The sequence below is a fragment of the Micromonospora haikouensis genome, assembly GCF_900091595.1.
In the GTDB taxonomy this organism is placed as follows: Bacteria; Actinomycetota; Actinomycetes; order Mycobacteriales; family Micromonosporaceae; genus Micromonospora; species Micromonospora haikouensis.
Genome location: NZ_FMCW01000033.1, coordinates 1 through 57,016, shown reverse-complemented (window position 1 = coordinate 57,016; position 57,016 = coordinate 1). Strand labels below are relative to the sequence as shown.

Genomic DNA, 57,016 nt, shown 5'->3' with positions numbered 1-57,016 from the left:
CGGCAGCTGACCGCCCTCTTCGACGGCTTCGGGCTGGTCGACCCGGGGGTGGTCTGGGTGCCGCAGTGGCGGCCCGAGACCCCGGAGAGCGCCGAGGACGCCGAGAAGGCGGTCTTCATGGGTGGCGTCGGGCGGCTCGGTGGGTGAGCATCCGGACGACCCGTCAGGCCCGTCAGCCCCCGGCGGGCCCTGCCCGGGGGCGCCCGCCTGCTGCCCGAGCGTGTTCGCCCGGGCCTGGGCGAAGGCGGTCTCCGGCACCAGCTACCTGCCGATGACGCAGGCCCAGCTGGAGGCGTTGCTGCACCGGCTCACCGGGCGGCTGGCCGCAGCGCTGGTGTCCGAGCCGTTCGACGTGCGGGTCGGCCACCAGGTCGGCGCCGAGCTGGTGGCGGCGCACATCGCCTCCGCCGAGGGCCTGGGCCGGACCATCGAGGTCATCCAGCTCCGGCTGCTGCGCGACCTGGGGCTGGTCACCGAGGACGTCGAGGACCGGATGGCCCGGCTGCTGGCCACCGTGGCGACGGGCTACGCCCGGGCGCTGCGGGACCGGACGCTCGACGAGCAGGAGTCGATCCGCCGGGCCGCGATGGTGGCCCGCGCGGAGGCCGAGCGGGCCCTGCGGGACAGCGAGGCCCGGTTCCGCCACCAGGCCACCCACGACCCGCTGACCGACCTGCCCAACCGCACGCTGTTCACCGAGCGGCTGGCCGCCGCGATCGACTCCCCCGGCCGGGGCGCGGACCGGGTCGGGGTGTGCTTCCTCGACCTGGACCGCTTCAAGGTGGTCAACGACTCCCTCGGCCACCAGGTCGGCGACATGCTGCTGGTGTCGGTGGCCGACCGGCTGCGCCGCGCGCTCGGCGAGCACCTGGTCGCCCGCCTCGGCGGCGACGAGTTCGTCATCCTGGTCGAACGCACGGCGGGCACCGACGACGTGGTGAAGGTGGCCGAGACGGCGCTCGCGGCGGTCAGCGAACCGGCCCTGGTCGACGGGCACGAGCTGACCGTGTCGGCGAGCATCGGCATCGTCGAGCGGCCCGTGGCCGGCACCACCCCGGTCGACCTGATGCGGGCCGCCGACGCCACGCTGCACTGGGCCAAGGCGGACGGCGGCGCGCGCTGGTCGCTGTTCGACGTCGAGCGCAGCCGCCGCGAGCTGGCCCGGTACGCCCTGTCCGCGGCGATACCGGCGGCCCTCGACCGGGGCGAGTTCCACCTCGACTACCAGCCGCTGACGTCCCTGCGCGACGGCCGGGTGCTCGGCGTCGAGGCGCTGGTCCGCTGGCGGCACCCGGAGCTGGGCAAGCTCTACCCGGGCAGCTTCATCGAGCTGGCCGAGGAGACCGGGCTGATCGTGCCGCTGGGCAGCTGGGTGCTCGCCGAGGCGTGCCGGGAGGCGGCGTCCTGGTCGTCGTTCGGCGCCGCCGCGCCGTTCGTCAGCGTCAACCTGGCGGTCCGCCAGGTGCACCGCCCCGGCCTGGTGCGGGAGGTGCGCGACGTCCTCGAACGCACCGGCCTGCCGCCCGAACGGCTCCAGCTGGAGGTCACCGAGAGCACCATGATGAGCGCGGTGGAGGAACCGGTGCGCGCCCTGCGGGTGCTGGCCGACATGGGCGTGCGGATCGCCATCGACGACTTCGGCACCGGTTACTGCAACCTGGCGTACCTGCGGGACCTGCCGGTGACCGAGCTGAAGGTGGCCGGGGAGTTCGTGGCGGGGCTGCGCGCCCCGGCGGACGACCCGGCGAGCCGCACCGACGAGCGGATCCTCGCCTCCCTGGTCTCGCTGGCGCACGCGCTGGACCTGACCGTGACGGCCGAGGGGGTCGAGACCGAGGGGCAGGCCGACCGGCTGCGGGCCATCGGCTGCGACGCCGCCCAGGGCTGGCACTTCGGCAAGCCGGCGCCCGCCGCGCGCCTGCTGGAGCGCCTGTCCGCCGGGTGAGGCGGCGGGGTCAGCCGGCGAGGAGGGCGGCCAGCCGGGCGGCCTGGGTCTCCCAGCGCCATTCCCGCTCCACCCACGCCCGGCCGGCCGCGCCGAGCTGCCGGGCCAGGTCCCGGTCGGCGAGCAGGGTGGCCACCCGGTCGGCGAGCTGGGCGACGTCGCGGCCGGGGACCACGTACCCCGTCTCGCCCTCGCGGACGGCGTCCGGCGCGCCGCCGGAGTCGCCGGCCACCACCGGCAGGCCCGTGGCCGACGCCTCCAGATAGACGATGCCGAGCCCCTCGACGTCCAGGCCCCGGTTGCGGGTGCGGCAGGGCATCGCGTAGACGTCGCCGGCCGCGTAGTGGGCCGGCAGCTCCGCCGCGGGCACCGAGCCGGTGAAGACGACGTCCCGCTCGACGCCGGTCTGCCGGGCCAGCTTCTCCAGGTCGCCCCGGTAGGGCCCGCCGCCGACGACCAGCAGTGCCGCGTCGGGCACCCGGCGGCGGATCTCCGGCAGGGCCCGGATCAGCATGTCCTGGCCCTTGCGCGGCACCAGGCGGGAGACGCAGACCACCACCGGCCGGTCCGCGAGGCCGAGCCGGGCCCGCACCGGCTCGCCGTCGACCGACGGATGATACGTGTCGACGTCGACCCCGGGGGCCAGCCGGTGCAGCTCCGTCAGGCCGTGCAGCGCCCGCTCCAGCCGGACCCGGGTGTACTCGCCCAGGTAGGTGATCACGTCCGCGCCGCGGCCGATCCGGCGCAACGCCGTGCGGGCACCGGGCAGCGCGGCCCACCCCACCTCGTGCCCGTGGGTCAGGGCGACCACCCGGCGGACCCCGGCGCGGCGGCGCAGCCCGGCGGCGAGCAGCCCGAGCGGGGCCGCCGCCCCGAACCAGACGGTGTCGCAGTCGTGCCGGCGGGCCAGCCGGGCGGCCCGGCGGGCGATCAGCGGGGTGGGCAGCAGCACCTTGGTGCGCTCCCGCACCACCTCGAACGGCTGGTCGGCGTCGAACTTCTCCGCCCCCCGCCAACTGGAGGCGTAGACCACCACGGAGCCGGTGGGTTGGCGCACGGCGAGGTTGTGCACGAAGGACTGGATACCGCCCTGGCGGGGCGGGAAGTCGTTGGTGATCAGCAGCGTGCGGCTCATCGGCCGGTCTCCCTGGCGTAGGCGCGGGCGGCGGCCATCCGCTCGACCGTGGACGGGTGCGACGCCGAGTAGAGGTATTCCCAGCGGGGCGGGTCGGGGTCGGCCAGGTTCACCCCGGCCAGGCGGCGCTGCATCGCCTCGAAGGTGGCCGGGTCGCCGGTGAGGGCGAGGGCGTGCGCGTCGGCCCGCGCCTCGACCCGGCGGGACACCAGCGCCTGGGCCGGCGCGGTCGCCAGGCCGGCCACCGTGACCAGCGCGAGCAGCAGCGGGAACGCGCGCGGCTCGACGATCGAGTCGACGCCGGCCAGGCGCAGCAGCGGGCCGGCGGAGCCGAGCAGGTAGAGCACGACCACGCCCAGCGCGGCGCCCAGCGCCCCGGTGAGGGTGCCCGTCCAGACGTCGCGGTCCTTGGCGTGCCCCAGCTCGTGCGCGACGACGCTGGTCACCTCGGCCGGGGTCGCCTCGCGCAGCAGCGTGTCGTAGACGACGACCCGGCGGGTCGGCCCGAGCCCGGAGACGTACGCGTTGACCGCGCGGGTGCGCCGGGACGCGTCGGCGACCAGCACGTCGCGCACCGGCACCCCGTCGCGGGCCGCCAGGGCCGTCAGCTCGGTGCGCAGCGGGCCCTGCTCCATCGGGGTGAACCGGTTGAACACCGGCTCCACCAGCACCGGCAGCACGAACGACAGCAGCACCACCAGCCCGGCCGCGCCGGCCGCGCCGAGGGCCCACCACCAGCGCGGGGCGAGCCGGACGACGGTGTAGAAGCCGAGCAGGGCGAGCGCGCCGATCACGGCGCTGACGGCGTACGACTTGAGCAGGTCGGTCGTCCAGCCGGCCCAGCCCTGGGTGCTCAGCCCGTAGCGGGTGAGGATCGTCTGCCGCCAGGCGGCGAACGGCAGGGTGAGCAGGTCGGCGACGAGCAGCACGGCGAGCCCGCCGAGCACCGCCTGGGCGATCCAGTGGCCGCCGAACGGGCGGGCCACCAGCTCCACCAGGCGACCGCCCAGCGGGGTCAGGCCGACGGCCAGGGCCACCAGCAGGCCCACGGCGAGGGCGGCCCAGCCGCCGGGGCGCAGCGCGCCACGGAAGGCGCGGGCCCGGGCGACCTGCTCGGCGGGGAGGTCCCGCAGGGCGGCGAGCTGGTCGGCGCGCGGGGCGGGCGGCCGGTGCCAGGGCACGAGCAGGGCGACGGCGACGAGCAGCGCGACGGTGAGCCCGGCGAGGGTGAGCACCGCCCAGCCGCGCGGCGTCACCGGGCCACCCCGCGCTCGCCTCGTACGCGCCCCATCCGTCGCTCCTCCCGCCGTGAGCGCTCATCCTATTGCCGACGGCGGCAGGGCCGACCGGGGTGGTCACGTCGTCATGTCGGGGACATGGCGGTATCGGCATGCCCCCGACCCCGCCATGTCCCCGACATGGCCAGCCCGACCCGGCGGGCGGGTGGGCGGGCGCTACGCGGCGCGGCGGCGGGTCCGGCTGGGACGGGGCACCCGGGGCGGGGGCGTGGCCGCGTCGGCGGCGGGCGACGCGCTGGCGGCGGGCAGCACCTCGACGTCGAAGCCGGCGCGGGCGAACACCTCGATGGCCCGCAGCTCGCCGAGGCCGAGATCCACCCCGGGGGCCTCGTCGTCGAACAGGGCGGTCACCAGGCAGCCGCCGCAGCCCGCGCCCCGGACCCGGCACCTGTCGCAGTCGATCAGCATCGTTCCTCCTGAAGCGATGCGTCGGTGGACGGGCCGGGGCGGCGTCGCCACCGCCCGACCACCGTCGGTCACGCCGACACTACGGCCGGGGTACGACAGATTCGGACAACCGGCCAGCTTCCGCCCCAGAACCGCGCAAGGAGTCCGGCCGTGCGCACGGCCGCCGGGCCGCGACGAGCCGGGAACGGGGCGGCGTGGCCGGTCAGGACCGGGCGAGGCGGCGCAGCAGCGAGTCGGCGCCGAGCGGGTACGCGCCGTGCCGGCGTACCCCGTCGGCGACCTCGCGGTCGGAGGAGACCACGACGACCGGACGGCCGGGCGGCTCGGCGCGGACCAGCCGGCGGATCAGCTCGTCGGCGGTCTCGCCCTTGCGGGAGAAGAGCACCCGCACGCCGCGCGGGGCCGGCGGCAGGCCGTGCATCCGCTCGGCGCCGTCGAAGACCACGGTGACCTCGTCCCCGGTCTGCGCCGCGATCCCGCCCAGCCCGGTGATCAGCCGCTTGCGCTGCTGCTCCAGCGACATCTCGCCGAAGCCCCGCTTCGTCACGTTGTAGCCGTCCACCACCAGGTGCGCCTTCGGCAGCGCGAGCAGCTGGTCGAGCCGGGCCGGGTCGTCGGTGTCGCGGGCCCGGGTGGCGGCGCCGGCCGGGGTGGCGTTGGGCTGGTCGGCGAAGGTGTCGGCCACGAAGTCGGCGGGGAGCCGGTCGACCGGGTCGAGCGCCAGCTCGCGGCGCAGCCCGACGGCGGCCTGCCCGATCGTCTCCAGCAGCAGCCAGAGCTTCGCGTCGTCGACGGAGCGGGCCTCCTTGGCGCTGGCGCGGGCCACCCCGGCCGCCGCCTCGGCCTCGGCCAGCCGGGCCCGGGCACGACGCAGCTCGGCGTCTGCCTCAGTCGCGGCGCGGCTGGCCCGGCCCCGCTCGGTGGCCAGCAGCTCGGCCGCCCTGCGCTCCCGGGCCTGTGCCTCGCGCAGCGTGCGGGCGAGCTGCCGGTTCTCCTCGCGGAGCTGGCCGAGCTCGTCGCGGACCCGGGCCAGCTCGTCGCGGAGCTTGTCGGCCTCGACCCGGGCCACGGCCCGGTCGTGCTCGGCCCGGGTGGCGCGCTGCTCGGCCTCGCGGACCAGCTCGTCGACGACGGCCTTGTCCGCCTCGGCACGCACCGCCGCCCCGCTGGCGTCGATCAGCTCCCGCCAGCCCCGGGGCCGGGCCAGGTAGGCCAGCGCGGCGACCTCGACCGGGTCGGCCGCGGCGGGGGCGGTGCCGGCGACCACGGCGGCACCGAGGTCGCCGGAGTCGGCGAGCACCCGGGCGGTGATCCGCTGCCGGAACAGCGGATCGGCGGTGAGCTGGGCGGCGATCATCGGCGCGCCCAGCCGGGCCCGCCGGTTGGGCGCGAACTTGGCCACCCGGCGCAGCGGCACGGGCACCTCGTCGCCGGGCAGGACCGGCAGGACGGCGGCGGTGAGCGCGACGATCCGCTGCCGCACGGGCTCCGGCAGCGTCGGCTCCGGCTCGGACTCGGGCCCTGGTTCCGGCTCGGACTCCGACCGCACCAGCTCCGGCTCCGGCTCCGGCTCCGGCTCCGGCTCCGACAGCCTCGGCTCAGACGCGGGCTCCGACAGCTCCGACTCCGCCCCCGGCTCCTGCTCGGGCACGGTGCCCGCCCCGGCGGTCGGGGCGTCCTCACCGGGGTGGCGCACGGCGGCGACCGACTCCTCCTGCGGGAGGTTGTCGTCGTGCGGCTCGGTGAGGGGCATGTGGCAAGTCTCCCACCGCGACCGGGCCCACCGCCCGGTGAGTGAGCTGATCTCTCATCCTAGCCCCAGGGGTGACCCGTGGGGCTGTTGTTGCGCGAGTGTCGGACCCGGGGTCTACCGTGCCCGGGGTGGGCGGAGCGGAATACGTCCAGCAGGCGCTCGCCGGGCTGGGCCAGGCGGCGGGCGGCGCCGTGGATCCGGCGCTGCCGCTGTACGCGACGACGTTCGTGGTGGTCGACCTGGAGACCACGGGCGGCGCGCCGGACGGCGGCGGCATCACCGAGATCGGCGCGGTGAAGGTGCGCGGCGGCGAGGAGCTGGGCGTGCTGGCCACGCTGGTCAACCCGGGCGTGCCGATCCCCCCGTTCATCACCGTGCTGACCGGCATCACCCAGGCCATGCTGATTCCCGCGCCGCCGATCGAGCAGGTGCTGCCGAGCTTCCTGGAGTTCGTCGCCGACGCGGTGCTGGTCGCGCACAACGCACCGTACGACGTCGGTTTCCTCAAGGCCGCCTGCGCCCGGCACGGCTACCGCTGGCCCAACCCCCGGGTGCTGGACACGGCGGCGCTGGCCCGGCGGGTGCTCAGCCGCGACGAGGTGCCCAACCGCAAGCTGGGCACCCTGTCGGCCTACTTCCGCACGGCCACCCGGCCCACCCACCGGGCGCTCGACGACGCAAAGGCCACCGTCGACGTGCTGCACGGCCTCATCGCGCGCCTCGGCGGGCACCGGGTCGACACCGTCGGGGAGGCGATCGAGTTCGCCCGGGCGGTCACCCCGACGCAGCGGCGCAAGCGCCACCTCGCCGACGGGCTGCCGAAGGTGCCGGGGGTCTACATCTTCCGGGCCGCCGACGACCGGCCGCTCTACGTCGGCACCTCCGGCGACATCGCCACCCGGGTGCGCAGCTACTTCACGGCCGCCGAGAAGCGGGCCCGGATGTCGGAGATGCTGGCCGCCGCCGAGCGGGTGGAGGCGGTCGAGTGCGCCCACTCGCTGGAGGCCGAGGTGCGCGAGCTGCGGCTGATCGGCGCGCACGCGCCGCCGTACAACCGGCGGTCCAAGTTCCCCGAGCGGATGGTCTGGCTCAAGCTCACCGACGGGCCCTACCCCCGGTTGTCGGTGGTGCGGTCGCTGGCCCCCGGCGACGAGGCCTACCTCGGCCCGTTCGGCTCGCAACGGGCGGCGGAGCTGGCCGCCGCCGGCTTCCACGACGCGCTCCCGCTGCGCCAGTGCACCCACCGGTTGTCGCTGCGCACGGTCACCCCGGCGTGCGCGCTGGCCGAGCTGGGTCGCTGCCCGGCGCCCTGCGAACACCGGATCACCCCGGGGGAGTACGCGGCCCGCGCCGTCGACCCGTTCCGCGCGGCCACCGCCACCGACCCGGGGTCCGTGGTGCACGCGCTGCTGGCCCGCATCGGGGCGCTGGCGGCCGACCAGCGGTACGAGGAGGCGGCGGTGGTGCGGTCCCGGCTCGCGGCGGTGCTGCGGGCCACCGTCCGGATGCAACGGTTGACCGCGCTGGCCGGGATCGCCGAGCTGGCCGCCGCCCGGCCGGCCGCCCGGGGCGGCTGGGAGCTGGCCCTGGTCCGGCACGGCCGGCTGGCCGGGGCCGGGGTCTCCCCGCCCGGTGTCCACCCGCGACCGACGATCGAGTTGATCCGGGCGACCGCCGAGACGGTGCCGCCCGGCCCCGGCCCGGTGCCCCGGGCCTCCGCCGAGGAGTCCGAGCGCATCCTGTCCTGGTTGGAGCGAGCCGAGACCCGGTTGGTGGAGATGTCCTCCGGCTGGGCGTCCCCGGCCGCCGGGGCGGCCCGCTTCCGTGACCTGCTCAGCAAGATCGAGAGCGCCGCATCTCACCAACTCTCGACCGAACGCCCATGACCAAGTGACCGATCGGACGACCTCGACTCGCTTAGGCTGTTAAGGAAGTGCAGTACTGCCCGTTTCGTGGGCCTGCTCCCGGTCGCCGTGCCCGGTGACCGAGGGGCCGGGGTGAGGAGGTGTCCCTCGTGGACGTCGACGCCGGACACGGCGCCGCCCTGGGGGGCGCGCTCCCGACCCAGCCGGGCGACCTGCCCCTGGCGCGGCGGCTGCGGTCGCTGCTGAGCTGGCCCACCGGCGAAACAGACCCGGTCACCCACCTGATCCGCACGCACCGGGGCATCCACCCCGGCACGGAGGCGTCGGTGCTGCGCCGGGCGTACACGATCGCGGAGAACATGCACCGCGGCCAGTTCCGCAAGAGCGGCGAGCCGTACATCACCCACCCGCTCGCGGTCGCCCAGATCTGTGCCGAGCTGGGCATGGACGCCACCACGCTGGTGGCCGCGCTGCTGCACGACACGGTGGAGGACACCCGCTACACGCTGCAGGCCCTCGCGGAGGACTTCGGCGGCGAGGTGGCCCACCTGGTCGACGGGGTGACGAAGTTCGACAAGGCGTTCTACGGCAAGGCCGCGGAGGCGGAGACCACCCGCAAGATGATCGTCGCGGCCGGCAAGGACGTCCGGGTCCTGATCATCAAGCTGGCCGACCGGCTGCACAACATGCGCACCCTCGGGGTCCGCTCGGCCGCGTCGCGGGAGCGGATCGCCCGCAAGACGCTGGAGGTGCTCGTCCCGCTCTGCGACCGGCTCGGCATCCAGACCCTCAAACGCGAGCTGGACGACGTGGTGCTGCTGCACCTGGAGCCCGACGAGCACGCCCGCATCGCGCGGTTCGTGCACGACCGGCCCGGCTGGTCGGCATACCTCGACGACGTGGTCGCCAAGGCGAAGGTGGCGCTGCGCCGCAGCCGCGTCGACGCCCAGGTCTCCCCCCGCCCCCGGCACCTCTACTCGATCTGGAAGGACACCGTCGCCGGCGGGCACAGTGTCCCGTTCGACCTGCCCCGGATCGTGATCGTCGTGGCCGGGCCGGCGACCGACTGTTACGCCGCCCTCGGCGCGGTGCACGGGCTCTGGCGGCCCGTGCCGGGCCGGTTCAAGGACTTCATCGCCTCCCCGAAGAACAACCTCTACCGCTCCCTGCACACCAGCGTGTGCGGGCCGAAGGACCGCACGGTCGAGGTGCTGATCCGCACCGAGGAGATGCACCGCGCCGCCGAGTACGGCATCGCCGCCGACTTCCGTTTCCCGCGCCCCGCCGGGGCGGCCGCGCAGGCCGAGCAGCTCGACTGGCTGCGCCGGGTGCTCGACTGGGAGCAGGAGGCGCCCGACCCGGCGCAGTTCCTGGAGTCGCTGCGCTGCGACCTGGCCGAGGCGCAGATCCAGGTCGTCGTCGAGGGGCGGCAGGTGGTGCTGCCGGCAGGCGCCACCCCGGTCGACGTGGCGTACGAGCTGGGCCCCGACCGCGGCGACCGCTGCCTGGCGGCCCGGATCAACGGCCGGCTCGCCCCGCTCTCCTCGGAGCTGGAGGAGGGCGACGTGGTGGAGATCTTCACCGAGTCCGACGCGGAGTCCGGCTTCGAGGCGGACGTCGCCCCGCGCGGCCCCCGCCGGGAATGGCTCGGCTTCGTCAAGTCCCCGCACGCCCAGATGCAGATCAACCGCTGGTTCGCCGAGCACACCGAGCCGGGCATCTCCATCGCCGACAAGGTCCGCCTCGGCCGGGCCACGATCGGGCTGGCGCTGCGCAAGCACGACCGGGGGCTGGCCAACGACCTGCCGCTGCTGCGGCTGTCGGAGGAGCTGGGCTATCCCGACCTGGAGACCCTGCTGGTGGCGGTCTTCGACCGGGCCCTCGAACCGGACGCGGTGGTCCTGCAGCTCATCGACCTGGTCGACCACCGCCAGTGACGTTTCCGCCCCCGGTGCCCGGCCCGCCCCGCGTCGGCCACTAGCCTAAGGCGATGATCCCCCGCTCCCGAGCCACCGGACGGGCCTTCGCCTACCAGGTGTTCTACCGGCTGCCCGTGTCGATGCGCCGCCGGCTGGTCCGGCTCGCCACACCGAAGTACATCGTGGGGGCGGTCACCCTGGTGCGCGACGCCGAGGCCGACGGCCCCGGCCGTCTGCTGCTGCTGCGCCAGCCCCCGGGGCACAGCTGGACGCTCCCGGCGGGGCTGCTGCAGCGCGGCGAGGAGCCGGTCGTCGGCGCGGCCCGCGAGCTGTTCGAGGAGTCCGGGGTGCGCCTCTCCCCCGACCGGCTGAGCCCGGCGGTGCCGAACGCCGTGGTGCACGCCAAGGGGTGGGTGGACGTCGTCTTCGAGGCGGAGGTCCCAGCGTCGACGACGAGGCTGACGGTCGACGGCGCCGAGGTCTTCGAGGCCGCCTGGCATCCGCTGGACGACCTGCCGAGGCTGAGCCGCGCCACGGCGAACCTGCTGGGACGCTACGGCATCGGGCCGCGCGCCGGTGAGGCGCCGCCCGGACCGTCGGCGTGACCGCCTCGGCGCCCGGCGGGCCGGGGCGCTCGGTGGGCCCGGCCGGGGCTCCGGAGGTCTGCGCGGTGGTGCTGGCCGCCGGCGAGGGGACCCGGCTGCGCCCGCTCACCGAACGGCTGCCGAAGGCGCTCTGCCCGGTGGGCAACGTGCCGCTGCTCGACCGGGCGCTGGCCCGGCTCGCCGGGCTCGGGCTCGCCGGCCCGGCCCGGGTGGCGGTGAACTCCTGTTACCTCGGCGAGCAGGTCGTCGCGCACGTCGGCGGCCGGGCCCATCTCTCGGTCGAGCCGGGCGCCCCGCTCGGCACCGCCGGTGGGGTGGCCAACCTGCGGGACTGGATCGCCGGCCGGGGCGTGCTGGTCGGCAACGCCGACGCGTACCTCGCCGACCCGGCCGCCGATCCGGGGCCGGACATCGCCGCGCTGCTCGCCGGCTGGGACGGCGAGACCGTACGCCTGCTCGGCCAGCCCGCCGCCGACCCGGCCGCCCCCGGCACCTTCTCGGGCCACCGCTTCACCGGCTTCTCGCTGCTGCCGTGGCGGCTGGTGCGGGGCCTCGCGGTGGAGCCGGGCGACCTGGTCCGGGCGGTGTGGCGGCCGGCCGAGGCGGCCGGGGCGCTGACCGTCGTGCCGTACGCCGGCATTTTCTACGACACCGGCACGCCCGCCGACTACCTGGCGGCCAACCTGCACGCGGCGGGCGGCGGCAACCTGGTCGACCCGACCGCGACGGTCACCGGCCGCTGCCGGGAGGCCGTGGTGGGCGCGGGGGCGATTGTGCGGGGCGAGGTGACCCGCTCGGTGCTCTGGCCGGGCGCGGAGGTGGCCGCCGGGGAGCACCTGACCGGGGCGGTCCGCGTCGCCGGGGGCCTGACCGTCACGGCGGAGCCCCGCTGAGCGCTGGGGCCATCGCAGGCTGGGTTCCGCCCGACCTGCCTCGGCCGGCCTCGGCCTGCGGTGGCCGGCTCCGGTCCCCCGGCCCACCCGGTACGTGACGGATCGCGATCGAAGGCCCCGCCGACCCACCCGCCGTTCCGCCTCCTTTGCTCTGCACCCATCCACGCAGCGGTCACCCAAAGTGATCGGGTCGCCGCCCCCGCCCACGTCGTGATGACGCATTCGCGCAGCTCCACGCAGCGTTGCGTCCGTGGGTGCAGAGCAAAGGGGGCGGGGGACGTCGGTCGGGCCCGAAGGCGCTGGCGCAGAGTGAGAACGGGTCCGCACCCACGAATGCTTCCACGGCGATCGCGGAGCGTGGCCGAGCGTGGCCGTCACGGGTGCTTCCGCCGGGTCACACCCCACCGCTGCCCGGGACCCGTCGGACGGGCCTACGATGGTCGTCGACGCCACCACCGGCGTGGCGTGCACGCGCGACGAAGGGCAGACCAGTGATCACCGCGATCGTCCTGATCGACTGCGCCACCGACTCGATCCCCGAGGTGGCCGAGAACCTGGCCGCCCTGCCCGGGGTCAGCGAGGTCTACTCGGTGGCCGGGCACGTCGACCTGATCGCCATCGTGCGGGTGCGGGAGTTCGACCAGATCGCCCAGGTCATCGCCGGCAGCATCTCCAAGGTGCCCGGGGTGATCAACACCGAGTCGCACATCGCCTTCCGGGCCTACTCGCAGCATGACCTGGAGGAGGCGTTCGCGATCGGGCTGGCCGGCACGGACTGACCCCGCCGCCACGCCACCCCACGACACGACGGGGTGGCCAGCCCACCGGTCCGGAGGGCTGGCCACCACCTGGGGTGTCGCGACGTCAGCTCACGCTCGGGGCCGGCGTCTCGGTGTTCTCCGGGGTCGGCGACTCGAAGGTGCCGCCCGGGGCCGGGGCCTCGCTGCTGCCGCCCGGAGCCGGCGTCGTGGTGGTCGCACCCGGGCTGGGCGTACCGCTGGCGCTGGTCTGCGGGACCGGGACGCCCAGGGTCTGGGCCAGGGCCACCAGCGCGTCATAGTGCGCCTGGAGCACCGGCAGGGCGTTCTGGGCCAGCTGGACCACCGACTGCTCGGTGCCCTGCGAGATCTCCGTCTGGGTGGCCTGGATGGCCTGGACGTGACCCGCCAGCTCGGCGGTCACCCACGCCTTGTCGAACTCGGCGCCGCTGAGCTTCTTCAGCTTGTTGATGACCTTCTGCTGGTCGGCTGTCGGGGCGCCCGGCAGCTTCACGTTGAGCTGCTGCGCGGTGTCCTGCACCGTCTGGTCGAGCTGGGTGTGATCCGTCACGAACTGGGCACCCAGGTCCTTGACCTGCTGGTTCTGGCCCTTCTGCTGCGCCAGGTTCCCGGACTCGATCTCCGCGAGGTTCACCTGGTGCAGCGCCTGCAGATACTGGCTGTCCTGCGTCGACGGCTGTGCGGCCTGCGCCGCCGCCGCGGGCGCCAGCCCCGCCACCACCAGGGCGGCGAGCAGTCCGAGGCGCTTGAGACCCAACATGTTTCCCTCCCCGTTTTCCGTTGGACCGCACGGATACCCGGCTGACCCGGATTAACCCTGCGAATCCGCAGCCGCCTCGCGGGAGGCGCCGGGGTGCCGGCGACGCTCGGCGGTCGCCCGGGGGCGGAAACGGGACGTGGCGCCCGCCGAGGGTTCGGCGGGCGCCACGTGCGGCTTGCGGGCGGTCAGTGGCTCAGCGGCGGCTCTCCCCGCTGCTGATCTCCTTGCGCTCCGGCAGGGGCTCGACCGGCGGGTGCCCCGGCGAAACCGGCGCCTCGGCCGGCTTCTCGATGGGGTAGAAGAAGCCCCGGATGGCGGGCCCGAGGGCACCGAGCCGGTTCATCTTCTTGGGCACCACCCAGCCGGCGTACTCCAGCTCCGCGTGGCCGTCGTGGCCACCGGCGGCCAGCGGCTGGTGGACCTCCTCGAACCGGCCGTCCGGCAGCCGGCGGATGATGCCGGTCTCCACGCCGTGGGCCAGCACCTCCCGGTCGTGCTGCTGGAGGCCGAGGCAGATCCGGTAGGTCACGTAGTACGCCAGCGGCGGGATCACCAGCAGGCCGATCCGGCCCGCCCAGGTCATCGCGTTGAGGCTGATGTGGAACTTGTCCGCGATCACGTCGTTGCCGCCGGAGAGGGTCAGCACGATGTAGAACGCCACCGCCATCGCGCCGATCGCGGTCCGCTCGGGGACGTCGCGGGGGCGCTGGAGCAGGTTGTGGCTGCGGTAGTCCTTGAGCCGGCGGGCCTCCACGAACGGGTAGAGCGTGGAGAGGCCGACCAGGACGCCCGGCAGTACGACGGTGGGCCAGAACAGCGGCGGGATGACGTACCCGTCGCCGATCGGGATGTTGATCTCCCACGCGGGCATGAGGCGGGTCGAGCCGTCGAGGAACATGACGTACCAGTCGGGCTGGCTGGCGGCCGAGACCACCCACGCCTCGTACGGGCCGAAATACCAGATCGGGTTGATCTGGAACAGGCCGCCCATCAGCGCGATCACGCCGAAGACGACCATGAAGAAGCCGCCCTGCTTGAGCGCGTAGCGCGGGAACATCCGCTCGCCGACCACGTTGTCGTTGGTCCGGCCGGGGCCGGGCCACTGGGTGTGCTTCTGCTTGAAGACCAGGCCGAGGTGGGCGCTGATCAGCGCCACCAGCAGACCCGGGATGAGCAGCACGTGGGCGATGAAGAACCGGCTGATGATGATCTCGCCCGGGAACTCCCCGCCGAAGATCGACGAGGTGACCCAGGAGCCGATCACCGGGATCGACAGCATGATGCCGGAGGCGATCCGCAGGCCGGTGCCGGAGAGGCCGTCGTCCGGCAGCGAGTAGCCGGTGAAGCCGGCGAGGAAGCCCACCCAGAACAGCAGCGAGCCGATGATCCAGTTGGTCTCGCGCGGCTTGCGGAACGCGCCGGTGAAGAAGACCCGCAGCATGTGCACGACGATCGCGGCCATGAACAGCAGCGCCGACCAGTGGTGCATCTGCCGCATGATCAGGCCGCCGCGGACGTCGAACGAGATGTCCAGGCTGGAGGCGTACGCGGCCGACATCGGCGTGCCCCGCAGCGGGGCGTAGCTGCCGTTGTAGACCACCTCGGTCATCGCGGGCTCGTAGAAGAACGTGAGGAAGACGCCGGTCAGCAGCAGCACGACGAACGAGAACAGCGCGATCTCGCCGAGCAGGAACGACCAGTGGTCGGGGAAGACCTTGTTCAGCAGCTTGCGCAGCGGCGTGGAAACCCCGAAGCGATCGTCCACCCCCACCGCGGCCTTGCCCGGAACGGACGCCATGTCCAACTTACGACGCTTCACGGCCGCTCCCAGAAGTCAGGCCCGACGGTCTCGGTGTAGTCCGACCGCGCCACGAAGAAGCCCTCGTCGTCCACCTCGATCGGCAGCTGCGGCAGCCGCCGGCTCGCGGGGCCGAAGACCGGCCGGGCGTTGTCGGTGATCAGGAACTGCGACTGGTGGCACGGGCAGAGCAGCCGGTTGGTCTGCTGCTCGTACAGGCTCGCCGGGCAGCCCGCGTGCGTGCAGATCTTGGAGAACGCCGCGTAGTTGCCCCACATGTAGTTCCCGTGGCCGACCCGCTGGTTGGCCTCGCGGGACACCTGGGCGTCGGACTCCCGCAGGTGGATCAGCAGCGTCGGGGAGTCGGCGTGCTTGTTGCTCACCCCGTGCTCGATGCCGGGGAAGACGGTGAGCTGGCCGCCGGCGCTGATGTCGGCCGGGCGGATCGGCCGGCCGTCCTCGCGGACCAGCCGGATCTTGCGGCCGTCGGCCGGCGCGAAGCCGGTGGTGAACATCTGGTTGTTCTTGTGCGGGTTGGAGATCAGGCCGCCGACCAGCGGGGCCGCCGCGACCGCGCCGACGGGCGCGAGGCCGGCCAGCAGCGAGATGCCCAGCAGCGGGCGACGCTTCACGCCCATCTCGTCGGCGAGGTAGAGCATCGTCTCGCCGGTGATCTTGCGGCTCTCCGCCACGTTCGGGTCGTTCTCGTGGCGGTCCTGGATCGAGACCTCCTTGGGCAGCAGCTTCTTGCCCCAGGTCAGGATGCCGAATCCGATGCCCAGCAGGGCGACGCCGAGGGTGAGGCCGAGCAGCGGGGTGTAGTACTTGTCCCCGCCGCTGCCCGGCTCGTACTCCCACGGCCACCAGATGTAGACGACCAGGAACGCGGTGGCGGCCAGGCCGGTCAGCAGGAACATCGAGGCGACCGTGCGGGTCAGCCGGCGCTCGGCCTTGCTGCCCGGGACGACCTGCTCCTCGTAGTGGACGATCTCGATGTCGTCCCGGCGCGCGCCCTCCCGGACGATGTCGAACCGGCTCAGCCGCGGGTCGTGGACGTCGAGCGGCTCCGGGCCCTGGTGGGCCTGGTGCTCGGTCTTGGTGCTCATGCCGTCACCTCGCTACGGGCGGTGCCGGACCGCGGCACCGCAGCGCTGAATCGAATGATCCGCTCGGTCACGACTTGCCCGCGATCCACAGGCTGGCGAAGACGAGCGCGACGATGCCGATCAGGAAGATCGCCAGTCCCTCGGTGGACGGCCCGTACCGGCCGAGGTTGAAGCCACCCTGGTCCTGGTCGTGCTTCAGGGTGTCCTGGATGTAGGCGATGATGTCCGCCTTCTGCTCCGGGGTGATCTGGTTGTCCCCGAACACCGGCATGTTCTGCGGGCCGCTGAGCATCGCGGCGTAGATCTGCCGGTCGCTGGCCGGGCGCAGGCTCGGCGCGTACTTGCCGGAGGACAGCGCGCCGCCGCCACCGCCGAAGGCGTGGCACTGGGAGCAGTTGATCCGGAACAGCTCGCCGCCGGTGGCCAGGTTGGCGCCCTCGCGCAGGTCGCCCTCGGGGACCTGCGGACCCCCGCCGAGCTCCTGGACGAACTGGCCGAGCTGGCGGACCTGCTCGTCGGTGAAGACCGGCGGCTTGCGCATGGCCTGCGCCTCCTGCCGGGCCATCGGCATCCGACCGGAGCTCACCTGGAACTCGACGGAGGCCGAGCCGACCCCGATCAGGCTCGGGCCACGACCATCGACACCCTGCGCGTTACGGCCGTGGCAGGTCACGCAGCTCACGTCGAACAGCGCCTTGCCCTCGGCGGCGGCGCCGGTGAGCGGCGGGTTTTCCTGCGCCTGCACTCCGGGGGCGAAGACGGTGTAGGCGCCGCCGGCCAGCGTGAGCGCGGCGATCAGGCGGACCGCGGCACCCAGCCGGCGGCGGCCCCTGCTGCGCGCTGCGGACCGCTCGCCGCGCAACCGCGCGAGCAGACCGCGTCGGCGGTCGTTGTCAGAAGTCATGACCTGTGTCCTTAACCGGTGGGACCTTGTCCAGAGGACGGGGCAGCGGCGCGGTTCGTGACGCGCCAAGATCACTGAAGCCAGTAGATCATGGCGTAGAGGCCGATCCACACGACGTCGACGAAGTGCCAGTAGTACGACACGACGATCGCCGACGTGGCCTGCGCCGGGGTGAACCGGCCCATGGTCGTGCGGACCATGAAGATGATGAAGGCGACCAGACCGCCGGTCACGTGCAGGCCGTGGAAGCCGGTGGTCAGATAGAACATCGACCCGTACCCGTCCGCGTTGATCTTCACGCCCTCGTGCACCAGGGTCACGTACTCGTTCAGCTGACCGAGCACGAAGATCAGACCCATCACGAAGGTGATCGTGAACCAGCGCCGCAGGGCGTGGACGTCACCCTTCTCGGCGGCGAACACCCCGAGCTGGCAGGTCACCGAGGACAACACCAGGATCACCGTGAAGGTGGTCGCGTACGGGATGTTGAGGTGCTCGGTGTGCTTCGCCCACTGCTCCGGCGCTGCCGCGCGGATGGAGAAGTACATCGCGAACAGCGCCGCGAAGAACATGAGTTCGCTGGAGAGCCACACGATCGTCCCGACGCTGACCATGTTGGGCCGCGTCAGGGAGTGGATCCGGCTCTTGTCAATGGCTGGGGCCGCAGTCACGCGGTCATTATTGCCCCTGACCACGGCCGGCGATCAGCGGGGGGCCAAACCCGTGGCGTCGGTGGCCCGATCGTGGCAGTCCGAATCGCCTGGCCTAGCCTGAAACGCGTGCAGCACGTCGATCCGATCTTCGCCGCCACCTCGGCGGTCGCCGCGCCCGGGGCGCTCGCGGCCGGCGGGGACCCGCTGCCGCCGCCGTTCACCGTGGCCCGCGTGTTCACCGAGACCCGGCTGGACAGCTGGCTGGCCCTCGGGCTGGTGCTCGCCGCCGGCCTCTACCTATACGGGGTGTACCGGCTGCGGCTGCGCGGGGACCGCTGGCCCGTCGCGCGTACCGTCTTCTTCCTCGGCCCCGGCCTCGGCGGCATCGCGGCGGTCACCGTCAGCGGCCTGCACGCGTACGACACCGCGCTGCTGTCGGTGCACATGGTGCAGCACATGGTGCTGTCGATGGTCTCCCCCATCTTCCTGGCCCTCGGCGCGCCGGTCACCCTCGCGCTGCGCACCCTGCCGGTCCGGCCGCGCAAGCGGCTGCTGGCGATCGTGCACAGCCGCGTCGCCCGGGTCTACACCTTCCCGCTGGTGGCGTTCGCCATCTTCGTGGTGAACCCGTTCGCGCTCTACTTCAGCGACCTCTACCGCTACACCCTCGAACACGCCTGGGCGCACGAGCTGGTGCACGCGCACTTCATCATGACCGGCTGCGTGTTCTTCTGGCCGCTGCTCGGGCTCGACCCGCTGCCGGGGCGCTGGCCGTACCCGGCCCGGGCGCTGCTGATGGTGCTGTCGGTGCCGTTCCACACCGTGCTCGGGCTCACGATCATGCAGAGCACCACGCTGTTCGGCGGCGACTGGTACCCGTCGCTCGGCCTCACCTGGTCCGACCCCGCCGCCGATCAGGTGGTCGCCGGGGGCATCCTGTGGGCCGGCGGCGAGTTCGTCAGCGTGACGATGCTCGCGGTCCTGGTGGTGCAGTGGGTGCGCCAGTCGGAGCGGGAGGCCCGCCGGCTCGACCGCGAGCTGGACCGCCAGGAGGCCCGCGAGCGCGCCGACCAGGCCGCGCAGTCCCCGGCCTGACCAGCGGATTCCGGTACGACCGCCGGCCCGCCCGGGCGGGACATCGACCGGCCGGCGGCGGCGGGTACGATGCTCGGCAGCTACGAGGTGGGGAGTCAGCCAGCGATGAGCGATCGTCTTTGCACCGTCCTGCTCTACAGCGACGACCCGCAGGTCCGCGACCGGATGCGGCTGGCCGTCGGCACCCGCCCGGCCCCCGGGCTGCGCGTCGAGTTCGTCGACGCGTCCGACTACGCCGGGTGCGTGCGGCTGGTCGACGAGTACGAGATCGACCTGATGCTGCTCGACGGCGAGGCGAGCCCCGGCGGCGGCCTCGGCATCGCCCGGCAGATCAAGGACGACCGGGACGACGCCCCCCCGACCTGCCTGGTGATCGCCCGCGCCGCCGACCGCTGGCTGGCCGCGTACGCCGAGGTCGACGCCACCCTCGTGCACCCGCTCGACCCGGTGACCACCGGCGCCACCGTGGCCGAGCTGCTGCGCAGCCACGCCCCCGCCTGAGCCCACCTCCCGGCCCGGGCCACCACCCGGCCTGAGCCGACTCCGGCCCGCGTGCCACCGGCGTCGCCCGGTCCGTCGTGCCGGCCCGCGCCGCTCGGCACCCGTCCCCCGCATCCCCACGCCCGCTCGGGAGGCCCGCCATGGGTGAACGGAACTGGCCGCACCTGCTCGGCGCGCTGCTGCGCGGGGAGGAGCTCTCCACCGCCGACACCGCGTGGGCGATGGGCGAGATCATGTCCGGCTCGGCGGCACCGGCCCAGATCGCCGGCTTCGCCGTCGCGCTGCGGGCCAAGGGCGAGACCCCGGCCGAGGTCGCCGGGCTGGTCGAGGCGATGCTCGGCGAGGCGGTCCCGGTCGAGCTGCCGGAGGAGCTGCGGTCGTCCGCGCTCGACGTGGTCGGCACCGGCGGTGACCTCGCCCACACCGTGAACATCTCCACCATGGCCGCCCTCGTGGTGGCCGGCGCGGGCGTGCGCGTGGTCAAGCACGGCAACCGCGCCGCCTCGTCGTCCTGCGGCACCGCCGACCTGCTGGAGTTCCTGGGCGTGCCGCTGGACCTGACCCCGGAGGGCGTGGCCCGCTGCGTGACCGAGGCCGGCATCGGCTTCTGCTTCGCCGGCCGGTTCCACCCGGGCATGCGGCACGCCGGCCCCGTCCGGCGCGAGCTGGGCGTCCCGACGTTCTTCAACTTCCTCGGCCCGCTGACCAACCCGGCCCGGCCCCGGGCCGGCGCGGTCGGCTGCTTCGACCCGCGGATGGCCCCGGTGATGGCCGCCGTCTTCGCCGCCCGGGGCGACTCGGTGCTGGTGCTGCGCGGCGAGGACGGCCTCGACGAGTTCACCACCGCCGCGCCCACCCGGGTCTGGGCGGCCCAGGACGGCACCGTCAGGGAGGCACTGCTCGACGCGACGGACCTCGGGGTGCCCCGGGTGACCCTCGCCGACCTGCGGGGCGGTGACGCGGCGTACAACGCCGGGGTGGCCCGTCGGCTGCTGGCCGGCGAGGCAGGCCCGGTCCGCGACGCGGTGCTGGTCAACGCCGCCGCCGCGCTGGCCACCCAGGGTCCGCTGGACGGCGACCTGACCGAGGCGCTGCGCGCCGGGATGGCCCGCGCCGCCGAGGCGATCGACTCCGGCGCCGCCGCGGCCGTGCTCGACCGCTGGGTCGAGGTGGCCCGCTCCGCCTGAGCCGACGCCTCCGCCCGCTCCACCTGAGCCAACGCCTCCGCCCGCTCCACCGACGCTTCGCCCGATCCGCCGACGCGGACTCGCCGCCCGCCGGCGCGAACCTGCCGCCCACTGGCACGAACCCGCTCGCCAAAGCGAACTCGACGCTCGCCGGCGCGAACGCCGTCCGGTCCACCCCTGGCGGGAATTGTCGGGCTCCCGTGGGAAACTACAGCCGAGTGATTCTCATGCCCCGGCCAGGAGAGGAGACGCCCGTGTCGGACCGCGAGCTCTACTGCGACACCTGCGAGAGCGTGCGGCCGTTCGAGGCCCCGCCGTGCGCCGACGGCCACGGCCCCGACTGCCCCGAGCTGGCCTGCACCGGCTGCGGCGCGGCGTTGCTGATCGCCACGTTCACGTTCCCGGCGACCCGGCTCGCCACCGGCGCCGCCCACGCCTCCCGCCGCCGCGCCTCCCGCCGCCGCGCGGCCTGAGCCGGTCTGGTCGACATGCCCGGCTGGGCGACATGCCCGGCTGGGCGGGACCGGCCGGGGGCCGGGCCGGCCGAGGAGCGACCCGCCTGCATGTCGGCGACATAGCGGTATCCGGGCCCCACTGATACCGCCATGTCGCCGACATGAAGTCGATCATCGGCCCGGCCCAGCGCAGGCCAAGCCCGGCCCCGGGCCAAGCCCAGCTCGGCCGCGCCGGCGCGGCGGTCTCTCGCCCCGTCGGTCCCCGACGCGGAGAAGCCCGCGCCCCCTCACCGGGGGACGCGGGCTTCTTCCGTAAGCCGGCGGGTGGCTCAGTGCTCGGCGGTACGCCGGGTGCCGCTGTAGTACTCGAAGAGCAGGCCGCAGGCGGCGAAGACGACCGTCACCAGGCCCAGGCCCAGCAGCCAGAACTGCCAGAAGACCAGGCCCAGCCCGGCGATCGCGGCGGCCAGCGCCAGCCCGAACGGCCAGTAGCTGCCCGGGCTGAAGAAGCCGATCTCGCCCGCGCCGTCGGCGATCTCGCCGTCCGGCCGGTCCTCCGGCCGCAGGTCGATGCGGCGGGAGACGAACCAGAAGAAGCCGCCGCACATCGAGCAGAGCAGGAACGACAGCAGCAGCGCCACGGTGCCGACCCACTCGACGTGGCCGCCGGAGTCGCCGTACGTCCAGGCGCCGTAGAGGATCGTCGCGCCGAAGAGGAACCCGGCGATGATCAGGAAGATACGCCACTCGGTCTTCATGCCCGCTCCCTCAGCTTCCCGCGCCGGCCGTGACGTCGTCGGGGTTGAAGTTGGCCGTGTTGCGCCGCGTGTCGAACGGCTTGGTCGTGGTGGCGTACGGGTCCTCGCCGATGGCGGTGAGCGCCTCCTGCGTCGACTTGCCGTCGCGCTTGGCGGCCAGGAACTGGTCGTACTGCTGCGGGGAGACCACGCGCAGCTCGAAGTTCATGAAGGCGTGGTAGCTGCCGCACAGCTCGGCGCAGCGGCCCACGTAGGCGCCCTCGGCGTCGAGGCTGGAGACCTCGAAGACGTTGCGGATGTTGCCCGGCATGACGTCCCGCTTGAACAGCATCTCCGGCACCCAGAAGGAGTGCACGACGTCCTTGCTGGTCTCCTCGAACCGGATGGACCGGCCGGTCGGCAGGACCAGGATCGGGATGACCTCGCTGGTGCCGAGCGTCGACGCCACCGTGTTGGCGTCCTCGCCCTGGCCGTCGCGGTAGTTGAACTGCCAGTTCCACTTGAAGGCGACGACCTCGACCGTGACGTCCGGGTTCTTCGTCGTGCGCACCACGTCGGTCTGCACGACCGCCGTGTAGTAGAAGAGCACCGACACGATCAGGATCGGGGCGATCGTGTAGAGGAACTCCATCGGCAGGTTGTAACGGGTCTGCACCGGCAGCTCGTTGCCCCGCTTGCGGTAGCGCACGACGCACCAGAAGATCAGGCCCCAGACGAACACGCCGACCGCGAGCGCCGCGATGCAGGACGCGATCCACAGGTCGTACATGCGGTGCGACTCGGGCGTGATCCCGCCCTGCGGCCAGCCGAAGCCGCCGAACGCCTTGCCGACGTCGCAGCCCGTGAGCGAGACCAGCAGCGCCGCGCCGCCGAGGCCGAGCCCGGCGAGCCGACCAGCACCACGCCGCCGGCGTCCACCGGCTCCCGGAGAAGCGCTGTGCCGTACGGCCGGGGGCCGTACCTCCGAACTCCTTGCGACCACCTGGTCCTGCCTCCCTAGCGCGCCGTGGCGGTTGGTTGTCCCCGTACCAGCGGCAAAGGCGTCACCGACGGTCGCAGATTACTCGACCATGACGGGCAGAGCCGTGTTGGGGTGGCCGTACGCCCCCTTCGGGGGGATCGTCGGCGTGCCGGCGCGATAGCGTCGGGCCGTGAGCGCATCCCCGGTCTACCTGGACGCGGCCACCGCCGCCCCGCCGCACCCGGTCGCCCGGCAGGCGCTGCTGGCCGCCCTCGACGACGGCTGGGCCGACCCGGCCCGGCTCTACGGCCAGGCCCGCCGGGCCCGCCAGCTCCTCGACGCCGCCCGGGAGGCCGCCGCGGCGACGCTCGGCGTCCGCGCCGACGAGCTGTCCTTCACCCCCAGCGGTACGGCGGCGGCGCACTCGGCGGTGCTCGGTGGCCTGGCCGGGCGGCGGCGGGTGGGCGCGACGCTGGTGCACTCCGCGATCGAGCACTCGGCCGTGCTGCACGCCGCGCAGCGGCACGTGGCCGGCGGCGGCAGCGCCGTGTCGGTGCCGGTGGACCGGCTCGGCCGGCTCGACCTCGACGCGTTCGCCGACGCGGTCCGCGCGCCGGGGGTGGCCCTCGCCGCGCTGATCGGGGCCAGCCACGAGGTGGGCACGGTGCAGCCGGTCGCTCCGGCCGCCGCCGCGTGCGCCGCCGCCGGGGTGCCGCTGTACGTCGACGCGGCGCAGCTCGTGGGCCGGGTGCCGGTGCCGGCGGGCTGGTCGGTGCTGACCGCCAGCGCGCACAAGTGGGGCGGGCCGCCCGGCGTCGGGCTGCTGGTGGTGCGCAAGGGCACCCGCTGGGAGTCGCCGTGGCCGGCGGACGAGCGGGAGTCGGGGCGTACCCCCGGGGTGGTGAACCTGCCGGCGGTCGTGGCGGCGGCGGCGAGCCTGCGCGCGGCGGCGGCCGACGCGGCGGCCGAGGCGGCCCGGCTGGCGCCGCTGGTGGACCGGATCCGGGCCCGGGTGGCGGCGGAGGTGCCCGACGTCGAGGTGGTCGGCGACCCGGTGGACCGGCTGCCGCACATGGTCACGTTCTCCTGCCTGTACGTCGACGGGGAGGCGCTGCTGCACGCGCTGGACCGGCACGGCTTCGCGGTCTCCTCCGGCTCGTCGTGCACGTCGTCGACGTTGCGCCCGTCGCACGTGCTGGAGGCGATGGGGGTGCTGTCGCACGGCAACGTGCGGGTCTCGCTGCACCGGGAGACGACGGTCGCCGACGTGGAGCGGTTCCTCGCCGAGCTGCCCGGGATCGTCGCGGCGCTGCGCGCCGAGGCGGGGGTGGTGGGGCTGTGAGCGGGCCGGTCGGGGAGGCCGCGCCGGTCGAGGTGCTGGACTGCCGGGGGCAGCGCTGCCCGCTGCCGGTGATCAAGTTGGCCCGGCGGCTGCCGGAGCTGCCGGTCGGCGCGGTGCTGCGGGTGCTCGCCGACGACCCGGCGGCAGCCGTGGACATCCCGGCGTGGTGCCGGATGCGCGGCCAGGAGTTCGTCGCCGCCCACGACGAGGGGCCTGGCTACGACGTACGCCGCGCCGGTTGACCCTTCGGCTCATCGCAGCTCAGGGGCTCGTGGCGCTCGGCAGGGCGTCGATCCAGATCAGCCGCAGCCGGCGGCCGGTGCGGGCGAAGAGCCGCAGCGCGCTCTCGGCGCTGGTGAAGTGCCCGGTCGACGTCTGGTCGTCGCAGCGCAGCAGGGCACCCTCGGCGAACGCCATGCCCCAGGCGACGACCTCGCCGTCGACCCGGTCGCCGTGCTCCTCGCAGATCGCGAACCGGCGGGGCGCGAACTCGTGCACCAGCTCGACCAGCATCCGGTGGAACTCGTCGGGTGTGCCGAGCGGTTCGGGCATCGGTGCGGGCATGGCCACCTCCACAAGTCGGTTGCTATACGTATAGCGCTGATCCTTGCCTGATGGAAGTAGGAACGGCATGATGTTCTGGTCGGTATATGAACGTGGAGGCGATGCATGGGTACGCGAACGGATCCGTCCGCGCTGCGCTGGCTGATCGGGGCCGAGCTGAACCGGTACCGGCGCGAAGCGCCGATGACGCTCACCGAACTGGCGGCCGGCACCGGCATCGGCAAGCCCAAGCTCGGTCACATGGAGACCGGCCGCTACCAGCAGTTCCCCGAGGACATCGCGACCGTGCTGCGGGCCTGCGGCGCGGACGAGGCGGCGATCGAACGGCTCACCTCGCTCGCCAACCGCTCCGACGCCAAGACCTGGTGGGCACCCTGGGCCGCTGTGATGCCGGACTGGTTCAAGACGTACGTCGGCCTGGAGGGGCTGGCCGACGGCGCGTTCGTGTTCGAGTCCATGGTCATCCCCGGCCTGCTCCAGACCGAGGAGTACGCCCAGGCGCTGACCCTGGGCACCGGCTTCGTCCGACCCGACCACGCCGAGCGGTTCGTGTCCTTCCGGCAGGCCCGCGCCCGCCGGCTCACCGACGACGAACCACTCACCCTGCACGCGGTGATCGGCGAGGCGGCGCTACGGCTGCGGGTCAACGGCGACGCCACCCGGCGGGCGCAGCTCGCGCACCTGGCCGCCATGTCCGAGCTGCCGAACGTCACCGTGCAGGTGCTCCGCCCCGAGGACGGGCCGCATGCGGCTGGAGCGATCGGCAAGTTCGTGCTGCTGGACTTCGCCAACGTGCGGCCGATCGCCTACACGGAGGTGCTCGACGGGGCGATGTACGTGCAGGATCCCGACGGCGTGCGCACCTATAGCATGGTGGCAGACAACCTGCGCCAGGTCGCCCTCTCGCCCGCCGAGTCGCGCGCGTTGATCAGGGAGTTGGCCGGCGCGGCCTGACCCCCCGGAGGCCACGATGTCCACCCCTGACCTCGCCACCGTCGACCTCGCCACCGCCCGCTGGTTCACCAGCAGCCGCAGCACCAACAACGGCGACTGCGTCGAGTGCGCCGTGCTGCCCGACATGGTGGCCGTGCGGGACAGCAAGGACCGCTCCGGCCCCACGCTCGTCTTCCCGGCCGACCGGTGGACGGCGTTCGTCACGGCAACCACCACCGGCACCCTCGCCTCGGGCCGGTAACTGACGGCTTCTTGATCGTCTGCTGTTTTCGGACAATCGCACCGGCGTGTCGTCTCACCAACCGCAGACGATCATCATCTCGCTCCGCGCCAGCCTCGCCGCCCGCCCGCCGCCTCGTGATCAAGAGGTTTGCGTCAAAGCAGAGATCGGCTTTGACGCAAACCTCTTGATCACCCAGAGCTCGCGGGGTTACGGGAGGAGGTGGGGGCGGATGTCGTCGGCTGCCTGGTCGCCGTAGGACTCCGCCAGGCGCTTGACGAAGACGTCGGGGCGCACGTCGTACTCCTGGGTGCCGACCGTCTCCAGCACCAGCGTGGCCAGCAGGGAGCCGACCTGGGCGGCGCGCTCCAGGCCCAGCCCCCAGGAGAGGGCGGCGAAGAAGCCGGCCCGGAAGCCGTCGCCGACACCCGTCGGGTCGACGGCCTGGGCCTCGCGCGCGATCGGCACGTGGAGGGTGTCGAAGTCCCGGCCCGCGATCTCCACCCCGTTGCTGCCCAGCGTGGTCACCCGGATCTTCACCAGGTCCAGCAGCTGCGCGTCGCTCAGGCCGGCCTTGCTCTGCAGCAGCGACTTCTCGTACTCGTTGGTCATGAGGTAGTCGGCGCCGTCGATGAGCCCCACCACGTCCGCGCCGTTCATGCGGGCGAGCTGCTGCGACGGGTCGGCGACGAAGGCGTACCCCCGCTCGCGGCACTCGGCGGAGTGCCGCAGCATCGCGTCGGGGTCGTTGGCGCTGACCAGGACGAGGTCGAGCCCGCCGAGCCGCTGCGCGACGGGGGCCAGCTCGATGTTGCGCGCCTCGCTCATCGCCCCGGCGTAGAAGGAGGCGATCTGGCACATGTCGGTGTCGGTGGTGCAGACGAAGCGGGCCGTGTGCGCCACCTCGCTGACGTGCACCGACTCGCAGTCGACGCCGTGGCGCTCCAGCCAGGAACGGTAGTCGGCGAAGTCCGCGCCGACCGCGCCGAGCAGGATCGGCCGCAGGCCCAGCTGGCCCATGCCGAAGGCGATGTTGGCGGCCACCCCGCCGCGGCGCAGCACCAGGTCGTCCACCAGGAAGGACAGCGAGACCTTGTCGAGCTGGTCGGCGATGAGCTGGTCGGCGAACCGGCCGGGGAAGCCCATCAGGTGGTCGGTCGCGATCGAGCCGGTCACGGCGATCTTCATGTCAACCCTCGTGGTCGGGAACACGGCGCGGGTCAGCCTACCGGTCCGGTCGGTGCCGTGGTCGCGGGTCGGACGGGGAGCGGACGGCAGGCGGTCAGGTCCCGCTCACCTCACCGTCACCCCGCACGAGGCGGCGCAGGTCGGCACCGGTCACGGCCGCCGGGGAAGTCACGGACGGTAGGGCCGGGCGGAGAAGGGACGCCGGGCCGGGCCGGGAGACGGACGGCGGGGCCACCCTCAGATCGGGGGTGGCCCCGCCGTGTCGGCCGGAGCGCGACCCAGCCGCAGTGGCCGGGCCGGGAACCGGCTGAGGTCGGACGAACTCGAGGTCGGAGTCGGGACTCAGCTGAACGAGTCGCCGCAGGCGCAGGAGTTGCCCGCGTTCGGGTTGTCGATCGTGAAGCCCTGGGCGTCGATCCGGTCGGCGAAGTCGATCGTGGCGCCGGCCAGGTAGGGGGCGCTCATCCGGTCGACGACGACCTCGACCCCGTCGTAGTCGGTGACGACGTCACCGTCGAGCGAACGCTCGTCGAAGAAGAGCTGGTACCGCAGGCCGGAGCAGCCGCCAGGCTGCACCGCCACCCGGAGCCGCAGGTCGTCACGGCCCTCCTGCTCGATCAGGGCCTTGACCTTCTGCGCCGCGACGTCGGTGAGGACGACGGAAGTAGGGGCCTTGGCCTCGGTCGACTCGGTCTGCGCTGGCGTGGTCACGTGGAAATCTCCCTGCGCGGTCTGGGTCTGGACGCACTGGCCAACGTCGTCCGTCGCCCAGTGATTCCCGATGTGTTCGCAGATCCGATGGTACGCCGCCCCGGCCGGGACCACCCGGTCGACGTGACCGGGGCCCCAGGCCGGGCCCGGGTCACGACGGGCCGGGCCCGCGCGGCGGCGGGCCGGGCCCGGACGGCAGCCACGCTGCGGGCGCTCAGCGGCTCCACTGGCGGGCCAGCCGGGCGCCGAGCTGGCGCAGCCCCTCCGCCGGGCGGCTCAGCGCCGCGTCGAGCCCGCCGCGCTCCTCGCCGCCGAAGTGCTCCACCAGGCTGTACGCGTCGGTGACGCCCGCCGAGGCGGCCTCGCGCCGCCCGGTGCTCACCTGCCCCGCCAGCACCACGCAGGGCACGCCCCGGTCCCGGGCGGCCCCGGCCACCCCGGCCACGACCTTGCCGCGCAGCGACTGGTGGTCGAAGGAACCCTCCCCGGTGATCACCAGGTCGGCGGCGTCGAGCGCGGCCGGCAGGCCGATGGCCTCGGTGACCAGGCCGATGCCGGAGGCGCACCGGCCGCCGAGGGCGAGGATCGCCGCGCCGAGGCCGCCGGCCGCTCCCCCGCCGGGCAGCGCGCCGAGGCCGGGCGGGCACCCCGGCAGGTCCTTTTCGAGTACGCCGGCGAAGCGCTCCAGCGCGGCGTCGAGCAGCAGCACGTCTTCGCGCGTCGCGCCCTTCTGCGGGCCGTAGACGTTGCTCGCCCCGTGCAGCCCGAGCAGGGGGTTGTCGACGTCGGTGGCGGCGACGAGGGTGACGCCGCGCAGCCGGGGCGCGCCGTCGAGCCCGGCGACCGCGGCCAGCGCCGCCCCGCCGTACGGCAGGGCCCGGCCGGCCGCGTCGAGCGGCGTGACGCCCAGCGCGGTGAGCAGCCCGGCCCCGCCGTCGTTGGTGCCGGAGCCGCCCAGCCCGATCACCACCGTGCGGGCCCCGTGCTCCACGGCGGCGGTGACCAGCGCCCCCAGCCCGTACGAGGTGGTGGCCTTGGGGTCGCGCTCGGCGGCGGCGAGCAGGTGCAGGCCGCACGCCTGGGCGCTCTCCAGGTATGCCGTGCCGTCGTCGGTGACCAGGATCTCACCGTCGGTGGGGCGACCGAGCGGGTCGACGGTCGGCACCGGCACCCGACGCCCGCCGAGGGCCTCCGCGAGCACGGCCACGAACCCGGGCCCGCCGTCGGCGAGGGGACGGATGAGCAGGTCGTCGCCGTCGGCCACCTCCCGCCAGCCCTCGGCCACGGCGGCGGCGACCTCCTGGGCGGGCAGCGTTCCGGCGAACTTGTCGGGGCAGAGCAGCACGCGCATGCCGAGCAGTGTGGCAGGCCACATAGGCGCGGGGCAGTGTGGCAGCACACACCGGCGCGGGCTGCCTTGTCGCCCGGCTGTGGAACCATGAGTGGCGTGACTTCGACCTGGGTGGAACCCTCCAACACCGCGACGGCCCTGCTGCTGCTCGGCCGTGGCAGCGACCCCGCCACCGAGCGTGGCGTGGAGTGTCCGGGCGACCTGCCGGCGCCCAGCGACCCCGACCTGGTGGCGCGGGCCGCGGCGGCCAAGGCGAAGCTGGGTGACAAGGTCTTCGTGCTGGGCCACCACTACCAGCGCGACGAGGTGATCCAGTTCGCCGACGTGACCGGCGACTCGTTCAAGCTGGCCCGCGAGGCGGCGGCCCGGCCGGACGCGGAATACATCGTCTTCTGCGGCGTGCACTTCATGGCGGAGAGCGCCGACATCCTCACCTCCGAGCGGCAGCGGGTGGTCCTGCCCGACCTGGCCGCCGGCTGCTCGATGGCGGACATGGCCGTGCTGACGCAGGTCGAGTCCGCCTGGGACGCGCTGACCGAGCTGGGCGTCGCGGCGCAGACGGTCCCGGTGACGTACATGAACTCGTCGGCGGACATCAAGGGCTTCGTCGGCCGCAACGGCGGCGTGGTGTGCACCTCGTCGAACGCGAAGCGGGCGCTGGACTGGGCGTTCGAGCAGGGGTCGAAGGTGCTGTTCCTGCCCGACCAGCACCTGGGCCGCAACACCGCCGTGCTGGAGCTGGGGCTGTCGCTGGACGACTGCGTCCTGTACGACCCGCACAAGCCGGGCGGCGGGCTGACCCCGGAGCAGCTGCGCGACGCGAAGATGATCCTGTGGCGCGGGCACTGCTCGGTGCACGGCCGGTTCACCCTCGACAGCGTCGAGGACGTGCGGGCGCGGGTGCCGGGGGTCAACGTGCTGGTGCACCCGGAGTGCCGGCACGAGGTGGTCACCGCCGCCGACTACGTGGGCTCGACGGAATACATCATCCGGGCCATCGAGGCGGCTCCGGCCGGCTCGGCGTGGGCGGTCGGCACCGAGCTGAACCTGGTGCGCCGGCTGGCGCTGGCCCACCCGGACAAGCAGATCATGTTCCTGGACAAGGCGGTCTGCTACTGCTCCACGATGAACCGGATCGACCTGCCGCACCTGGTGTGGGCGCTGGAGGAGCTGGTGGCGGGCCGGGTGGTCAACCAGATCACCGTGGACGCCGACACCGCGCACCACGCCCGGGTGGCGCTGGACCGGATGCTCGCCCTCCCCGGCGCGGACACCCCGCCCCCGGCGAGCACCTAATCACCCTGCGTGACCGGATGGGCACCTTATGGTGCCGGAAGCGCCGATTCGTGCCCTCCGGTCCGAGGTGACCGTCTCCATTTTCGTCACCGAGGGCTATGCTGCCGGGGCGACGACACACGCGCCCGTTTTCATCCGGCCGCATCACGGGTAACCCCCATATCGCCCGCATCACCATCAACTACGGCAGCACCGACGCGCTGGAGGTTGCGTTGACCGACGACGTCCTGGTCGTACACGGAGGTACTCCGCTGGAAGGGCGGATCCGCGTGCGCGGCGCGAAGAACCTGGTTTCCAAGGCGATGGTCGCCGCCCTGCTGGGCGACAGCCCCAGCCGGCTGTTCGACGTGCCGCGGATCCGCGACGTCGAGGTGGTCCGGGGGCTGCTCGGCCTGCACGGGGTCAAGGTCACCGACGGCGCCGAGGACGGTGAGCTGGTCTTCGACCCGGCCAACGTCGAGAGCGCCAGCACCGACCAGATCAACGTGCACGCCGGCTCCAGCCGCATCCCGATCCTGTTCTGCGGGCCGCTGCTGCACCGGCTCGGCCACGCGTTCATCCCCGACCTGGGTGGCTGCCACATCGGGCCGCGCCCGATCGACTTCCACCTCCAGGCGCTGCGCGAGTTCGGCGCCACGGTCGACAAGACCCCGGAGGGCCTGCACCTGTCGGCCCCCAACGGGCTGCACGGCACCAAGTTCGCACTGCCGTACCCGAGCGTCGGCGCGACCGAGCAGGTGCTGCTCACCGCCGTGATGGCCGAGGGCGTCACCGAGCTGCGCAACGCCGCCGTCGAGCCGGAGATCATCGACCTGATCTGCATCCTGCAGAAGATGGGCGCGATCATCAAGGTGCACACCGACCGGGTGATCGAGATCCAGGGCGTGCCGAAGCTGCACGGCTACACCCACCGGCCGATCCCGGACCGGATCGAGGCGGCGAGCTGGGCGGCGGCGGCGCTGGCCACCCGCGGCCACGTCGAGGTGCTCGGCGCGCAGCAGGCCGACATGATGACGTTCCTCAACATCTTCCGCTCCGTCGGCGGCGAGTACGAGGTGACCGACGCCCGGCCGCCGAAGCTGGGCGACCCGGGCCAGGAGGGCGGCATCCGGTTCTGGCACCCGGGCGGCGAGCTGAACGCCGTGGCGCTGGAGACCGACGTACACCCGGGCTTCATGACCGACTGGCAGCAGCCCCTCGTCGTGGCGCTGACCCAGGCCCGGGGCCTGTCGATCGTCCACGAGACGGTCTACGAGCAGCGGCTCGGCTACACCGAGGCGCTCAACACGATGGGCGCGAACATCCAGGTCTACCGCGACTGCCTCGGCGGCACCCCGTGCCGCTTCGGCCGACGCAACTTCAAGCACTCGGCCGTGATCGCCGGCCCGAGCAAGCTGCACGCCGCCGACCTGGTCATCCCGGATCTGCGCGCCGGGTTCAGTCACCTGATCGCCGCGCTCGCCGCCGAGGGCACCTCCCGGGTGTACGGCGTCGACCTGATCAACCGCGGCTACGAGGACTTCGAGGCGAAGCTGGCCGACCTGGGCGCCCACACCGAGCGTCCGTAACGCGACACGCAGTAATCCTGCTCACGTCCGCCCGCGCCCGGTGCACCGCGATGTGCACCGGGCGCGGGCGTTTGGCTACCCTTTCCGCGTGCCGTCGCTGTTTCGCCGCAAGCCCACCGACCTCGTCGAGGATTCCGTCACCACGGTGACGACCGACGAGGAGTCCGCGCGTGCCCGCCGGGGCTACACCCCGGCCAAGGGCCGCGAGACGCCGAAGCGGCCCGTGGCCGGGCGTCGGCCCGCCGGCCCGGCCAAGCCGCTGAGCAAGGAGGAGGCCCGGGAGCGGCGGCGGCAGTTGCGCACCGAGTCCGCGGCCGAGTTCCGCCGCGAGGGCGGCCCGCGCGACCGGGGCCCGGAGCGGCTGCTGGCCCGCAACGTGGTCGACTCCCGGCGCACGGTGGGCACCTGGTTCTTCGGCGGGGCGCTGATCGTGCTGCTCGGCTCCAACCAGGCGATGCCGCCGGTCGTCCGGCTGCTCTCCAACATCCTGTGGGGCGCGCTCGCCCTCGGCGTGCTGATCGACTCGGTCCTGATCAGTCGGAAGATCAAGAAGCTGGTGCGGGAACGCTTCCCGAAGACCGACCAGCGCCTGGGCTCCCTCTACCTGTACGCGATCATGCGGTCGATCACCTTCCGCCGGATGCGCGCCCCGGAGCCCCGCGTCAACATCGGCGACCCGGTCTGAGGCGTCCCCCTGGTTAAGAAGGGGCCCCTGCTCTACCGGAAGCGTTAACCAGGGGCCCCTCCTTACCCGCGTACAGGCGGGCGACGACGTCCTCGATGTCCGGCTCGACGATCGAGACGTCCCGCAGGGCGGCCCGCCCGGCCAGGGCGGCCACCACGTCGGCGACGCCCGCCGACTCCAGCGCGAACACCAGCCGGTGCCCGTCTGCCTCCACCCGCAGCAGCGGGGCGCCGGGCAGCTCCGGCGGCTGCGGCAGCGCGGTGTCCAGGTCGGCCACGACGAGGCGGCGGGAGCCGTACCGGTCGTGCAGCGCGGCGATCGGGCCGTCGTGCACCACCCGGCCGTGGTCGATCACCACGAGGCGCGGGCACAGCCGCTCGATGTCGGCCAGGTCGTGGGTGGTGAGCACGAGGGTGGTGTCGCCCGCGCGGCCCAGCTCGGCCAGGAAGCCCCGCACGGCCTGCCGGCTCACCACGTCCAGCCCGATCGTCGGCTCGTCGAGGAAGAGCACCTCGGGGCCGTGCAGCAGGGCGGCGGTCAGCTCGCCGCGCATCCGCTGGCCGAGGGAGAGCTGCCGCACCGGGGTGTCGGCGAAGGCGTCCAGGTCGAGCAGGTCGCGGCAGCGGCGCAGCCGGGCGGCGTGCGCGGCGGCCGGCACCCGGTAGACGTGCCGCAGCAGGTCGAACGACTCCCGCAGCGGCAGGTCCCACCAGAGCTGGGACCGCTGGCCGAACACCACGCCGACGCGCAGCGCCAGCCGGGTGCGCTCGGGCACCGGGCGCAGCCCGCACACGCGTACCTGGCCGGAGGTGGGGGTGAGCACGCCGGTGAGCATCTTCAGGGTGGTGGACTTGCCCGCGCCGTTCGGGCCGATGTAGCCGAGCAGCTCGCCGCGCTCGACGCGCAGGTCGACCCCGGCCACCGCCGCGACGGTGCGCTTCTCGCGGCGCAGCCGGCCGGCCCTGACCCGGACCGTGAACTCCTTGCGCAGCTCGCGCACGTCGATGACGCTCATGACCCCGTACTCCGGTAGTGGCGGACCCCGACGCGCCAGGCGGTGGCGGCGAGGGCGGCGGCGACCAGCGCGACCGTCGGCGAGGCCCAGCCCATCCAGGCCGGCAGGCCCAGCGGGTCGGCCCGGCCGAGCAACGCCAGCGCCGGCTGGTAGCTCACGAAGGCGAACCCCATCCCGTACGCGAAGGCCGCGCGGAACCAGCCGTCGAAGATCGTGACGGGGTACGAGGTGAAGTCGCGCCCGCCGTAGGTGACCGAGTTGGCCAGCTCCCCCGACTCGGTCCAGTAGAACGACACGGTGGCGGTGGCCACGAAGACCGACCCGAAGAAGACGACCCCGGCCAGCGGGGCGGCCACCGCCAGCGCCACCCGGCCCGGGGTCCACTCGATGCCGGCGCGGGCGAGCGCCACCAGCAGCACGGCCAGGCCGAACACCGCCCGGGACGCCTTGCGCAGCGGCAGGTCCATCAGCAGCAGTTGGGGCAGCGCGCCCAGCGGACGCAGCAGCACCGCGTCGAACAGGCCGGTGCGCACGTACGCGGGCAGCCGCTCGACGTTGCCGACGAGCAGGTCGGCGGTGGCGAACGCGCAGGCCGACAGGCCCACCATGACCAGCGTCTCGCGCAGCGTGAACCCGCCCAGCTCCCGGGTCACCCCGAAGATCACCAGCACGGTCACCACGTCGAAGACGGTGGCACCGACGTTGCCGACCAGGTCCACCGCGAACGACGCCCGGTACGCCGCCTGCGACCGGGCCTGCGCGCCGAGCAGCGCCCCGTACGCCCGCAGCCGGTGGTCAGCCACCCTGCACCACCAGGCGGCGCTCGGCGCGGCGCTGCACCAGCCGGCACAGGGCGAGGATCGCCACCGCCCAGCCGACCTGCAGCCCGACCAGCCCGGCCTGCACGCCCGTCGGGTCCCGCTCGACCAGCACGTCGAGCGGGGTCTGCAGGAGACTCGGGAACGGGGTGGCCAGCTGCAACGCCAGGAACAGCGCGTCGGGCAGGAACGGCAGCGGGAAGTAGAGCCCGGCGAGCACCCCCGAGCCGAGGGTCCACAGGATCTGCGGGCCCCGGACGTCCTGGAGCCAGTACGCGGTGGCGTTGACCAGGAACCGGCAGCCGAAGCAGAGCACCACCGCGACGGTCGCGGAGACCACGAACAGCGGCACGGTCGACCAGCGGGCCGGCAGGTACACGTCGAAGAAGAGCGGGCCGACCAGGACCGGCGGCAGCAGCCGGGACACGCACGCCCACCCCGCCCGGCCCAGGTCGGTGGCGAGGTAGCTGGTCACCGGATGGACCGGGCGCAGCAGGTCGCTGGCCACGTCGCCGGTGCGGATCCGCTCGGCGAGCTCGGGCCGGCCCCACAGCAGGATCACCGCGAGCATGCCCTGCCCCGCCCAGACGAAGGTGGCGAACTGCGCCCGGTCGTAGCCGGCCGCGGTGCCCGCCGCGCCCGCCGCGCCGAACAGGATGTAGCAGCGCAGGAAACCGAAGACGATGTTGGTGACGGCACCGGCCAGCGCGGCCTGGCGGTACGTGGCGTACCGTCGGAATCCGGATCGCACTATCGCACCGAATGTCCGAAACCATAGGATAACGTTTGACTCGGTGGGCGGTGCCACAGTGGCGGTGACAGAGCCCACGCCGTTACCCTCCTTCCGCAGCCACCCGCGCCGGACCGGGCGACTTTACCGGCAGGTGGGGTGCCCAGCGCGACAATTTCCAACGAGGTGACATCGCCGTGAGCGAGCGACGCGAGCCGGGCACCGGGGCTCGCCACGCGGGCGGCGACGGGACCTGCGGATGAGCGGCGACTTCATCGACCGCTGGCGCGATCCGGCCGAACCGTCCTGGGTGTTCGAACCGACCACCGAGTGGCAGCCGCAGTTCCCGGGGCAGCGCTACCCGGGCGACATCGGCGTGCGGCACCAGCCTCCCCCGCCCCGGGGTCGCGCCGCCGTCGTCGGCCGGGCCGAGGTGCAGCCGGTCAGCCCCGCCCCCGACGACCACGACCCGTACCGCCGCCCCGGACCGGACGACCACGACCGGTACCGCCGGCCGCCCGCCGACCAGGACCCGTACCGCCGGCCGGTCACCGAGCAGGAGGGCCACCGCCGGCCCGTCGCCGACCACGACCCGTACCGCCGGCCGGTCACGGGGCAGGACGGCCAGCGCCGGCCGGTCACCGAGCACGACCCGTACCGTCGATCCGGCGTCGAGCAGGACGGCTACCACCGGCCGGTCGGCGACGGGCGCCGTGCCGCCCCGGACGAGCGCGACCGCTACCGCCGACCCGCCCCCGACGAGCACGACCCCTACCGCCCGCGCCCCGCCGCCGACGACCACGCCCTCTACCGACGTCCGGCTCCGGGCGAGGCCGCCCCGCACCGGCGAGCCGCGCCCGACGAGCCCGCGCCGCACCGTCGACCCGCCACCGGCCCCGCCCCCGGCGAGGCCACCCCGCACCGACGGCACGCCGCCGACGAGCACGCCCCGTACCGCCGGCCCGCACCGGAGGAGTGGGGACCGGCCAGGCGCGGCTGGGAGGAGCGCGGACCGGACGAGGCGTACCCGCCCCGGCACCCCGCCCACGACCAGCCCGGCCGCCACGACCGGCGTGCCGCCGGCTGGACGCCGGACCGCGATGCGGCCGTCGGCCGGTACGACCAGCCGCGCCCCACCGACCACGGCCGCCGACCGGGGCCCGCCGAGGCGAGCCCGGTCTCTCCGGCGCCCCGCCGCGAGGCAGGGTGGGTGCCCGAGCCGGACGAGCACCCGAACCGGCCCTACGGCGACCGGCCGGGGCCGGCCGCCCCCGGCTGGCCGGAACGCCGCCGGCCAACGCTGGACCGCGACGGCCGTCCCGGCCCTGGCCCGGACGGGTGGCAGGCGTCGCCGGCGACCGGCACCGGTCAGGGCGCGGACCGGCTGGACCGTCAGCACGGTCGGCCCGCCGACGCGCCCGGACGCCCCCTCGCCGACGAGCCGCGTCACCCCGCCGACCGGGGCGGACCGGCGCCGCACCGGGACGGCCGACCGTACCGGGACGGGCGGGACGTGGCCGCCGCGCGCGCGGAGGAGTACCGCGAGCCCGGCGTCCGGCCGGCACCGCCGCGCGACGGCGCCCTGCCCTGGCCGCCGCCCGGTCCGCTCCGTCCGGACCTGGGCCGCAACCCGACCGCCGCCGACCCTTACCGTGCCGAGCGGCCGGCCGAGGGCCGCGGCGACGAACGGCCGGTCACCGATCGGTACGGACCCCGCCCGCCGGTCGATCGGGCCGGGTCGCCACCCCGGCAGGACAGCGCCGCTCCCGGCCCCCGGTTCGTTCCCCCGTCGCACCGGCCCGTCGAGCCGACCCGCCCGCCGAGCGAGCCGCGCCGCCCACCGGTGGAGCCGCTGCGGCCCGCAGCGGAGTCGCTGCGGCCACCACCGGTAGAACCGCTGCGGCCCCCGGCGGAGTCGCTGCGCCCGCCGGCAGAACCGCTGCGCCCGCCGGTGGAGCCCTCGCGTCCGGCGGCCGGGTCGGCGCGTCTCCCGGCCCAGCCGCACCCGCACCACGCACCGGTCGAGCCGACCCGCCCGCCGAGCGAGCCGCGCCGCCCGGCCGAGCCGGCCGCCGACCCCCTACGGTTCGCGCGGCCCACCACCCCCGCCGCGCCCGTCGGCGGATCGCCCGCCGCCGGCGTACCGGCGAGCGGCGTGCCCGTGAGCGGCGGCGCACCCGTCAGCGGCGGCGTGCCCGTCAGCGGGCCGCCGGCCCGGCCGGTCTCGGGGCCGCCGGCCCGGCCGGTCTCCAGGCCGCAGGCGACCGGGCCGGTCTCCGCGCCGCCGACCGAGCTCACGCCGGCCGCGTCGGCGGCACCGGTCTCCGCGCCGCCCGCCGAGCCCGTCGCCGCGCCACCACCCGTCTCCATGCCGCCCGCCGAGCCCGTTCCCCCGCCGCCCGCCGAGCCCGTATCCGCGCCGCCCGCCGCCCGGCTGCGGCTGGAGTTCCTGCCCGCCCCCGGGCCGACCGAGCCCCGGCCCGTGCCCGGCGAGCCCACGGCAGTCAGGGACGACCCGGCCCGCCCGGACGTGTCGGTCGAGGCCGCTCCGGTCGCCGCTTCTGCACCGCCGGACGAGCGGCCGAGCCCGCCGCGACCGGAGCAGCCCGTGCTGCCGGTGCCGTCCACCGCCCGGGAGTCGGCGAACCCGACGCCAGAGCCGCCGTCCACCGCCGCCGAACCCCGGCCGCCGGCCACCCGGGCACCGGGCGAGTCGCCGGATGCCGCGCCGGTCGACCCGACCGCCACCGCCGAGCCCGAGACCACCGCCGAAGCCAAGGCCGAGGCCGCCGCCATCGGGGCCGAGGTCACCACCGGGCCCGAGGCCGGCACCGAGGCCGAGTTCGCCGCCGAGCCCCGGGCCGCCGCCGAGCCTGTAGCCACAGCCGAACCCGAAGGCGCGGCCGAGCCCGAAGTCGTCACCGGGCCCGCCGGGTCGAGCGTCGCGACCGGTCCGGCGGTGCCCGGCGAACCGGCTGTCGCCGCAGGACCGGATGTCCCCCGCCGGCCCACCGTGCCCGCCGACGCGACCGAGGCCACCGCGCCGGAGGAAAGCACGCCGGAGAAGGAACCCGCCGGCCGGGAGGAGAACGTCGACCGAGGTGACGCCGTCGACCCGGCCGGGACCGTGGTCGCCTCGGCCGTCGACGTGCGGGCCGGGGAGGCGCGGGACGCCGGGGCGCCGGACGACGGCACCCCCGGTGGATCCGACCGGCCCCGGGCAGCGGACGAGCGGCCGTCCCCTGAGCCGGCACGCGCGGCGACGCCGCCACCGCCGGAGCATTCCGACGCGTGGTTCCGGCCGAACAGATCGGCGGCGCCGGCCCCCGAGCCGGCCACGCCCGCCGCCGCTGCGGGCCCGGTCCCCGCCCCAGCCCAGGTCTCGCCCACCACGCCGACCCAGGCCCCGACCCCGACGCCGGCCCAGGATCCGAAGCCGGCTTCGGCACCGGCGTCGGCACCGGTCCAGGCTCCGGCTCCGGCTCCGGCTCCGCTGAAGGTTCCGGCTCCGGCCGATGCGGGCGCGGCGACGCCGCCCGCCCCGCAGCCCGCCGGTGGCCCGGCCGGCCGGGCCACCGACCCACGCCCGGTGAGCGCCGCGCCCGCGTCGCCGGTGTCCGCACCTCCGGCCGGGTCCGCGCCGCTCGTCGCCCACCCCGCACCGGAGCAGCCGCGTCCCGTCTCGGCACCGCCCGCCCGCCCCGTGTCCGGCGTGCCCGCCCCACCGGTGTCCGGCGTGCCCGCCCCACCGGTGTCCGGCCCACCCGCGCGGCCGGTGTCCGGCATGCCCGCCTATCCCGTGTCCGGCGTACCCGCGTGGCCCGTGTCGCCGGCCGGACCCGCTGCCGGGGCGGAGCCACGACCCGGCCGGGAGCGGCGGGCCGCCCCGGCCGACCCGGAGCAGACGCTCGCGGCCCTGCGCTGGCGCCTGCACCCGGAGACCCTGCGCGAGGAGACCGACGACCCGGAGCTGCTGCGCAGCGTGCGGGAGGGGCTGACCGCCAAGCTCGACGTCGCCTTGGACAACCGATCCCGGGCCCGGCTGCTGAGCCTGCGGGCGGTGGCGTCGCGCCTGCTCGGCGACCTGGGGGACGCGGTCGACGACGCCCGGCTCGCGCTGACGTACGCCGAGGCCACCGGCGAGTTGCGGCGGACCGCGCTGGCGCGGGCGCGGCTGGCCCACGTGCTGCGCTGGCGGGGCGAGTTCGCCGAGGCCGACCGGCTCTTCGCGGAGGCCAACTCGACCGAGCTGCCCGACCGGCTGCGCGCGGCCCTGCACGAGCACGCCGGCCGCTGCTGCTATGACCAGGGCCGGCTGATCGAGGCGTGCCAGCACTTCGAGCGGGCCCTCGACCTGCGCCGGTCCGCCGACCCGGAGCTGCTCGCCCGCACCCGGATCGCACTCGACGCGGTCGCCGAGCGGGCCGGGCGGGACGGCTTCGGCCCCTACCCGCGCGGGCGGTCGGAGATCCTGCGCACGCCCCGGCCGCCGGTGCCGACGTACGACGAGGACCTGGACCGGTGGGGCTACGCCGACGCCGACGGCAACCTGGTGATCGGCACCGACTACGCCGAGGTGCAGCCGTTCCGCGAGGGCGTGGCCTGGGTACGCCGGCCGGAGGGCACCCGGTGGGCACTGATCGACGACTCGGGCCGCACCCTGATCCAGGCCAACAACGGCTACCGGTCGGTCGGTTCGTTCTCCGACGGCCTCGCCTGGGTGTCGATGGACGGCACCGGCAACTGGATGGCCGTCGATCCGTCCAACATGGTGGTGATCCCGCCAGGCTTCGACGACGTCCGGCCGTTCCGGGGCGGGGTGGCGACGGTTCGCGTCGACGGCGGCTGGGGGGCGGTGGACCGCACCGGCACGGTGGTGGTGCCCACCCGTTACCACGGCTTCACCACGGCTCTGGCCGACGGCCGCTACGTCGACGGCTTCACCGAGGAGGGGCTGGCCGTGGTGGAGCTGAACGGCCGGCGCGGGGTGGTGGACCGCACGGGCCGGGTGCTGGTGGCCCCGGCGCACCCGGCGCTGGTGGTGCACCCGGTGGCGTACCTGGTCGGCGACGGCCTCGGCCGCTGGGGTGCGCTGGACCGGCGCGGCGAGCCGCTGATCGACCCGGTGCACCCGAGCCGGGACCGGGTGGTCGAGCAGATCGACCACCTGCTCGCCGACGCCAGCCCGCTGGTCTGACCCGGGCCGCCGCGCAACCCGCCGACGGGTGACCATGACGGGGGCGGGCTAGGGTCGGACCATGGAATTCCGACACCTGGGCCACTCGGGCCTGCTGGTCAGCGAGATCTCGTACGGCAACTGGATCACCCACGGTTCGCAGGTCGAGGAGGACGCGGCGACCGCCTGCGTCCGGGCCGCGCTGGAGACGGGCATCACCACGTTCGACACCGCCGACGTGTACGCCGGCACGAAGGCCGAGGAGGTGCTCGGCCGGGCGCTGAAGGGCGAGCGCCGCGAGGGGCTGGAGATCTTCACGAAGGTCTTCTGGCCGACCGGTCCGGGCCGCAACGACCGGGGCCTGTCCCGCAAGCACATCATGGAGTCGATCAACGGCTCGCTGCGCCGGCTGCAGACCGACTACGTGGACCTCTACCAGGCCCACCGGTACGACCACAGCACGCCGCTGGAGGAGACGATGGAGGCGTTCGCCGACGTCGTGCACTCCGGCAAGGCCCACTACATCGGCGTCTCGGAGTGGACGGCGGACGAGATCCGGGCGGGTCACCGGCTCGCCCGGGAGCTGCGTATCCCGCTGGTGTCCAACCAGCCGCAGTATTCGATGCTGTGGCGGGTCATCGAGGCCGAGGTGGTGCCGACCAGCGAGGAGCTGGGCCTCGGGCAGATCGTCTGGTCGCCGATCGCGCAGGGCGTGCTGTCGGGCAAGTACCTTCCGGGGCAGCCGCCGCCGGCCGGTTCCCGGGCCACCGACGAGAAGTCGGGGGCGAACTTCATCGCCCGGTTCCTCACCGACGAGGTGCTGACCCGGGTGCAGGAGCTCAAGCCGCTGGCCGAGCAGGCCGGGCTGAGCATGCCGCAGCTCGCCATCGCCTGGGTGCTGCAGAACCCGAACGTCTCCTCGGCGATCGTCGGCGCGTCCCGCCCCGAGCAGGTGCACGACAACGTCAAGGCGGCCGGGGTGAAGCTCGACGCCGCCCTGCTCAAGGCGATCGACGCCATCGTCGACCCGATCGTCGAGCGGGACCCGGGCAAGACGCAGTCCCCCGCCCAGCGGCCGTGAGGCGTCCCGGTCCGGCCGGCGTGGCGCGCCGGCCGGACCGGGCCCGCCGGGAAGGTGGGACCGGCCCCGCCGCCGTCGTGCGCGGGCGGGCGGGTCAGCCCTGCCAGAAGCGGATCAGGTCGAGGCCGGCGGCGTAGAGCCACGGGGGCAGGCCGAGCAGGTCCGCCACGGCGAAGACGCCGTCGAAGAACCAGCCGCCGAGGCGCGGGTTCCACAGCAGCGCGAACAGCAGGATGAACCCGAACGGGGCGAACAGGTCGTACATCCGCCGCCACTGCGGGTTCAGCCACGGCTGGATCATGTTGCCGCCGTCGAGCCCGGGCACCGGCAGCAGGTTGAGCACGCTGGCGGTGAGCTGGAGGAACGCCAGCAGCGCCAGGCCCGCCCAGAACTCCACCGACCCGCCGCCGCCGAAGCCGACCCGCAGCACCGCCACCAGCACGAGGGTGAACAGCACGTTGGTGGCCGGGCCGGCGAGGCTGACCAGGGTGTGCCGCAGCCGCCCCGGGATGGCGTGCCGGTCCACCCACACCGCGCCCCCGGGCAGGCCGATGCCGCCGAGCAGCACCACCACCACGGGCAGCACGATCGACAGCAGCGGGTGGGTGTACTTGAACGGGTTGAGCGTCAGGTAGCCCCGGTGGGCGATGTCGCGGTCCCCGGCCCGGTAGGCGACCACCGCGTGGGCGTACTCGTGCAGGCAGAGCGAGACGAGCCAGCCCGAGACGACGAAGAGGAACACGTCGAACCGGACGTTGCCGAACCGGTTCCAGGCCATGACGCCGCTGACCGCGAAGAGCGCGACCAGCGCCAGGAACACCGGGCTGGGCCGGAAGGCCGCCCGGGGCACCCCGAGCACCAGCGGCTCGCCGCCGCCCGGACGGCCCGCCGTCATCACTCGGCCGGGGGCTGGAGGCTCATCCGGTATTCCACCCGGTCGTCCTCGACGAGCGTGACCGTCGTGACGCCGGATGCCGCGAGCTCCCGCCAGGTCTGGCCGATCCAGGACTCGGCGTCCGCCTGGCTCCCGAACGTCTCCGTCGGCCCCTCGGCCGCCGCGCCGTCCGCGCCCTCGTACCGCCAGCTCCACGCCATGCCGCGTCTCCCCTCGCCGCTGAAGTCCTCCTGGGACGAACCCCCGCAAGCGTAGTCGGCCCCGTGCCGGACGGCCCGCCGCTCCACCGGGCACCGCCGCCGGCCGCTGTTCGGCCGGGCCGCGCGGCGGCGGGCCCACCCGGGACCGCCCCGGCCCGGCCGCCCGAACCGTGGTCACCGGCGCGGGCCGACCGGCGGCGCGGGCCACGGCGGCCTTAAGGTACGGGGCATGTCCGTTGACGGGTGGAACACGGTCCTGGTGCTCGGCGGGATCCGCTCCGGCAAGTCCGAGTTCGCGGAGTCCCTGGTCGCCGAGGCGCCCACGGTCCGCTACGTGGCGACGTCGGCTGCCGGCGACCCGACCGACGCCGAGTGGGCGGCCCGCCTGAAGGCCCATCGCGACCGGCGGCCGGGCGGTTGGACCACGGAGGAGACCGCCGACGATCCGCGCCGGCTGGCCGACGTCGTCGCGTCGGCGCGGCCGAACGAGACGCTGCTCGTCGACGACCTCGGCGGCTGGGTGACCGTGCTGCTGGATCCGGCCCACCAGCCGGCGGACGACACGGCGACCGTCGCCGAGCTGGCCGACGCGGTGCGGGCCTGCCCGGCGCGACTGGTGGTGGTGAGCCCCGAGGTGGGGCTGTCGCTGGTGCCGACGACCCCGCTGGGTCGGGCGTTCACCGACGCCCTCGGCGCGGCCAACCGGGCGGTCGCCGACGCGTGCGACGCGGTGGTCCTGGTGGTCGCCGGCCAGGCGTGCTGGCTCAAGACCCCCGCCGCCTCCGCGGGCGCGGGGGCCGGGGCGGTCACCGCGACGCAGGCGACGGTCCCGGCGGTGGCGGCGCAGGCGGCGGCCACGGCGACGGCCGGCGGTGGACGCGACGACCGTGCGGCGGCGCTGCCGGAGGTGTTGACCCCGACCACGGCACCGGAGCCGGCCGGCGTGCCATGGGCGGCGCCGACGATGGCGCTGCCGGTGGTCGCCACGGGCCTGGTCATCCAGCCCGGCATGGAACTGCCGATGCCCGACGAGTACGCCGGGCCGCAGGCCCTGGAGCGGCTCGCCACCCTGGACGTGCCCGGGGCCGGGCTGGGCGTGCTGGAACGGGTGGTCGGCTTCGCCGCGGCCACCCAGGGCACCCCGACGCCGGCGTCCTGGGACAGCGTGCGGGTGCTGCTGCTGCACGGCGACCACGCCGGCGGGGCCGCCGCCGGTTCCCCGCCCGGGGAGTCGGCCCGGCGGGCGGCACAGGCCCGCGCCGGGCAGGGCGTGCTGGCCCGGCTCGCCGCCGAGAGCGGCGCGAGCCTCCAGGTCGTCGAGACGCCGGCGTCCGAGGCCATCGAGGAACTGCCGGCCCTGGACCACGAGCAGGTGGAGCAGGCCCTGCGGTACGGCTGGCGGCTGGCCGAGGAGGCCGCCGAGGCGGGCGTACGGCTGCTGGTGCTGGCGGCGTGCGGGGCCGGCACGGACGCCGCCGCGGCGGCGGTGCTCGCGGCGACGGCCGGGGCGGAGCCGCCCGCGGTGCTCGGCCGGGTGGTGACGGCGGGCGGCGAGATCGACGACGCGGCGTGGATGCGGCGCTGCGCGGCGGTCCGGGACGCGCTGCACCGCACCCGGCGTTCGCCCCGCGACGCCAAGGACGTGCTGGCCGAGCTGGGCGGCGGGGACATCGCGGTGGCCACCGGCGTGCTGCTCGGCGCGACCGCCCGCCGGCTGCCGGTGCTGCTGGACGGCCCGGTCGGCCTGGCCGCCGGCATGGTCAGCCGGGACCTGGCCGGGCAGGCCCGGCACTGGTGCCTGCTGGCCGACCACGGCGGTCACCCGGCGGTCCGGCTCGCCGCCGACGTGCTGGGCCTCGATCCCCTGCTGGACCTGCGGCTCGACCTCGGCGAGGGGGCGAACGCGCTGACCGCGCTGCCGCTGCTGCGCTCGGTGCTGTCGCTGGCCGCCGCGCTGCCCGCCCGGCCGGACCAGCAGGACGCGGCTGGCGCGGACACCGCCGCCAGCGCGGACGCGGCCGGCGCGGACGACAGCGCCGGGGGGCCGGACGCGGCGGCGTTCGTCGAGCCGGAGCCGGCCGGCCCGGGCCCGGCCACCACCGCGCCCACCGCGCCCACCGAGCCGGCCCCGCCGGCCGAGCACGCCCCGCCGGCCGAGCACGCCCTACCGGCCGTGCCCACCCCGCCGGCCGGGGCCGCCGAGCCGACCGGGTCGGAGCCGGATCCGGCCGGGCGGCGTGCCGACTGACGCCCACCCGGGCGGCGGGCGGGCCGGCGACGGCCTGCGGCTGGCGCTGACCACGTTCACCGTCTGGCCGGTGCGCGCCGGCCGGGTCGACCGCGCCACCGCGGGCACCGCGATGGCGCTCGCCCCGGCGGTCGGTGCCCTGCTCGGGGCGGCGCTGGCCGGGGTGCTGCTGCTCGTCGGGGCCGTCGCCGCGCCGCTGGTCGCCGCGGCGGTGACCCTCGGGGCGGGCGCGCTGCTCACCCGGGGCCTGCACCTGGACGGGCTCGCCGACACCGTCGACGCGCTCGGGTCGTACCGGCGGGGCGCCGCCGCGCTGGAGATCATGAAGAAGCCGGACGTGGGGCCGTTCGGGGTGGCCGCGCTGGTGGTCGTACTCCTGGTGCAGGCCGCGGCCCTCGCGGAGCTGGTGGCCCGGTCGTGGCCGGCGGCGCTCGCGGGCGTGGTGGCGGCGACGGCGGCCGGGCGGCTCGGGGCCACCCTGGCCTGCCGGCGCGGCGTGCCGGCGGCCCGGCCGGACGGGCTGGGCGCGCTGGTCGCGGGCACCGTCGGCCCGGTCGCGGCGGGGGTCGGCACGGCCGCCGTCGCGCTCGCCGCGGTAGCCGCCGTGCCGGGCCGCCCGTGGCAGGGGCCGGTCGCCGTGCTCGCCGCGCTCGCCGTCGCGGTGCTGCTGCTGCGCCACCTGGTACGCCGCCTCGGCGGCATCACCGGCGACGTGCTCGGCGCGACGGTGGAGGTGGTGACCACGCTGGTCTACCTGGGGCTGGCGGCGACCCGCTGATCCGGACGCGCCGGGGCGGGTAGCGTTTCGGGCGACAGGCCGGCACGGGGCAGACAGGGGACCACATGCTCATCACCGACGACTTCCTGCCCGTCCCGGTCCCCGAGTCGCTCACCGCCACCTACCTGGTGCCGATGGTGGGCCTGCCGAAGGTCGGCACGAAGACGGCCGTGCGGGCGCTGGCCGGTCGGCTCGCCGAGCCGGTGTACGGGCTGGCCACGCAGATGCTGGACAGCCCGCTGATGAGCGTGGACACCCGGCCGGTCGCCGAGTTCCCGGCGCTGCCGCCGGACCTGCTGACCGCGTTCGGGGCGAGCCAGGAGCAGCTCGACCGGCTCGCCGCGGCCACCCACCTGGTGGTGGTGCAGGCGGAGTACCGGCCGGGCTGGCCGCCCGCGCACGAGTGGGCGGCGCGGGCGGTCGCCGCCGCCGTCGCCGAGAGCGCGGGCGGGGACGTGGTGGACGTCTTCGGCCTGCAGTTCCTCGACCCGGCCACGGCGCTGCGGTCGCTGCCGGACGACCAGGGGCGGATCCGGCTGGTCGACTGGGTGCTGGTGCCCTACTCCTCGGACGCCGAGGGGCTGTGGTTCACCACGAAGGGGCTGCGCCGCTTCGGGCTGCTGGAGTTGCAGACCCAGGGGGTGCCCGACCACCTCACCCGCGCCTGGGGCGCGGTGCTCACCGGGGCCGCCCGCCGCCTGCTGCGGGCCTGGACCGACGGGCTGGCCGGCGACGAGGTGCCGGCGTTCGTGCAGCTCCCGGTGCTGGCCACGGTCACCGGGCACGACATCGCGGTCGCGTACGGCAACCCGGAGCAGCACGGGGCGACCGCGCCGGTGCTGCTGCGGCTGGAGCTGGACCCGGCCACCGACCCGGAGGCCGACTCGTTCCTGAGCCTGCGCCCGCCGCCGGGGCACCCGGGCCCGGACGGGCGGTACTACGCGGCGGCCTGCGCCACGCTGTTCGACGGCATCGCGCCGGACGTGCGCTACGCCCGCCCGGGCGACGCCATGAGCCGGGCGATCGCCACCGCCCGGGAGGGCCTGGACGACGTGCGGGCCCGGTTCCTGGCCGGCCAACTGCCGGCGGAGTCGCAGCTCGTGGTCAAGTACGGCCTGCCGGGCGACGAGGGCCCCGAGTACGTGTGGGCGGGCGTGACGTCGTGGGACGCCCCGGAACGGATCGTCGGCGCGAGCGCCAGCGACGCCAGCACCGACCCGACGGTGCGCATCGGCGCGCCGGTGGTGGTCGAGGCGGCGGACGTCGTCGACTGGGCCGTCCTCGGCGCGACGGGCGTCATCGAGGGCGGCTGGACCCAGGCCGTCCTCGACGCCGGGGAACGCCCGGCCTGACGGTCACCCGACGCCGGCGGGCCCTCGCCTGACGCTCAGCGCACCGAGGGGGTCACGAACGGGGGGCGGGTGACGGTCAGGGCGGCGCGGCGGCCCCGGATGTCGACGTCCACCCGGTCGCCGTCGGCGAGGCCGGCGGACGTGTCGAGCAGCGCCAGGGCGATGCCCTGCTTGCGCGTCGGGCTGAAGGTGCCGCTGGTGACCGTGCCGACGCAGGTGTCGCCGACGTAGAGCTTCATGCCGGGGCGCGGGATCGCCCGGTCGACGGCGACGAGGCCGCGCAGCGTACGCGCGGGGCCGGCGGCCTTCTCGGCGCGCAGCGCGTCGCGGCCCCAGAACGCCGGCTTGTCCCAGCCGACGGCCCAGCCGGAGCGGGCCTGCACGGGGGTGATCTCCGGCGACAGGTCCTGCCCGTGCAGCGGGTAGCCCATCTCGGTGCGCAGGGTGTCCCGCGCGGCCAGCCCGCAGGCCCGCAGCTCGTACGCCGCACCGGCGGCGGTCAGCGCGTCCCAGACGGCGACGGCGTGCCCGGCGGGCACCACCAGCTCGTAGCCCAGCTCGCCGGTGTAGCCGGTGCGGCAGACGGTCAGCTCGGCGTCGGCGAGGGTGGCGGTGCGGAAGCTCATGTATTCGTGGTCGGTGGGCAGGCCCAGCGCGGCGAGCAGCTCGGCCGAGCGCGGGCCCTGCACGGCGAGGACGGCGTACCCATCGTGCTCGTCGGTGACGACCACGTGCTCCGGGGCGGCGGCGCGCAGCCGGCGCACCACCTCGGCGGTGTTCGCGGCGTTCGGCACGAGGAAGACGTGGTCGTCGGCGTGCAGGTAGGCGATGATGTCGTCCACCACGCCGCCGGTGGCGTCGTCGCAGCACAGGGTGTATTGCGCCTGGCCGGGGCCGATTCGACCGAGGTCGTTGCTGAGGCAGGCGTTGACGAAGTCGGCCGCGCCGGGGCCGGTGACCCGCGCCTTGCCCAGGTGCGACACGTCGAACACGCCGACCCCGGTGCGGACCGCCGTGTGCTCCCGGAGCACCCCGCCGCCGGCGTACTCCAGGGGCATCTCCCAGCCACCGAACGGGGCGAACTTGGCGCCGAGGGCGGTGTGCCGCTCGTGCAGCGGGGAACGGCGCAGCCGGGTCGCGGCGGCGTCGGAGGTCGCGTCGGTCATGGGTGGCAACTTACCGGTGGCTGAACGTCTGGTTAGCATCGGCGGGACCCCCGTCGGCGGAGTTCGGCGGGACAGCCCACCGTCCGGCGGGTAGGTTGCCGCCGGAGACCTTCACCGCCGGTACGCGACGACGCGACCGGCCCGGCCCGCCCGGAGTAGCTTCAGTGACATCGCCCAGCACCACCCTCAGCCTGGTCGACACAGACCCCGCCGAGCTCGCCGTCGACGCCATCGTGATCGGCCTGCACAGCCAGACCGGGGAGCAGGACGCCGCCGGCGGCCCCGCCGGGGCGCTGCTGCTCGCCAGCGGCGCCGAGAGCATCGCCGCCGCCTTCGACGGCAAGCTCACCGAGACGCTGGCGCTGCTCGGCGCGACCGGGGCACCGGGCGAGGTGATCAAGCTGGCCACGCTGGGCACCGTCACCGCCCCGGTGGTCGCGGCGGTCGGCCTCGGCCCCGAGCCGACGGGGGCTGCCCCCGCGCCGGAGACGCTGCGCCGGGCCGCCGGCTCGGCGGTCCGGGCCCTGGCGGGCGCGCGCCGGGTGGCGCTGAGCCTGCCGCTGCCCGACGACGCCGACGCCGCCGACGCGCTGCGCGCGGTGGCCGAGGGCGCGCTGCTCGGCGGCTACCGGTTCGTCGGGTACAAGACCCGCCCGCAGCCGGCCCGGCGGGAGCCGGTCGCCGAGGTGCTGGTCGCGGTGCCGGAGGCCGGCGACGCGACCGCCCGGGCCGAGATCGAGCGGGCGCACGCGGTGGCCGGCGCGGTCCGGCTGACCCGCGACTGGGTGAACACCGCCCCGAACCTGCAGCGCCCGCCGGTGTTCGCCGACGCGGTGGCCGAGGCGGCCCGCGCGGCCGGGCTCGCCGTCGAGGTGCTCGACGAGGCGGCGCTGGCGGCGGGCGGCTACGGCGGCATCCTGGCCGTCGGGCAGGGCTCGGAGGCCCCGCCGCGCCTGGTCAAGCTCACCTACACGCCCGAGGGCGGGGGCAGCGGCAAGCGGGTGGCGCTGGTCGGCAAGGGCATCACCTTCGACACCGGCGGCATCTCGATCAAGCCGGCGCAGGGCATGTGGGAGATGAAGTCCGACATGGGCGGCGCGGCGGCGGTCGGCGCGACCATGCTGGCGATCGCCGCGCTGAAGCCGTCGGTGACGGTGACGGGCTACCTGCCGATGGCCGAGAACATGCCGTCGGGCACCAGCTACCGGCCGGGCGACGTGATCACCATGTACAACGGCAAGAAGGTGGAGGTGCTCAACACCGACGCCGAGGGCCGGATGATCCTGGGCGACGCGATCGCGCGGGCCTGCGAGGACGGCGCCGACTACCTCTTCGAGACCTCGACCCTCACCGGCGGTCAGGTGATCTCGCTGGGCAAGCGGATCTCCGGCGTGATGGGCACCCCGGAGCTGTGCGAGCGGGTCCGGACGGCCGGCGACGCGGTGGGCGAGCCGGCCTGGCCGATGCCGCTGCCCGACGAGGTGCGCAAGGGCATGGACTCGGACGTCGCCGACATCTCCCAGGTCAACGCCGGGATGGACCGGGCGGGGCACATGCTGCAGGGCGGGGTGTTCCTGCGGGAGTTCGTCGCCGACGACGTGGCCTGGGCGCACATCGACATCGCCGGCCCCAGCTACCACTCGGGTGAGGCGACCGGCTACTGGACCAAGGGCGGCACGGGGGTGCCGGTGCGCACCCTCGTGCACCTGGTCGAGGACGTCGCCGCCAACGGCTGACGTGGTCGCGCGGAAGGGTCCCCCCGCCCGTCGGGGGGCCCTTCGCCGGGCGGCCCGGCGCGGGCCGCGCGGCTCAGTACAGCTCGGGGCGGCGCTTGCGGCGCTCGTTGTAGTCGCGCATCCGCTGCGGGTAGCCCATGAGCCGCACGTCGTAGACGGGGATGGCCAGCTTGTGGGCGAACCGGCGGGCGCCCTCGGGGCCGTCGATGCGCCGGCGGGTCCACTCCCCGTCGTCGGCGATGAGGATCACCGTGGTCTCGGTGACGGTGGTGCGGGGCTCGATGAACGCCTCGACCCCCCGCCGGGTGCGGACGAAGTTCTCCAGGTGGTCGAGATCGGCGCGGTCGGGCGCGCGGTCCGGCCCCGCCGGGCGCGCCTTCTTGCGTCGTCGGAACAGCGCCACCGACCGTCTCCCCCATATCCGTGATCGAAACCGGTGCCAAGCGTACGTGTCCGGGACGTGTCGTTGGGCACCTCACTACGCGCCCGGTACGCGGTGGTGACAAGATGACCGAGGTGGGGTCTGTCCGTGCCGCCCCGCCGTGACCCCCGATGCAGTGACGCGAACTGGGAGTTGGACGTGAGCGAGCCGAACGAAGCGACCTTCGACATCGTCATCCTCGGAGGTGGCAGCGGCGGCTACGCGACCGCCCTGCGCGCCGTCCAGCTGGGCCTGACCGTGGCGCTGGTCGAGAAGGGCAAGCTCGGCGGGACCTGCCTGCACAACGGGTGCATCCCGACGAAGGCCCTGCTGCACGCCGCCGAGATCGCCGACTCCACCCGCGAGTCGGAGCAGTTCGGCGTGAAGGCCGAGCTGGTCGGCATCGACATGGCCGGCGTGAACGCGTACAAGGACGGCGTGATCTCCCGCCTCTACAAGGGCCTCCAGGGGATGCTCAAGGGCAACAAGGCGATCACCGTCGTCGAGGGTCACGGCCGGCTGGTCGCCCCGAACGCCGTCGAGGTCGACGGGAAGCGGTACACCGGCCGCAACGTCGTGCTGGCCTCCGGCTCGTACGCGAAGAGCCTGCCCGGCCTGGAGGTCGACGGCGAGCGGATCATCACCAGCGACCACGCGCTGACCCTGGACCGGGTCCCGTCGTCGGCGATCGTGCTGGGTGGCGGCGTGATCGGCGTCGAGTTCGCCAGCGTGTGGAAGTCCTTCGGCGTGGACGTGACGATCATCGAGGCGCTGCCCCGGCTGGTCGCCGCCGAGGACGAGGAGTCGTCCAAGGCGCTGGAGCGGGCGTTCCGCAAGCGGAAGATCAACTTCAAGGTGGGCAAGCCGTTCGAGAAGGTCGAGAAGACCGAGAACGGCGTCAAGGTCACCATCGCCGGCGGCGAGACGGTCGAGGCCGAGCTGCTGCTGGTCGCCGTGGGCCGCGGCCCGCGCACCGCCGACCTCGGGTACGAGGAGCAGGGCGTGCGGATGGACCGCGGGTACGTGCTGACCGACGAGCGGCTGCGCACCGGCGTGCCGAACGTCTACGCGGTCGGCGACATCGTGCCCGGCCTCCAGCTCGCCCACCGGGGCTTCCAGCAGGGCATCTTCGTGGCCGAGGAGATCGCCGGGCAGAACCCGGCCGTGATCGACGAGGCCGGCATCCCCCGGGTCACCTACTGCGACCCCGAGCTGGCGTCGGTCGGCCTCACCGAGGCGAAGGCCAAGGAGCAGTACGGCGCCGACAAGATCAAGACGTACAACTACAACCTGGGCGGCAACGGCAAGAGCCAGATCCTCAAGACCGCCGGCTTCATCAAGCTGGTCCGGGTCGAGGACGGCCCCGTCGTCGGCGTGCACATGGTCGGCGCGCGGGTCGGCGAGCTGGTCGGCGAGGCGCAGCTCATCTACAACTGGGAGGCGTACCCGGCCGAGGTGGCGCAGCTCGTGCACGCCCACCCGACCCAGAACGAGGCCCTGGGCGAGGCGCACCTCGCCCTCGCCGGCAAGCCGCTGCACGCGCACGCCTGATCGAGAACTGATTCCGCGGCGTCCGGCGGCAGACGGGCGAGATCGCACCAGGGGAACGAAGGAGTCTTAGAAGATGCCGGTATCGGTCACCATGCCTCGGCTCGGCGAGAGCGTCACCGAGGGCACCGTCACCCGCTGGCTCAAGCAGGAGGGTGACACCGTCGAGGTCGACGAGCCGCTGCTCGAGGTCTCGACGGACAAGGTCGACACCGAGATCCCGTCCCCGGCGGCGGGCGTGCTGAGCCGGATCGTGGTGGGCGAGGACGAGACCGCCGAGGTGGGCAGCGAGCTCGCCGTCATCGCCGGCGAGGGCGAGTCCGCGGGCGGTGGCGAGGCCGCCGCGCCGCAGGAGGAGCCGGCCGAGGAGGCCGCCGAGGCCGCCGCCGAGCCGCAGGCCGAGGCGGAGCAGCCGGCCGTCGAGGAGCCGCCGGCCGCGCAGGCCGCACCGGCCCCGGCGGGCGAGGGCACCCCGGTGAAGATGCCGGCCCTGGGCGAGAGCGTCACCGAGGGCACCGTCACCCGCTGGCTCAAGCAGGTCGGCGACACCGTCGAGGTCGACGAGCCGCTGCTGGAGGTCTCCACCGACAAGGTCGACACGGAGATCCCGTCCCCGGTCGCCGGCACGCTGCTGGAGATCAAGGTCGCCGAGGACGAGACCGCCGCCGTCGGGGCCGACCTGGCGGTCGTCGGTGCGGCCGGCGCCGCCCCGGCAACGCCGAAGGCCGAGCCCAAGCCGGAGCCGAAGGCCGAGGCCAAGCCCGAGCCGAAGCCGGAGCCGAAGGTGGAGGCCGCCCCGGCGGCCAAGGCCGAGGAGCCGACCCCGGGCGCGTCCTACAACGAGCCGGCCGCGGAGGCCGAGACCGCCGCCAAGCCGGTCCAGGCCGAGCAGCAGGCGCAGCCGCCGGCCCCGGCCGCCACCCCGGCCCGCCCGACCGCGCCCGCCCAGGGCGGCGAGGAGGCGGCCGGGTACGTGACGCCGCTGGTCCGCAAGCTCGCCGGCGAGCACGGCGTCGACCTCGCCTCGGTCAAGGGCACCGGCGTGGGTGGCCGCATCCGCAAGCAGGACGTGCTGGAGGCCGCCGAGAAGGCCAAGGCGGCGAAGGCGGCCCCGGCTCCGGCGGCGCAGCCCGCCGCGGCGGCGGCCCCGGCGAAGCCGGCCGCGAAGCCGCAGCCGAGCGCGAAGCGCGGCACCACCGAGAAGCTGCCCCGGATCCGGGCCACGATCGCCAAGCGGATGCAGCAGTCGCTGCACGAGATGGCGCAGCTCACCACGGTCGTCGAGGTGGACGTCACCAAGGTCGCCAAGCTGCGGGCCCGCGCCAAGGACTCGTTCCTTGCGCGGCACGGCGTGAAGCTGTCGTTCCTGCCGTTCTTCGCCCTCGCGGCGGTCGAGGCGCTCCAGACCTACCCGATCGTCAACGCCAGCATGGACCTCGACGCCGGGACGATCACCTACCCGGACGCCGAGCACCTCGGCATCGCGGTGGACACCGAGCGCGGCCTGATGGTGCCGGTGATCCACGGGGCGGGCGACCTCAACCTGGGCGGCCTGGCCAAGCGGATCGCCGACCTGGCCGAGCGCACCCGCACCAACAAGATCAGCCCGGACGAGATCGCCGGGGCCACGTTCACGCTGACCAACACGGGCAGCCGGGGCGCGCTGTTCGACACCCCGATCGTGCCGTCGCCGCAGTCGGCGATGCTCGGCACGGGCGCCGTGGTGAAGCGCCCCGTCGTGGTCAACGACCCGGAGCTGGGCGAGGTCGTCGCGGTCCGCTCGATGGTCTACCTGGCCATGTCGTACGACCACCGGCTCATCGACGGCGCCGACGCGGCCCGCTTCCTGGTCGCGGTCAAGGAGCGGCTGGAGGGCGGCAACTTCGAGGCCGAGCTGGGCCTGTAACCACCGCTGTCCCTTCCGACGGGCGCTCCGGTCACCTCGACCGGGGCGCCCGTCGGCGTACCGGTGGGATCCCGCCGGCCCAGGAGCGCCTGCGCCGAATCCGCCCGGTCGCCCGGCGGACGCTGCGAGAGTGGACGGGTGCGCGGCGAGCGGCGGCGGGGCAGCCTCGGGCCCGCCGTGGCGATCGCGCCCGGCGCCCGGGTGGACCGGTTCGAGGTCTTCTTCGACCTGGTCTTCGTCTTCTCGTTCTTCGTCATCGTGCGGGCCACCGCCACCGACATCACCGGCCACACCCTGCTGCACGGCTTCCTCGTGCTGGCGGTGCTCTGGTGGGTCTGGGTCATCCACAGCGTGGTCGCCACCCGGGTCCGCCTCGGCGAGGGCTTCGTGCCGGTGGTAATGGTGGTCGGGATGGCCGCGGTGTTCGCCTTCGCCCTGGCCGTGCCGCAGACGATCGCCGCACACGGGCAGGGGCTGGCGGGCCCGCTCACGGTCGCGGTGAGCTACCTGGTCATCCGGATGGTCCACCTGTGGGTCTACTGGCACGTCATGCGGGACCAGCCGGTGGAGAGCCGGCACCTGATGAAGCTCGCGCCGGAGCTGGTGCTCAGCACCGTGCTGCTGCTCGCCGCCGCCCTCGTCCCGCACCAGTTCGCCGACCCCGACGTCGGCGCGCTGGTCCGCGACGGGCTCTGGGCCGTCGTGGTCGTCTCGCAGTACGCCACCGGGCTGCTGGCCGGCACCGGAGGCGGCGGGGTGACCTCGGCCGAGCACTGGACCGAACGGTACGACCTGATCCTGATGATCGCGCTCGGCGAGTCGGTGATCTCCGTGGGCGTCGGCACCAACCTGGCCGGCCGGCCGCTCAACTGGCAGGCGATCACCGCCGCCGGCATCGGCATCGTCCTGGCCGCGACGCTGTGGTGGCTGCACTTCGACGTGATCGGTCCGGCGGCCCGCATCGCCCTGCACGCCGCCCGGGGCCGGACCCGGGTGGCGCTGGCCCGCGACGCGTACGCCTACCTCTTCCTGCCGATGATCACCGGGCTGATCCTGTTCTCGCTCGGGGCGGAGGAGATGCTGAACCTGCTCGGCCAGCCGCACCTGCCGCTGGACGAGTCGCTGCACCGCCCGGGGATCCCGCTGCTCTACGGCGGGGTGGCCTGCTATCTGTCCGGCGACATCCTCTTCCAGCTCCGCACGCTGCGCACCCTCACCTGGGCCCGCGTCGGCACGGTCCTGCTGATCGTGGCCCTGGTGCCGGTCGCCGGCCGGATGCCGACGCTGGCCGCGATCATCCTGCTCACCGGCGTCTGCGTCGGCCTGGTGGCCGTGGAGGTGGTGACGATGGCCGACTCCCGGCACGCGCTGCGTGAGGCGGTCTTCGCCGAGCGGACCGCCCACGAGGCGCGCGAGGCGCAGTGGCGGCAACGCTGGCACGACGGCGACCCGGACGAGGAGTGACGGGGCTGCGGAGTGACGGGGCTGCGGGCCGGCCCCGGGGGATGCGGGCCGGCCGGTGCGGTTTCAGCCGTCGGCGGATTCGCCGGTCGGCAGAATCGGCCCCCGGCGTATTGCCCGCCGGCCGCCGGTGCCGAAGGCTGGGGCTATGGTCACCTTCTCGCTCCAGTCCGGCCCGACCGACGCGACGGGCTGGCTCGACCTGGCCCGCCGGGCCGAGGCCGCCGGCTTCGACGCGCTGCTCGCCGCCGACCACCCCGGCTCGTGCGGTGACCCGTTCGTCGCGCTGGCCGCCGCCGCGTCGGTCACCACGACGATCGGCCTCGGCTCGTACGTGTCGAACCTCGGCGTCCGCGAGCCGATGCTGCTCGCCGCCGCCGTGGCGACCCTCGACGTCGTCTCCGGCGGGCGGGCCCGCCTCGGCGTCGGGGCCGGTCACACCCCCGCCGAGTGGCGCGCGGTCGGCCGGGACCGCCCCGACGTCGCCGGCCGGGTCCGCCGCTGCGTCGCCGCCGCCGAGGCGGTGCGGGCCCTGCTCGACGGGGAGGAGGTGACCGTGGACTCCCCCGAGCTGACCGTGCGCGCCGCCCGGCTGGGGTCGCCCCGACCGGTCCAGGAGCGCGTGCCGCTGACCGTCGGCACGTCCAACTCGACGCTGCTGCGCTGGGCCGGCACGCACGCCGACGTCGTGGGGCTGGCCGGCTTCGGCCGTACCCTCGACGACGGTCACCGGCACGAGGCCCGGTGGCGGGCCGACCAGATCGAGGCGCAGCTCGCCCGCGTCGCCGAGGGCGCGGCGGGCCGGGCGCGGCCGCCGGCGCTGGAGGCGCTGGTGCAGACGGTGGCGGTGACCGACGACGCGGAGGCCGTCGCGGCGCAGCGCGCGGTCGCCGCCGGCCTGACCGGCCCGGAGCTGCTGGCGACCCCGTTCGTGCTGATCGGCACCGAGGACGAGATCGTCGCGGCGGTCGCCGAGCACGAGCGCCGCTGGGGCGTCACCCGCTTCGTGGTACGCGCCGACGCCCTCGACCCGCTCACCCCGGTCCTGCGCCGCCTCGCCGCCTGACCCCTGCGGCCCGCCAAAGCCGTGAGCACGCCTGCCGGCCCACCTCAGAGGTGCCTGCGGACCTCGGCCGCGAAGTGCGGCACTCCCGTGCGACCGAGCAGCACGAGCAGGCCCGGCACGGTGGTCGGCTCTCTCCGGTACGCGCGAGCCTGGTGGTGGAGCACGTCCAGGGTCTGGGCAGGATAGAGATCCAGCTGATCGAGCAGAAAGTCGTCCGGATGCGCCGCCAGGACGTCGTACGGCTTGAGCGCCGGTTCCGGAAAGTCGGCGATGTTGAACGTCACGAGGACTTCTGCGTTCGCTCGGACAGCCGCTGCCAGCACGTGCCGGTCCTTGGGATCGTTGGTCATCCCATCGATGAGCGACTCGTAGCCGCCGACCATGGCATCGGGGAACGCCTCCCGCATCTGGGTCACCCGGCGATGGACCCGTTCCTCCGGGAGCAATGCTCGAAACCTGTGGATGAGCGTCGGGAGGCGTACCCTCCCGGCGATGCTCCATGTCCAAGGAATCGAGTAGAGCCCGCGCGTCAACGCGGGCCGGGAAGGGTACGCCCGTGCTTACCGTAGTCAACCCGGAAGAGCCCACGCCAGCGGTCGTGTCCGCGCCGGTCGTGTCCGCGCCGGTCGTGTCCGGTGGCTCCTTGATCGACGAGATCGTCCGAGACGGTGCCCGCCGGATGCTCGCCGCTGCGTTGGAGGCGGAGGTCGCCGCCTATGTCGCCGCGCACGCGGGTGAGCGGGACGAGAACGGCCGCCGGTT

51 protein-coding genes and 1 pseudogene (1 of these 52 cut by a window edge) are annotated in these 57,016 nt (G+C 74.7%); 29 read left to right on the top strand and 23 right to left on the bottom strand.

Features of this window, described 5'->3' with window-relative positions:
* Together GA0070558_RS27390 and GA0070558_RS27385 are read left to right on the top strand one after the other, a co-directional pair.
* Positions 1-147 carry the 3' end of an SAM-dependent methyltransferase gene (locus GA0070558_RS27390; RefSeq protein WP_091284861.1) on the top strand. 666 nt of this gene lie to the left of the window's left edge, so 147 of the gene's 813 nt are visible here — the last part of the coding sequence; its start codon lies beyond the left edge, outside the window; it ends in the stop codon at positions 145-147.
* The gene (locus tag GA0070558_RS27385; protein ID WP_439709640.1) at positions 122-1,945 is read left to right on the top strand and encodes a putative bifunctional diguanylate cyclase/phosphodiesterase; all 1,824 of its coding nucleotides are present in this window, start codon (positions 122-124) and stop codon (positions 1,943-1,945) included. Before GA0070558_RS27390 ends, GA0070558_RS27385 begins: the two co-directional genes overlap by 26 nt.
* A 10-nt stretch (positions 1,946-1,955) precedes the next feature.
* Here the strand turns inward: GA0070558_RS27385 and GA0070558_RS27380 are convergent, their stop codons facing one another.
* The 4 genes from GA0070558_RS27380 to GA0070558_RS27365 all read right to left on the bottom strand — a co-directional run bounded on the left by GA0070558_RS27380 (position 1,956) and on the right by GA0070558_RS27365 (position 6,338).
* Positions 1,956-3,080 (bottom strand): glycosyltransferase family 4 protein, encoded by a 1,125-nt coding sequence (locus tag GA0070558_RS27380; RefSeq protein WP_091284857.1) that lies wholly within the window; start codon positions 3,078-3,080, stop codon positions 1,956-1,958.
* On the bottom strand, positions 3,077-4,336 hold the full coding sequence (locus GA0070558_RS27375; RefSeq protein ID WP_091284854.1) for a M48 family metallopeptidase: 1,260 nt from the start codon (positions 4,334-4,336) through the stop codon (positions 3,077-3,079). Before GA0070558_RS27375 ends, GA0070558_RS27380 begins: the two co-directional genes overlap by 4 nt.
* A 198-nt stretch (positions 4,337-4,534) precedes the next feature.
* A complete protein-coding gene (locus tag GA0070558_RS27370) occupies positions 4,535-4,786 on the bottom strand; it encodes a hypothetical protein (protein WP_091284852.1) in 252 nt (83 codons plus the stop codon).
* 202 nt (positions 4,787-4,988) lie between these two features.
* A complete protein-coding gene (locus GA0070558_RS27365) occupies positions 4,989-6,338 on the bottom strand; it encodes an NYN domain-containing protein (protein WP_439709641.1) in 1,350 nt (449 codons plus the stop codon).
* 329 nt (positions 6,339-6,667) lie between these two features.
* Between GA0070558_RS27365 and GA0070558_RS27360 the strand changes: the two genes are divergently transcribed.
* The 5 genes from GA0070558_RS27360 (at position 6,668) to GA0070558_RS27340 (ending at position 12,600) form a co-directional block, all read left to right on the top strand.
* A complete protein-coding gene (locus tag GA0070558_RS27360) occupies positions 6,668-8,425 on the top strand; it encodes a DEDD exonuclease domain-containing protein (RefSeq protein ID WP_091284847.1) in 1,758 nt (585 codons plus the stop codon).
* 128 nt (positions 8,426-8,553) lie between these two features.
* Entirely contained in the window at positions 8,554-10,341 is a 1,788-nt protein-coding gene (locus tag GA0070558_RS27355; protein ID WP_091284845.1) for a RelA/SpoT family protein, read from the top strand.
* A gap of 53 nt (positions 10,342-10,394) precedes the next feature.
* Positions 10,395-10,928 (top strand): NUDIX hydrolase, encoded by a 534-nt coding sequence (locus tag GA0070558_RS27350; protein WP_091284843.1) that lies wholly within the window; start codon positions 10,395-10,397, stop codon positions 10,926-10,928.
* On the top strand, positions 10,925-11,821 hold the full coding sequence (locus GA0070558_RS27345; RefSeq protein WP_439709638.1) for a nucleotidyltransferase family protein: 897 nt from the start codon (positions 10,925-10,927) through the stop codon (positions 11,819-11,821). Before GA0070558_RS27350 ends, GA0070558_RS27345 begins: the two co-directional genes overlap by 4 nt.
* A gap of 491 nt (positions 11,822-12,312) precedes the next feature.
* Positions 12,313-12,600, top strand: a complete 288-nt coding sequence (locus GA0070558_RS27340; RefSeq protein WP_043967181.1) for an Lrp/AsnC family transcriptional regulator — start codon at positions 12,313-12,315, stop codon at positions 12,598-12,600.
* 85 nt (positions 12,601-12,685) lie between these two features.
* On the opposite strand, the gene GA0070558_RS27335 is transcribed toward GA0070558_RS27340, so the two are convergent.
* The 5 genes from GA0070558_RS27335 to ctaE form a co-directional block, all read right to left on the bottom strand.
* Entirely contained in the window at positions 12,686-13,360 is a 675-nt protein-coding gene (locus tag GA0070558_RS27335; protein WP_043967179.1) for a DUF4142 domain-containing protein, read from the bottom strand.
* 193 nt (positions 13,361-13,553) lie between these two features.
* Positions 13,554-15,179 (bottom strand): cytochrome bc1 complex cytochrome b subunit, encoded by a 1,626-nt coding sequence (qcrB, locus tag GA0070558_RS27330; protein ID WP_091284841.1) that lies wholly within the window; start codon positions 15,177-15,179, stop codon positions 13,554-13,556.
* Entirely contained in the window at positions 15,176-16,264 is a 1,089-nt protein-coding gene (gene qcrA, locus GA0070558_RS27325; protein ID WP_091284839.1) for a cytochrome bc1 complex Rieske iron-sulfur subunit, read from the bottom strand. The genes qcrB and qcrA overlap by 4 nt, the downstream gene beginning before the upstream one ends.
* A 67-nt stretch (positions 16,265-16,331) precedes the next feature.
* Complete coding sequence (gene qcrC, locus GA0070558_RS27320) at positions 16,332-17,168, bottom strand: cytochrome bc1 complex diheme cytochrome c subunit (RefSeq protein WP_091284837.1); 837 nt, start codon at positions 17,166-17,168, stop codon at positions 16,332-16,334.
* Between the two features lie 71 nt (positions 17,169-17,239).
* Complete coding sequence (gene ctaE, locus GA0070558_RS27315; RefSeq protein WP_043967173.1) at positions 17,240-17,839, bottom strand: aa3-type cytochrome oxidase subunit III; 600 nt, start codon at positions 17,837-17,839, stop codon at positions 17,240-17,242.
* A gap of 108 nt (positions 17,840-17,947) precedes the next feature.
* Here ctaE and GA0070558_RS27310 point away from each other — a divergent pair, with 108 nt between their 5' ends.
* The 4 genes from GA0070558_RS27310 to GA0070558_RS27295 all read left to right on the top strand — a co-directional run bounded on the left by GA0070558_RS27310 (position 17,948) and on the right by GA0070558_RS27295 (position 21,077).
* Positions 17,948-18,916: a cytochrome c oxidase assembly protein gene (locus GA0070558_RS27310; protein ID WP_043967171.1), complete on the top strand. Its 969-nt coding sequence runs from the start codon at positions 17,948-17,950 to the stop codon at positions 18,914-18,916.
* Between the two features lie 105 nt (positions 18,917-19,021).
* Entirely contained in the window at positions 19,022-19,417 is a 396-nt protein-coding gene (locus GA0070558_RS27305) for a hypothetical protein (RefSeq protein WP_043967169.1), read from the top strand.
* Positions 19,418-19,557: 140 nt separating this feature from the next.
* Positions 19,558-20,604: an anthranilate phosphoribosyltransferase gene (gene trpD / locus GA0070558_RS27300; protein WP_091284835.1), complete on the top strand. Its 1,047-nt coding sequence runs from the start codon at positions 19,558-19,560 to the stop codon at positions 20,602-20,604.
* Between the two features lie 254 nt (positions 20,605-20,858).
* Positions 20,859-21,077: a hypothetical protein gene (locus GA0070558_RS27295; RefSeq protein ID WP_091284834.1), complete on the top strand. Its 219-nt coding sequence runs from the start codon at positions 20,859-20,861 to the stop codon at positions 21,075-21,077.
* A 311-nt stretch (positions 21,078-21,388) separates the two neighbouring features.
* On the opposite strand, the gene GA0070558_RS27290 is transcribed toward GA0070558_RS27295, so the two are convergent.
* Entirely contained in the window at positions 21,389-21,817 is a 429-nt protein-coding gene (locus tag GA0070558_RS27290) for a cytochrome c oxidase subunit 4 (protein ID WP_091284832.1), read from the bottom strand.
* A 10-nt stretch (positions 21,818-21,827) separates the two neighbouring features.
* Entirely contained in the window at positions 21,828-22,799 is a 972-nt protein-coding gene (gene ctaC / locus GA0070558_RS27285) for an aa3-type cytochrome oxidase subunit II (protein ID WP_091284830.1), read from the bottom strand.
* 169 nt (positions 22,800-22,968) lie between these two features.
* Between ctaC and GA0070558_RS27280 the strand changes: the two genes are divergently transcribed.
* Together GA0070558_RS27280 and GA0070558_RS27275 are read left to right on the top strand one after the other, a co-directional pair.
* The gene (locus GA0070558_RS27280) at positions 22,969-24,120 is read left to right on the top strand and encodes a cysteine desulfurase family protein (protein WP_091284828.1); all 1,152 of its coding nucleotides are present in this window, start codon (positions 22,969-22,971) and stop codon (positions 24,118-24,120) included.
* Entirely contained in the window at positions 24,117-24,362 is a 246-nt protein-coding gene (locus GA0070558_RS27275) for a sulfurtransferase TusA family protein (RefSeq protein WP_091284826.1), read from the top strand. The genes GA0070558_RS27280 and GA0070558_RS27275 overlap by 4 nt, the downstream gene beginning before the upstream one ends.
* A 19-nt stretch (positions 24,363-24,381) precedes the next feature.
* Here GA0070558_RS27275 and GA0070558_RS27270 read toward each other — a convergent pair whose 3' ends face one another.
* A complete protein-coding gene (locus GA0070558_RS27270; RefSeq protein ID WP_141722337.1) occupies positions 24,382-24,684 on the bottom strand; it encodes a hypothetical protein in 303 nt (100 codons plus the stop codon).
* A gap of 105 nt (positions 24,685-24,789) precedes the next feature.
* Between GA0070558_RS27270 and GA0070558_RS27265 the strand changes: the two genes are divergently transcribed.
* Positions 24,790-25,638: a helix-turn-helix domain-containing protein gene (locus GA0070558_RS27265; protein WP_091284822.1), complete on the top strand. Its 849-nt coding sequence runs from the start codon at positions 24,790-24,792 to the stop codon at positions 25,636-25,638.
* Between the two features lie 16 nt (positions 25,639-25,654).
* The gene (locus GA0070558_RS27260) at positions 25,655-25,879 is read left to right on the top strand and encodes a DUF397 domain-containing protein (protein ID WP_091284820.1); all 225 of its coding nucleotides are present in this window, start codon (positions 25,655-25,657) and stop codon (positions 25,877-25,879) included.
* A gap of 189 nt (positions 25,880-26,068) precedes the next feature.
* On the opposite strand, the gene GA0070558_RS27255 is transcribed toward GA0070558_RS27260, so the two are convergent.
* The 3 genes from GA0070558_RS27255 to GA0070558_RS27245 form a co-directional block, all read right to left on the bottom strand.
* Positions 26,069-27,046 (bottom strand): carbohydrate kinase family protein, encoded by a 978-nt coding sequence (locus tag GA0070558_RS27255; protein WP_091284818.1) that lies wholly within the window; start codon positions 27,044-27,046, stop codon positions 26,069-26,071.
* Between the two features lie 342 nt (positions 27,047-27,388).
* Positions 27,389-27,757, bottom strand: a complete 369-nt coding sequence (erpA, locus tag GA0070558_RS27250) for an iron-sulfur cluster insertion protein ErpA (protein WP_013735179.1) — start codon at positions 27,755-27,757, stop codon at positions 27,389-27,391.
* 214 nt (positions 27,758-27,971) lie between these two features.
* Positions 27,972-29,132, bottom strand: coding sequence for a glycerate kinase family protein (locus GA0070558_RS27245; protein WP_176734397.1), 1,161 nt, complete (start codon positions 29,130-29,132; stop codon positions 27,972-27,974).
* Positions 29,133-29,204: 72 nt separating this feature from the next.
* Here GA0070558_RS27245 and nadA point away from each other — a divergent pair, with 72 nt between their 5' ends.
* The 3 genes from nadA to GA0070558_RS27230 all read left to right on the top strand — a co-directional run bounded on the left by nadA (position 29,205) and on the right by GA0070558_RS27230 (position 32,657).
* Positions 29,205-30,404 carry a quinolinate synthase NadA gene (nadA, locus tag GA0070558_RS27240; RefSeq protein ID WP_091284815.1) on the top strand — a complete coding sequence of 400 codons (1,200 nt, stop codon included), beginning with the start codon at positions 29,205-29,207 and terminating at the stop codon, positions 30,402-30,404.
* Between the two features lie 212 nt (positions 30,405-30,616).
* Positions 30,617-31,972: a UDP-N-acetylglucosamine 1-carboxyvinyltransferase gene (gene murA / locus GA0070558_RS27235; RefSeq protein ID WP_074474807.1), complete on the top strand. Its 1,356-nt coding sequence runs from the start codon at positions 30,617-30,619 to the stop codon at positions 31,970-31,972.
* An 88-nt stretch (positions 31,973-32,060) separates the two neighbouring features.
* Positions 32,061-32,657: a DUF3043 domain-containing protein gene (locus GA0070558_RS27230; protein ID WP_091284814.1), complete on the top strand. Its 597-nt coding sequence runs from the start codon at positions 32,061-32,063 to the stop codon at positions 32,655-32,657.
* A gap of 13 nt (positions 32,658-32,670) precedes the next feature.
* On the opposite strand, the gene GA0070558_RS27225 is transcribed toward GA0070558_RS27230, so the two are convergent.
* The 3 genes from GA0070558_RS27225 to GA0070558_RS27215 are packed head-to-tail and all read right to left on the bottom strand — an operon-like array spanning position 32,671 to position 35,319.
* Positions 32,671-33,672, bottom strand: a complete 1,002-nt coding sequence (locus tag GA0070558_RS27225) for an ABC transporter ATP-binding protein (RefSeq protein WP_091284812.1) — start codon at positions 33,670-33,672, stop codon at positions 32,671-32,673.
* Complete coding sequence (locus GA0070558_RS27220; RefSeq protein ID WP_091284810.1) at positions 33,669-34,475, bottom strand: ABC transporter permease; 807 nt, start codon at positions 34,473-34,475, stop codon at positions 33,669-33,671. Before GA0070558_RS27220 ends, GA0070558_RS27225 begins: the two co-directional genes overlap by 4 nt.
* Positions 34,468-35,319: an ABC transporter permease gene (locus tag GA0070558_RS27215; RefSeq protein ID WP_091284808.1), complete on the bottom strand. Its 852-nt coding sequence runs from the start codon at positions 35,317-35,319 to the stop codon at positions 34,468-34,470. The genes GA0070558_RS27220 and GA0070558_RS27215 overlap by 8 nt, the downstream gene beginning before the upstream one ends.
* Before the next feature lie 160 nt (positions 35,320-35,479).
* Here GA0070558_RS27215 and GA0070558_RS34640 point away from each other — a divergent pair, with 160 nt between their 5' ends.
* Together GA0070558_RS34640 and GA0070558_RS27205 are read left to right on the top strand one after the other, a co-directional pair.
* A complete protein-coding gene (locus GA0070558_RS34640; RefSeq protein ID WP_256092151.1) occupies positions 35,480-40,417 on the top strand; it encodes a WG repeat-containing protein in 4,938 nt (1,645 codons plus the stop codon).
* A gap of 61 nt (positions 40,418-40,478) precedes the next feature.
* On the top strand, positions 40,479-41,477 hold the full coding sequence (locus tag GA0070558_RS27205; protein WP_091284806.1) for an aldo/keto reductase family protein: 999 nt from the start codon (positions 40,479-40,481) through the stop codon (positions 41,475-41,477).
* Between the two features lie 94 nt (positions 41,478-41,571).
* Here the strand turns inward: GA0070558_RS27205 and GA0070558_RS27200 are convergent, their stop codons facing one another.
* Both GA0070558_RS27200 and GA0070558_RS27195 read right to left on the bottom strand, forming a co-directional pair.
* Entirely contained in the window at positions 41,572-42,372 is an 801-nt protein-coding gene (locus GA0070558_RS27200) for a site-2 protease family protein (RefSeq protein ID WP_091284804.1), read from the bottom strand.
* Positions 42,372-42,572 (bottom strand): hypothetical protein, encoded by a 201-nt coding sequence (locus GA0070558_RS27195; RefSeq protein ID WP_043969283.1) that lies wholly within the window; start codon positions 42,570-42,572, stop codon positions 42,372-42,374. The genes GA0070558_RS27200 and GA0070558_RS27195 overlap by 1 nt, the downstream gene beginning before the upstream one ends.
* Before the next feature lie 229 nt (positions 42,573-42,801).
* Here GA0070558_RS27195 and GA0070558_RS27190 point away from each other — a divergent pair, with 229 nt between their 5' ends.
* From GA0070558_RS27190 to GA0070558_RS27180, 3 genes are all read left to right on the top strand, one after another.
* On the top strand, positions 42,802-44,820 hold the full coding sequence (locus GA0070558_RS27190; RefSeq protein ID WP_091284801.1) for a bifunctional adenosylcobinamide kinase/adenosylcobinamide-phosphate guanylyltransferase: 2,019 nt from the start codon (positions 42,802-42,804) through the stop codon (positions 44,818-44,820).
* On the top strand, positions 44,810-45,598 hold the full coding sequence (locus GA0070558_RS27185) for an adenosylcobinamide-GDP ribazoletransferase (RefSeq protein WP_091284800.1): 789 nt from the start codon (positions 44,810-44,812) through the stop codon (positions 45,596-45,598). The genes GA0070558_RS27190 and GA0070558_RS27185 overlap by 11 nt, the downstream gene beginning before the upstream one ends.
* A 65-nt stretch (positions 45,599-45,663) precedes the next feature.
* Positions 45,664-46,950, top strand: a complete 1,287-nt coding sequence (locus GA0070558_RS27180) for a DUF2314 domain-containing protein (protein WP_077938975.1) — start codon at positions 45,664-45,666, stop codon at positions 46,948-46,950.
* 35 nt (positions 46,951-46,985) lie between these two features.
* Here GA0070558_RS27180 and gcvT read toward each other — a convergent pair whose 3' ends face one another.
* Positions 46,986-48,116: a glycine cleavage system aminomethyltransferase GcvT gene (gene gcvT / locus GA0070558_RS27175; protein WP_091284798.1), complete on the bottom strand. Its 1,131-nt coding sequence runs from the start codon at positions 48,114-48,116 to the stop codon at positions 46,986-46,988.
* A 164-nt stretch (positions 48,117-48,280) separates the two neighbouring features.
* Between gcvT and GA0070558_RS27170 the strand changes: the two genes are divergently transcribed.
* Positions 48,281-49,852: a leucyl aminopeptidase gene (locus tag GA0070558_RS27170; protein ID WP_091284796.1), complete on the top strand. Its 1,572-nt coding sequence runs from the start codon at positions 48,281-48,283 to the stop codon at positions 49,850-49,852.
* 73 nt (positions 49,853-49,925) lie between these two features.
* Here the strand turns inward: GA0070558_RS27170 and GA0070558_RS27165 are convergent, their stop codons facing one another.
* Entirely contained in the window at positions 49,926-50,255 is a 330-nt protein-coding gene (locus tag GA0070558_RS27165) for a hypothetical protein (protein WP_077938972.1), read from the bottom strand.
* Between the two features lie 177 nt (positions 50,256-50,432).
* Here GA0070558_RS27165 and lpdA point away from each other — a divergent pair, with 177 nt between their 5' ends.
* The 4 genes from lpdA (at position 50,433) to GA0070558_RS27145 (ending at position 56,254) form a co-directional block, all read left to right on the top strand.
* Entirely contained in the window at positions 50,433-51,824 is a 1,392-nt protein-coding gene (gene lpdA, locus GA0070558_RS27160; protein ID WP_043967125.1) for a dihydrolipoyl dehydrogenase, read from the top strand.
* Positions 51,825-51,897: 73 nt separating this feature from the next.
* A complete protein-coding gene (gene sucB, locus GA0070558_RS27155; RefSeq protein WP_091284792.1) occupies positions 51,898-53,727 on the top strand; it encodes a 2-oxoglutarate dehydrogenase, E2 component, dihydrolipoamide succinyltransferase in 1,830 nt (609 codons plus the stop codon).
* 138 nt (positions 53,728-53,865) lie between these two features.
* Positions 53,866-55,191 (top strand): low temperature requirement protein A, encoded by a 1,326-nt coding sequence (locus GA0070558_RS27150; protein ID WP_091284790.1) that lies wholly within the window; start codon positions 53,866-53,868, stop codon positions 55,189-55,191.
* 145 nt (positions 55,192-55,336) lie between these two features.
* On the top strand, positions 55,337-56,254 hold the full coding sequence (locus GA0070558_RS27145) for an LLM class flavin-dependent oxidoreductase (protein ID WP_091284788.1): 918 nt from the start codon (positions 55,337-55,339) through the stop codon (positions 56,252-56,254).
* A gap of 44 nt (positions 56,255-56,298) precedes the next feature.
* Here the strand turns inward: GA0070558_RS27145 and GA0070558_RS27140 are convergent, their stop codons facing one another.
* Complete coding sequence (locus tag GA0070558_RS27140) at positions 56,299-56,661, bottom strand: VapC50 family PIN domain-containing toxin (RefSeq protein ID WP_256092150.1); 363 nt, start codon at positions 56,659-56,661, stop codon at positions 56,299-56,301.
* A 149-nt stretch (positions 56,662-56,810) separates the two neighbouring features.
* Between GA0070558_RS27140 and GA0070558_RS33045 the strand changes: the two are divergent.
* Positions 56,811-57,016: pseudogene (locus GA0070558_RS33045) on the top strand (IS256 family transposase); the annotation flags it as partial.

Bases quoted from the DNA above. Each gene is read 5' to 3' on its own strand.
- GA0070558_RS27205 (WP_091284806.1), top strand. From the start codon at position 40,479: ATGGAATTCCGACACCTGGGCCACTCGGGCCTGCTGGTCAGCGAGATC.
- GA0070558_RS27350 (WP_091284843.1), top strand. From the start codon at position 10,395: ATGATCCCCCGCTCCCGAGCCACCGGACGGGCCTTCGCCTACCAGGTG.
- GA0070558_RS27145 (WP_091284788.1), top strand. From the start codon at position 55,337: ATGGTCACCTTCTCGCTCCAGTCCGGCCCGACCGACGCGACGGGCTGG.
- GA0070558_RS27245 (WP_176734397.1), bottom strand. From the start codon at position 29,132: ATGTGGCCTGCCACACTGCTCGGCATGCGCGTGCTGCTCTGCCCCGAC.
- GA0070558_RS34640 (WP_256092151.1), top strand. From the start codon at position 35,480: ATGAGCGGCGACTTCATCGACCGCTGGCGCGATCCGGCCGAACCGTCC.
- GA0070558_RS27225 (WP_091284812.1), bottom strand. From the start codon at position 33,672: ATGAGCGTCATCGACGTGCGCGAGCTGCGCAAGGAGTTCACGGTCCGG.
- GA0070558_RS27305 (WP_043967169.1), top strand. From the start codon at position 19,022: ATGAGCGATCGTCTTTGCACCGTCCTGCTCTACAGCGACGACCCGCAG.
- gcvT (WP_091284798.1), bottom strand. From the start codon at position 48,116: ATGACCGACGCGACCTCCGACGCCGCCGCGACCCGGCTGCGCCGTTCC.
- GA0070558_RS27195 (WP_043969283.1), bottom strand. From the start codon at position 42,572: ATGGCGTGGAGCTGGCGGTACGAGGGCGCGGACGGCGCGGCGGCCGAG.
- qcrA (WP_091284839.1), bottom strand. From the start codon at position 16,264: ATGAGCACCAAGACCGAGCACCAGGCCCACCAGGGCCCGGAGCCGCTC.
- GA0070558_RS27370 (WP_091284852.1), bottom strand. From the start codon at position 4,786: ATGCTGATCGACTGCGACAGGTGCCGGGTCCGGGGCGCGGGCTGCGGC.
- GA0070558_RS27180 (WP_077938975.1), top strand. From the start codon at position 45,664: ATGCTCATCACCGACGACTTCCTGCCCGTCCCGGTCCCCGAGTCGCTC.
- GA0070558_RS27200 (WP_091284804.1), bottom strand. From the start codon at position 42,372: ATGACGGCGGGCCGTCCGGGCGGCGGCGAGCCGCTGGTGCTCGGGGTG.
- GA0070558_RS27260 (WP_091284820.1), top strand. From the start codon at position 25,655: ATGTCCACCCCTGACCTCGCCACCGTCGACCTCGCCACCGCCCGCTGG.
- trpD (WP_091284835.1), top strand. From the start codon at position 19,558: ATGGGTGAACGGAACTGGCCGCACCTGCTCGGCGCGCTGCTGCGCGGG.
- GA0070558_RS27380 (WP_091284857.1), bottom strand. From the start codon at position 3,080: ATGAGCCGCACGCTGCTGATCACCAACGACTTCCCGCCCCGCCAGGGC.
- GA0070558_RS27140 (WP_256092150.1), bottom strand. From the start codon at position 56,661: ATGCGGGAGGCGTTCCCCGATGCCATGGTCGGCGGCTACGAGTCGCTC.
- GA0070558_RS27265 (WP_091284822.1), top strand. From the start codon at position 24,790: ATGGGTACGCGAACGGATCCGTCCGCGCTGCGCTGGCTGATCGGGGCC.
- GA0070558_RS27270 (WP_141722337.1), bottom strand. From the start codon at position 24,684: ATGCCCGCACCGATGCCCGAACCGCTCGGCACACCCGACGAGTTCCAC.
- GA0070558_RS27190 (WP_091284801.1), top strand. From the start codon at position 42,802: ATGTCCGTTGACGGGTGGAACACGGTCCTGGTGCTCGGCGGGATCCGC.
- GA0070558_RS27335 (WP_043967179.1), bottom strand. From the start codon at position 13,360: ATGTTGGGTCTCAAGCGCCTCGGACTGCTCGCCGCCCTGGTGGTGGCG.
- GA0070558_RS27290 (WP_091284832.1), bottom strand. From the start codon at position 21,817: ATGAAGACCGAGTGGCGTATCTTCCTGATCATCGCCGGGTTCCTCTTC.
- GA0070558_RS27255 (WP_091284818.1), bottom strand. From the start codon at position 27,046: ATGAAGATCGCCGTGACCGGCTCGATCGCGACCGACCACCTGATGGGC.
- sucB (WP_091284792.1), top strand. From the start codon at position 51,898: ATGCCGGTATCGGTCACCATGCCTCGGCTCGGCGAGAGCGTCACCGAG.
- qcrC (WP_091284837.1), bottom strand. From the start codon at position 17,168: ATGACTTCTGACAACGACCGCCGACGCGGTCTGCTCGCGCGGTTGCGC.